Below are 56258 nucleotides of genomic sequence, written 5' to 3' on the forward strand. Positions count from 1 at the left end.
ATGAGCGTGATTGACGAACCGCAGCAAGAACAGACCGCCGCCGTCCCGCAGGGCCATCCGCGCATCCTGGCGCTGGCGAATCAGAAGGGCGGCGTGGGAAAAACAACCACGGCGATCAATCTCGGCACGGCGCTCGCTGCGATCGGCGAGCGCGTCCTGATCGTCGATCTCGATCCGCAGGGCAATGCCTCGACCGGACTCGGCATCGATCGCCGCAACCGCTCCTGCTCGACCTATGACGTTCTGATCGGCGAGGCGAGCCTGCGGGAAGCGGTGGTGTCGACGGCAGTGCCGCGGCTGCATATCGCGCCCTCGACCATGGATCTCTCCGGCCTTGAGCTCGAGCTCGGCACCACGCCGGGTCGTGCGTACAAGCTGCGCGATGCGATCAGCGCGCTCAACAACAACGTCTCGCCCGACGCCGATTACACTTACGTGCTGATCGACTGTCCGCCCTCGCTCAACTTGATCACCGTGAACGCGATGGCGGCTTCCGACGCAATCCTGGTGCCGCTCCAGTGCGAGTTCTTCGCGCTCGAAGGTCTGTCGCAATTGCTGCAGACGGTGGAGCAGGTGCGCTCGACGCTCAATCCGAGCCTGTCGATCCACGGCATCGTGCTGACCATGTTCGACTCGCGCAACAATCTCTCGAACCAGGTCGTTGCCGACGTCCGGCAGTTCATGGGCGAGAAGGTCTACAAGACCATGATCCCGCGCAACGTGCGCATCTCGGAGGCGCCGTCCTACGGCAAGCCGGTGCTCGTCTACGATCTCAAATGCGTCGGCAGCGAAGCTTATCTGCGGCTCGCCACCGAAGTGATCCAGCGCGAGCGCGAGCTGCGGACGACGCATTGAAGCGGCGTTGATGCTACGAGTTACGAGTTTCGACAATTCAGTTCTGGAGTGCAGCGTGAATCCAAGGGAGCTGGCGATGGCCGACGAAGCGCGTTCGCGACTGGGCCGGGGTCTTGCGAGTCTGATCGGTGACGTCGGCGGCGAGGCTCAGCATGTCGATCGGCCGCGCGCGCAACGCAAGGTGCCGATCGAGTTCATCAAGCCCAATCCGCGCAACCCGCGCCGCACCTTTTCGGAGAGCGAGCTCAGGGAGCTCAGCGATTCGATCAGGCAGCATGGCGTGATCCAGCCGATCGTGGTGCGCCCGGTGAAGGGTGCGCAGGACCGCTTCGAGATCATCGCCGGCGAACGGCGCTGGCGCGCCTCGCAAATGGCCGGCCTGCACGAAGTGCCGATCGTCCCCGTCGACATCAGCGACAGCGATGCGCTGGAGTTCGCGATCGTCGAGAACGTGCAACGCGAAGACCTCAACCCGATGGAAGAGGCGCTTGGGTATCACGCGCTCGCCAACGAGTTCAAACGCAGCCAGGACGACATCGCCAAAGTCGTCGGCAAGAGCCGCAGCCACATCGCCAACATGATGCGGCTGACGAAGCTTCCCGCCGAGGTGCAAACCCTGATCACGACCGGCGAGCTGACCGCGGGTCATGCCCGCGCGCTGATCGGCGTGCCTGATCCGCTCGCTGCCGCCAAGCGCATCGTCGAGGAGGGCCTCAACGTCCGCCAGGCCGAGGCGTTGGCGCATGAAGAGGGCGTGCCGGAGCGCAAGCCGCAGAAGGCGCGCACGGGGGCGAAGGAAAAGGACCCTGACACGGTCGACCTCGAAAAGCGCGTCAGCGACGCGCTCGGGCTCAAGGTCACGGTGAGCCACCGCGACCCCGGCGGCTCGGTCCAGATCAACTACCGCAACCTCGATCAGCTCGACGAGGTGATGCGGCGGCTGGCGAAGGGCGCGCTGTAGCCGCTTGGTGTCGTCCTGGCGAAAGCCAGGACCTCATGCCGATCCACACGTCATTGCGAGCGCAGCGAAGCCATCCAGAATCTTTCCGCGGAGAGATTCTGGATTGCTTCGTCGCAAGGGCTCCTCGCAATGACGAGGGGACAGTGCGGGAAGCTCAGCTCCGCCGCTTCGCGTTTGCGGCGATCGCCATCAGCGTGCGCTGGGCGATGGCGGCGGCGAGGGTGGATTGCTTGCGGGTATCGAGCGCGGCGGTCGCGAGCTGCTCGATGATGACGGCGAGCCGCGCCACGCTGAAATTGCGCAATGCGGTTTCGACCGCGGGCTTCCGCGAAAAATGCAGGCGCGGATAGCCGCTGTCGAGCACCGCGGATGCGGGCGTGCCGTCGGCGATTGCGAGCGCCGATTTGTGCAGCCACGCCGCCTGACGCTGCGCCGCGGAGATGATCACGCCGGGGTAGGTGCCGGCGATCATGGCTTTGGCAAACTCGTTCTCGACGATCTCGGGCCGGCCGGCGAAGGCGCCATCGACGATCGGATCGAGTTTCAGTTCCGACGCATCGGCGACGACAGCCATCACGTCATCCAGCGTGATCTCGCCCTTGCCATGGGCATAGAGCGTGAGCTTGCGCAGCTCGTTGCGGGAGGCCTGGCGATCGCCGCCGAGGAACGACATCAGCGCCGCGCGGGCATCTTGCGCGATGCGCAAATTGGCGATGCGGAGCTCGTCTTCCATGAGCTTGGCGAGATCGCGCTCGGTATCGGGATAGCAGGCGATCGCGACGGCCGTCTTGGCGCGTTCGCAGGCCTTGCGCAGTGGCGATTCCGGACGCAGCTCGCCGGCCTCGATCACGATGCGGCAATCCCTGACGCCCATTTCCGCCAGCGTGTCGATAGCACTGGCAAAGCTGCGCGAGCCGGCGCGCACGCGGATGGCGCGGCGGCCGCCGAACAGCGGCACCGTCATGGCCTCGTCGACGAGGCGCGACGGCTCGGCGGAGAGCTCGTCGCCATCGACCTTGACCAGCGAGAAGGGATCATTGGGATCGTCGACGGACGAGGCGATCAGCGCATCCGCGCGTTCGCGGACCAGGCCGGCGTCGGGACCATAGAGCAGGATGATCGGACGGCCCGCATCGGGGCGGGCGAGAAAGGCGTCGATCTCTTTTCCGCGCAGCGCGACCATGTTGCCTGGGACTCGTCATTCCGGGCGAACCGGGGTGACGGGATGAATTAAGTGCCCGCGGTGAAGAACGAGGCGAGTCGAGTCGTGATGTTCTCGGCGATCTCGTTGGCAGCACGATCCTCGGCATCACGTACCGCGCGGTTGCGGCTGAAACGCTGATAGGAGCCGGGCATGTCGTAGGACACGCGGGAGAACGTGGTGCCTGTCATCACCGACTTGCCGCTGACGACCTCGATCAGATTGTACTGGGCGTCGAGGCCGTAGTTTTCGCTGCTGGGCAGGCCGGTGTTGGGATCGACGATCAGCGACGTCTTGCTGCTTGCGAAGCGGATCTCGAGGCGGTGGGTTGGCGGCATGCCAGTGGCGCTGCCATAGAGCTTGAAGGCCAGCGCGTTGCGGACCTCGACGCCGACCCGGGCCTCGCGTGAGGCATTGGCTTTGGCGATCGGGGGTAGATCGACCCCCATCAGCTTCTCGCGCAGACCGGGGGTGCCGTCGGTGTGCTCGGCATACATCGGGTGGAAGCAGCCGGCCGTCATGGCCGCCAGTGCGGCGACCGCCAGCAAGCGGGCTGCGATGCGGATCCTAGCCGACAACATTCACGATCCTCTTGGGGACGATAATCACCTTGCGGACGGGTTTGCCATCCAAGGCCAGTTTTACCGCATCGAGGGCCAAAACGGCAGCCTCGATTTCCGGATTCTCGGCCGCTGTTGCAACTGTGACCTCGCCCCGCTTCTTACCGTTGACCTGGACCACCAGGGTCACACTGTCTTCAACCAGCAAATCGCGTTCGATTTGGGGCCAATTGGCCTCGGAAACCAGCCCGCTATGGCCCAGAACCTGCCAACACTCCTCGGCCAAATGCGGCATCATCGGGGAGAACAGCTGGACCAGGATCTGGCTGGCCTCCCGGATCGCCCAGGCCAAATCTGGAGCCGGCTGGCCGGGACGTTGCAAGATCTCCGCAAACGCATTGGTGAATTCGCGGATATGGGCGAGGCAGACGTTGAAGTGCAGTCGCTCGATTCCGGTGGTGACCTTGTCCAGCGCGCCATGGGCAGCCTTGCGCAAGGCGGTGGCGTCCGGGCCGAAGCTGGCCGGCCGGGCCGTCGGCGCGCCCTTGCCGGGTTCCACAGAATCGTTCACCAGCCGCCACAGCCGCTGCACGAAGCGCGAGGCGCCCTGGACGCGCTCGTCGCTCCAGATCACGTCGCGCTCGGGCGGGGAGTCCGACAGCATGAACCAGCGGGCGACGTCGGCGCCATAGGTCTCGATGATGTCGTCGGGATCGACCGTGTTCTTCTTCGACTTCGACATCTTCTCGATCGGGCCGATCTGGATGTCTTCGCCTGACGTTAGCAGCGTGGCGCGGCGGCCGTTGGCGCCGGTCTCGACCTTCACCTCGACCGGCTGGACGTAGGTGCCGTCGGCCTTCTGGTAGGTCTCGTGCACTACCATGCCCTGCGTGAACATGCCCGCGAACGGCTCGTCCAGGGCGATGTGCCCGGTCGCCTTCATCGCGCGGGTGAAGAAGCGGCTGTAGAGCAGATGCAGGATCGCGTGCTCGACGCCGCCGATATACTGGTCGACCGGCAGCATCCGGTTGGCGACCTCTGGCGTCGTCGGAGCGTTCTCGTTCCAGGGATCGGTGAAACGCGCAAAGTACCAGGACGAATCGACGAAGGTGTCCATGGTGTCAGTTTCGCGGCTAGCCTTGCCGCCGCATTGCGGACAGGTGACGTGCTTCCAGGTCGGATGATGATCGAGCGCGTTGCCCGGCTTGTCGAAGGTCGCATCGTCCGGCAGTTCGACGGGCAGATCGGCATCCGGCACCGGCACGACGTCGCATTTCGGGCAATGGATGACGGGGATCGGGCAGCCCCAATAGCGCTGGCGCGAAATGCCCCAGTCGCGCAGGCGGAAATTGACCTGGCGCTCGCCGACCGGCGCGTTGCCGCGCAGCTCGCTCTCGAGACGCTTCGCCACCTCGTCCTTGGCCTGATCGATGGTCATGCCGTCAAGGAAACGCGAATTGATCATGCGGCCGTCACCGTCATAGGCGGTATCGGTGATGACGAATGATTTCGGATCCTGGCCCTCGGGGCACACCACCGGCGTGTTGCCGAGAGCGTACTTGTTGACGAAGTCGAGGTCGCGCTGGTCGTGTGCGGGACAGCCGAAAATGGCGCCGGTGCCGTATTCCATCAGCACGAAGTTGGCGACATAGACCGGCAGCTTCCAGCTCGGATCGAACGGGTGGACCGCGCGGATGCCGGTATCGAATCCCTGCTTCTCGGCGGTGTCGATGATCTCCTGCGCCGTGCCCATCCGCTTGATCTCGCCGATGAACTCGGCAAGCTTCGGATTCTTAGCCGCGGCTGCCTGCGCCAACGGATGATCGGCCGAGATCGCCATGAACTTCGCGCCGAACAGCGTGTCGGGGCGTGTCGTAAAAATCTTCAGCTCGCTCTCGCCGGCCGGCGTCGTCGTCGCGTCGAGCGCGAAGCGGATCAGCAGGCCCTCGGACCGGCCGATCCAGTTGCGCTGCATCAGCCGCACCTTGTCGGGCCAGCGGTCCAGCGTATCCAGTGCAGACAGCAGCTCCTGCGAGTACTTCGTGATCTTGAAGACCCACTGGTTCATTTCCCGTTGCTCGACAACGGCACCCGAACGCCAGCCCTTCCCGTCGATCACCTGCTCGTTGGCGAGCACGGTCATGTCGACGGGGTCCCAGTTCACCTTGCGCTTCTCGCGCTCGGCGAGGCCTTCGCGCAGGAAGTCCAGAAACATCTTCTGCTGGTGCTTGTAATAGGAGGGATCGCAGGTCGCGATCTCGCGGCTCCAGTCCAGCGACAGTCCGATCGAACGGAGCTGCTTCTTCATCGCGGCGATGTTGGCGTAGGTCCAGGCCTTCGGTGCGACCTTGCGCTCGATCGCGGCGTTCTCGGCCGGCAGGCCGAAAGCGTCCCAGCCCATCGGGTGCAGCACGTTGAAACCCTTGGCTCGCATGAAGCGGGCCAGTACGTCGCCAAGCGTGTAATTGCGGACATGGCCGATATGGATGCGCCCCGACGGGTAGGGGAACATCTCAAGCACATAGTATTTCGGCCGCGGATCGTCGTTTTTGGAGACGAAGATCGCCTGTTGGTCCCAGGCGGCTTGCCAGCGCGGTTCGGCGTCGCGGGCGTTGTAGCGTTCGGAGGTCATGGAATCGTTGGGTTTTCGTGGATCTGGCCGTCTAAAGACGGCGGACTAGGCCATAGAAGTCCTCGGGGGGTCAATGGGTTGCCGCTGGCGGCGCGGCGCCGCAAGGCTGCTCCGCAAAAATACGGAGAGTCCTGTTCGGCTCGCCGGGCCTGGTCACCGAGAGCGAGGTCGATCGCGTCCGGGCTGCGGGTTAGCCCTCAGCCCGCCATCATCATTTCCGCCGCGCCGTTGTCGATCACCGTGATGCCATGCTCGACGACGTTGTTGCGACCGCGGTGCTTGGCGGCGTAGAGCGCGGCGTCGGCGGCTTCGATCAAATCGCCCGGACGCAAGCTCTCGTTGGGCTTGGTCGCGGCAACGCCGATCGAGACGGTGACGATCATGTGGTCGGAGGTGATGTGCGGCAGGCCCAGCTTCAGCACGGCCGCACGCGCCTGTTCGCCAATTTCGACGGCGCGCGCCACGTCGGTGTTCGGCAGCAACAGGCAGAATTCCTCGCCGCCGTAGCGGGCCGCGAAGCCCATCGTGTCGGCGGCGATGCCGGACAGCGATTCGCCGAGCCTGGTCAGGCAAGAATCGCCTTCGAGATGGCCGTAGGTGTCGTTGAACAGCTTGAAATGGTCGACGTCGATCATCAACAGCGCGAGGTCGCTGCCATATTGCTGCGCGCGCATCCATTCGAAATCGAGGCGGCTCTGGAAGCCGCGGCGGTTGGCAAGCCCCGACAACATGTCGATCGAGGCCATCACCGTGAGTCGGTCATTGCTCGCCATCAGCTCGCGTTCGCGCTGGCTGAGCTGTGCGGCCATCGCGTTGAACGCGCGGGCGAGCGGCACGAACTCGGCCGGCAGGCGATTGCGCGCGGCACGCGCCGACAGATCGCCCTCGCCCAGACGCTTGGCCATGTCGGCGAGCATCCTGATCGGCTTGATCACCAGTTTCTCGGCTGCGATCAGCGCGCCGAGCAGCACGAATACGACGACGAAACCGAGCTGGAGATAGGCGGTGCGGATGTCGCGGCTCACGGCCGCGGACACCTTGTCCTCGTCGATGCTGGCGATCAGGCGGGCATTGGTTCCGGCGATGCGGATATAGCTGACCGCGCGGCGGGAGCCGTCGGCAGCGAGGAAAGAGAGTGAACCTTCGTCCTGGTCAGACCTCAGCGCCTTGTCGGCGATCGCGGACATCAGCGGCATGTTGTCGAGCGGACGGCCGATCGCACTATGCTGGTCGGCCGGTGCCGCCAGCACGGTGCCGGTGCTGTCGACCAGCACGGCCGTGATGCCGGCGCGCCCCCCCAGATTGCTCATGACCTTCGACATCCAGTCGAGGTTGACGGTGGCGAGCACGACGGCATCCGCTACGCCGCTGAAGGCGGACACCGGGTAAACCGCCATGACGGTCGGTGTCAGCACCGGGCGCGACAGGATGAAGTCGCTCAGGACGAAGCGGCCGGTTTCCTGCGCCTGCTGGAAATACGGCCGGTCACTGAGGTCCAGGCCGACATACATGTTGTTGGTGGCGCACTGGATGCGCCCGTCCTGGCCGGCGATCAGAAGCGTGCGGATCCAGGGAAGGTTCGACGGCAGGCTCGCGCGCAGCACGTCACAGCTCTTGCTGATGCCGCCGGCGGAGGCGCGGATGAAAGCTTCCGATTTCAGGATGGTCTCGACCGACGAGATCACCTCGCGCTGCGCATCGGCGCTGTGTCTTGCAACGGTGGTGAATTCGGCTGTGGCCTGTGCGATCTGCCGTGTGCGCGTGTCTTCCAGCGATCGGATGCGTTCGAACATCAAAGGCGTCACCAGAATCACCGCGAGCAACGCAAGCCGCGCCCGGATTCCGAGAACCTGCTTGAGTTTCGCTCGTTTGCGCTTGAAACTGACGTTTGACATCTTCGCTGCCCACCCCGCGGCTAAGGTAAAGCGAGGGGTTCAAAAACTCTTTCTTGAACTCGGTAAAATTAGAACTAGCTCCGCAACAACCAGCTCCGATGCGACATCATGACTGAAGCCAACGCCGCGCCGCTAACCGGCCATTCACCAAACGCGCTCGCCGCGGTCGAAGCCGAAATCGCGCGCGCCTGCAAGGATGCGCGGCGCGAGCGTGCCTCCGTGACGCTGATCGCGGTGTCGAAAACTTTCGCCGCGGATGCAATTACCCCGGTCATCGGCGCCGGGCAGCGCGTATTCGGGGAGAATCGCGTGCAGGAGGCCAAAGGCAAGTGGCCCGCGTTAACTTCTGTTTACCCCGATATCGCGCTGCATCTGATCGGCCCGCTGCAATCCAACAAGGCGAAAGAGGCAGTCGCGCTGTTCGATGCCATCCATTCGGTCGATCGCCCGAGCATTTGCCAGGCGTTAGCCAAGGAAATCGAATCCCAGAACAAGCACCCGGAATTGTTCGTGCAGATCAATATCGGTGAGGAGCCGCAGAAGGCGGGCATCGCGCCCGGCGAGGCCGATGCTTTCATCGCGAGCTGCCGCGACACCTACGGGCTGACGATCTCGGGGTTGATGTGCATCCCGCCGGTAGACGAGCCGCCGGCGGCGCATTTCGCGCTGACCGCCAAGGTCGCCGCGCGCAATGGATTGAAGAAGCTCTCGATGGGCATGAGCGCGGATTATGCGACCGCGATCATGCTCGGCGCCACCCATGTGCGCGTGGGCAGTGCGATCTTCGGGCGCCGGTGAGAGCCGTTAGCGACGGCAGAGCGCCATACGAACTCTCGATTTCGTCATTGCGAGCACAGCGAAGCAATCCAGAGTCCCTCCGCGGAAAGATTCTGGATTGCTTCGCTGCGCTCGCAATGACGGTGGTGTATGTGGGGCCTATTCAAACCCCACTGCCACCTTCCCCAGCGCGCCAAAGTCCGCGACAAACCGATCACCCGCCTGGATCGGAAGCGGCGGATGGCACGTGCCCGTGGTCACTACCTCCCCTGCCCGCAAGATGATGCCGAGGCCACGCAGCTCGTTGGCCAGCCAGGCCAGGGCAATGCGGGGATCGCCGAGCACGTTCTTGCCGTGGCCGAGATAGCGCTGGCCGCGTAGCGTGATCTGCGGCCGCTCTTCGACGAGATCCATGGCACGCCAGTTCGCATTCGTCGCTGCGCCCAGCACGAACAGATGCGCACAGGCGTTGTCGGCGATGAGCTGCGCCTCGCCGGCGCTGGCGAAATCGGCAAAGCGCGAATCGGGAATCTCGATCGCGGGATGCAAGCTGTCCACGGCGGCGAGCACCTCGTCGACAGTATATGGCGCCGCGCGCGGCGGCAGATCGCGCCCCATGCCGAAAGCGAACTCCGGTTCGCCGACGCGCATCGCGTTGCCCTTCATCGAGGCGGTGCCGCCATCGGCGATCACGGTGTCGCTCATGATCCGACCGGCCAACGGTCCCGCGACATTGATGTGCTTCTGTCCGGACTCGCTCGTTGCCGCGATCTTCCAGCCGAACAAAGTCCCGCTGAGCGCAGCCTGCACGGCGTAAGCCTCGGTGCGGTTCTGAGGCCGCAACTCTGGCTCCAGCGCGTCAAGCTTGGTGCCGTCGCGCCAATGTTTAACCAGGACCTGCGAAGCGGCGGCGATCTGATCCTTGTCGAGCATGTGTCCTCATCCGATGATGATTTTTGTTTTTGGTCCAAGCCGCCGCAGCAATTGTCGCATCGCCGCTTCGGTCATCGAGACGCAGCCTGCGGTGGGGCCGAAATTGTCGCGGGCCAGATGCAAGAACACCGCGCTGCCCCGGCCGGCGATCCGCGGCCTCGTATTGTGGTCGATTTCGATGATGAAGTCATAGAGATGGTCGGCCCGCTTGAGCCGGTCGCCGCCCTGCCCCTGGCGGAGGCGGATTCCCTGATTGTAATGACGGTCCTTGGGATCCTCGCACCAGGCGTCCTCGCCGGTGATGATCCGGGCCGGCAGGAAGGTCTGCGGGCGGCTGTGCCGGTCGCCCCGCCACCACAATCGCCTCGGACGGAAGCTGCCCCGCGGGGTGCCGCCATCGCCCTCGCGCTTGTTCGCCAGAATGCCGCCGCGTCCGAGCGCCACCGGAATCGTCAGCGCTCCGGCGGTCAGCCAGCCCCGGCGCGGCTTCCCGGCGGCAGGCTTAACGCGGATCACCGAGAGCGGCCCGGCGCTCCGGTTCATGGTGTAACTAGCTGAAGCAGCTTTATTTTTCATGTGAACGTGCGATGTCGAATTCATTACAGGACATTCATCAAAACGGCCTGCTATTCTAGGTTAGAGTGGTTCTGGCTTGTGAATCGGTAACAGCCCACTACTTCAAGACGAACAACAATAATAACGGCGACCCCTAAACTTCCCTCTCGGCTGGGTGCAGCATGGATGCGCGCCGCGCCGGACCCCAAAAGGATGACCCCCTATGGCCAATGCCCGCAAGATCCTGATCGTGGATGACGATACCGATCTGCGCGATACGTTGGTGGAGCAATTGTCGCTGCACGAAGAATTTGAAGCCTCCGCGGTCGATACCGGCGCCAAGGGCGCGAGTGCCGCGAAGGCCAATGCCCCCGATCTCGTCCTGATGGATGTTGGCCTGCCCGACACCGATGGCCGCGAAGTGGTCCGTTCCTTACGCAAGGGCGGGTTCAAGGCTCCGATCATCATGCTCACCGGGCATGACACCGATTCCGACACGATTTTGGGGCTGGAATCCGGCGCCAACGACTATGTCGCAAAACCCTTCCGCTTCGCCGTACTGCTGGCGCGCATCCGCGCCCAGCTCCGGCAGCACGAAGCCAGCGAGGACGCAGTGTTCTCGGTCGGCCCCTACTCTTTCCGGCCCGGCTCCAAGATGCTGACCGCCGCCAATGCGCGCAAGGTCCGGCTGACGGAGAAGGAAACCGCCATCCTCCGCTTCCTCTACCGGGCCGGCCAGATGCCGGTCTCGCGCGAGACCCTGCTCCAGGAGGTCTGGGGCTACAATTCCGGCGTCACCACCCACACGCTGGAAACCCACATTTACCGGCTTCGCCAGAAGATCGAGAAGGACGCCGCGAACCCGGAAATCCTGGTCACGGAAGCCGGTGGCTACAAGCTGGTGCCGTGATACGCTTCAGGGGCGTGCGAATCGTTTTAGATTGCGTGCCCTTGAGCCCCGGACCTGAATGTCAATCGACGATGATGTAGCGCTTCTCGAGCGTGTCCCGACACTGCGCCTGTTGGGAGACGCTTCGTTGCGCATGCTGGCGATCGGCTCCGAGCAGCGTGACTTCGTCCGCGGCGACGTCTTGTTCAATCTCGGCGACGATGCCGATGCCGGCTTCGTGGTCCAGCGCGGCGCCTTCCGGGTCGACGACGGCGCCGGTGCGGAGATGATCGCAAGTCCCGGTGCGTTGATCGGCGAGCTCGCGCTGATCGTGCCGATGAAGCGGCCGTCGAGCGCGATCGCGATCGAGCACGCCTCCGTCATCCGCGTCGCGCGCAGCCTGTTTCAGCGTGTGCTCGAAAGCGACCCCGCCGCCGCCGTCCGCCTGCGCGACGAATTCGCGGTGCGCTCCAGCCAGATCGCCAGCGATATATTGATGGCGGGTGCGAAGCTGACGTCGTGATGTCGTCCTGGCGAAGGCCAGGACCCGTCATCCCAAATGTTTCTGGCTTGGTGCGATTGCCGATGTCCTCGCGCAACAACGAAGATTGGTGTAATGGGCCTGGCTTTCGCCAGAGCGACATTAAACCTCGAGCGTCACCGTCACCGGCACATGATCCGACGGACGCTCCCAGCTCCGCGCATCGCGCAAAATCTTGAAATCACTCACCGCATCTTTCAGCGCGCGCGAGACCCAGATGTGGTCGAGCCTGCGGCCGCGGTCGCCGACAGTCCAATCGGCGGAGCGGTAGCTCCACCACGTGTAGACCTTTTCCGACATCGGAATGCGATCGCGCGCGACATCGACCCATTCGCCGGCGGCGAGCGCGGCTTGCAGCTTCTCGGTTTCGATGGGCGTGTGCGACACCACTTTCAGAAGCTGCTTGTGCGACCAGACGTCATTCTCATGCGGGGCAACGTTGAGATCGCCGACCAGGATGTGGCGATCCTCGCCGCGCGGATGCAACGGCTCGCACGCCTTCATCTCGTCGAGGAAGCGGAGCTTGTGATCGAATTTCTCGTTCAGCGCGGGATCGGGAATGTCGCCGCCGGCGGGCACGTAGAAATTATGCACCACCAGGGGTTTCGCGATCCCGGCCCTCTCACCGAACGACACCGAGATGTGGCGTGAATCCACCTTGTCGCAGAAGGTGCGGATGTCCTTCGACTCGAACGGAATCTTCGAGACGATGGCGACGCCGTGATAACCCTTCTGGCCGTTCAACGCGACATGCTCGTAGCCGAGCCGCTTGAAGCGCTTCAGCGGAAAAGCGTCGTCGATGCACTTGGTCTCCTGGAGACACAGCACGTCCGGCCGCGCGCTCTTGAGAAATTTTGCGACCAGATCGATGCGCAGCCGCACCGAATTGATGTTCCAGGTTGTCAGGGAAAAACGCATGAGATTGATCTAACAAACTCCATCCGTCATGGCCGGGCTTGACCCGGCCATCCACGCCTTTTTGTAGGTCCAGATTGTAGGTCCAGAACGTGGATGCCCGGGACAAGCCCGGGCATGTCGATCATCGCAGCAGCGAGTAAGTCTCAGCCCGGCGACGGGCCGTAATTGGTAAAATCGATCTTGAACATGCCGGGATCGAGCTTCTTGCTCGTATCCAGATTATAGACCGCGATCGTGGTGTCGTAGCCCTGCGGGTCGGTGACGGTCCACTGCTTCAACTGGCCGTCCTTGGCGCCGAACATCAGCAAGAGGCGACTGGTGCCGACCAGCGCCTGCTTCTCCTCGATGGTGACGCTGACGAAGACGTCGTCGGCCGAGACGTTGACGACGTTGGTGTCCTTCATCAGGTCGATGCGGTCGGACAGCAGGAAACGCAGCGGTGTCTGTGACAGCGGATAGACGTCCTGCGTCGCGAGCTTGCGGTCGCGCACCACCAGCGACGATCCGTCGGCGACGATGTCGATCGGGCTCGGCGCGTCATATTCGAAGCGCACCTTGCCCGGCTTCTGGATGTAGAAGTCGCCTTGCGTCTTGCTGCCGTCGGGGCCGACCTGGACGAAATTCCCGACCAGCGTCGACAATGACGACAAATAGGCGCTGACCTTGGCGGCCTGGGCCTTCTGGTTCGCATCGAAGGTCTGGAAGATGCTGCTCGGCACGTTGCGGCGTGGATCCGGAATCACCGGATTGGGCGGCGTCTGGGTCGCGCCGGTGACCGCGGGCCCTCCAACGGCCGGACCGCCGTCGCGGCCCTTCGGTGCAGGCTTCGGCACGGGAACGGTCTGCGCGAACGACGCCGTGATCACCATCGCGGCGGTGACGAGAATTACGCCGGCCATGCGCGCGCTCCGCGCGGCGACAATGGCAGCGAATCGAATGTCCGGATGTCTGATCAACGCGTCGTCCTGTGTGGCTGGGCGCCCTTTTAGCGTGATTTCGGCCAAAAGCAGATAACGTTTTTGCGTGAATGATGGTTTGAGGCGGCTCGCCTCACATATGGCTGTCTTCTTCCTCGACCAGGATCTCGCGCTTGCCGGCGTGGTTGGCGGGTCCGACGATGCCCTCCAGTTCCATGCGCTCCATCAGCGATGCGGCGCGGTTATAGCCGATCTGCAGGCGGCGCTGGATATAGCTGGTAGAGGCCTTACGGTCGCGTTTGACGATCGCAACAGCCTGCGAGAACAAATCGCCGCCGCCATCCGCGCCCATGGCGGACGCGTCGAACACCGCGCCGTCCTCGTCTTCGCTGGGTTCTTCGGCCGTGACGGCTTCGAGATATTCCGGCTGTCCCTGCGTCTTGAGGTGGCGCACCACCTTCTCGACTTCCTCGTCCGACGCGAAAGGTCCGTGCACGCGGCTGATGCGACCGCCCCCGGCCATGTAGAGCATGTCGCCCTGGCCGAGCAGCTGCTCGGCACCCATCTCGCCGAGAATCGTGCGGCTGTCGATCTTGGACGTCACCTGGAAGGCGATGCGGGTTGGGAAGTTCGCCTTGATGGTACCGGTGATGACGTCGACCGATGGACGCTGCGTTGCGAGGATCACGTGCAGGCCGGCGGCGCGCGCCATCTGCGCGAGGCGCTGCACCGCGCCTTCGATGTCCTTGCCGGCAACCATCATCAGGTCGGCCATTTCGTCGACGATGATGACGATGTAGGGCAGCGGGTCGAGCGAGAGCTTCTCTTCCTCGTAGATCGCCTTGCCGGTTTCCTTGTCGAAGCCGGTGTGCACCGTGCGCGTCGGCTCTTCGCCCTTGGCCTTCAATTCGAGCAAGCGCGTGTTGTAACCGTCGATGTTGCGCACACCGAGCTTGGCCATGTTCTTGTAGCGCTCTTCCATCTCGCGCACGGCCCATTTCAGCGCGACCACCGCCTTCTTCGGGTCGGTCACGACGGGCGTGAGCAGATGGGGAATGCCGTCATAGACGGAGAGTTCGAGCATCTTCGGATCGACCATGATCAGGCGGCACTGGTCCGGGCGCAGCCGATAGACCAAGCTGAGGATCATGGTGTTGATGGCGACCGACTTGCCGGAGCCGGTGGTACCGGCGATCAGCATGTGCGGCGTGCGTGCGAGGTCGATGATGACGGGATCACCGCCGATGGTCTTGCCGAGGCAGAGCGGCAGTTTCGCAACCGAATCGACAGTCTCCTTGGCGACCAGCAGCTCGCGCAGATAGACCTTTTCGCGATGCGCGTTCGGCAGCTCGATGCCGATGGCGTTGCGGCCCGGCACGACGGCGACGCGCGCCGAGAGCGCGCTCATCGAACGGGCGATGTCGTCGGAAAGTCCGATCACGCGCGACGATTTGATCCCCGGCGCCGGCTCCAGCTCGTACAGCGTGACCACGGGACCCGGATGGGCCTTCACGATCTCGCCGCGAACGCCGAAATCCTGCAGCACGCCTTCGAGCGCGCGCGAATTGGTTTCCAGCTCGGCCTTGCTGAGCGGCTGGCGATCGCCGGCCTTGGGCGCGGCCAGCACCGACACGGACGGAAGCTCGAACTTGTCGGAAGATTTCTTGGAAGCAGCCTTTGGAGCAGCCTTCTTGCGCGGCGCGCGCGCGGCGGGCTCCTCCTCCTCTTCCTCCTCGTGGTCTTCTTCGTGCTCGTCCTCGTCGTGCTCGTCTTCGGACTGCGGCGAGATCGGCGGCGCGGCGCGGCCGCCACCGAGCTTCGGCTCCTGACGGCTGAAGGCAACGGCCTTGGTCTTCGGTCCGCTCGAGACCAGCGAGCGGTAGGCCGCGCCAAGCAACCAGATCAGTCGTGCCTTCGTGCTCATCAAGGCGTGGAACAGCCAGCCCAGCGATACCGAACCGCGATCGCTCTCCTCGTCCAGGTCGAGCGGCTTGTCATCGTCCTCGATCTCAGCGAGTTCGTCGTCATGCTCGCGTGCGCCGAGGCCGCAGGCGATCAGGAAGGTCGCCGCCATCGCGGCGAACAGGATCGTGCCGAGCACGATGCGATAGATCATGCCCGGCGGTCCGAAGATCACCGCGGGCGCGCGAACCAGGGCATCGCCGACCACGCCGCCGAGGCCTGTCGGCAGCGGCCAGGCGCCGCCATGTGGCCAGCAGCTGACGAAGCCCGCCGCGATCACCGTGCAGAGAATCCAGCAGCCGAGCCGCAGCGCCTCGCGGTCGAACGGGCGATGGGTCAGCATGCGCCAGCCCCAGACCGCGACGGTCAGGACCAGCATGATCGCGCCGAGCCCGAGGATCTGCATCGCAAGGTCGGCGCCGATCGCGCCGGCATAGCCGAGAATATTGCGGATCGGCCGCGACGTTGCGTGGCTGAGGCTGGGATCCTGCACTGACCAGGTCATCAGCGCCGCCGAGGCGGCGCCCGACAATGCGATCAGGCCGAGACCGCTGAGCTCGCGCACGCGCCGCGCCAGCCCCTCGCGGATCGAGGGCGGCAGATGGCTGACCAAGGGAATGACACGTTCGATTGTCGACATGCTCATGGGCCCCGCCTAACCCAGAGTCTCGACCAGGCGGTGCAGCGCCTGCGCCGTGGTCTCGCCATCCTGCACAAGCGCAAGGCGAATGTAGCCTGCGCCGGGATTGAAGCCGTCGGGCTGGAGCCGCGCCAGATAGCTGCCGGGCACCACGCGCACGCCTGCTTCCTTGAAGAGTTTCAGGCACACAGACACATCGTCGCCGATTTCGGACGTGTTGAGCCAGACGCAGAAGCCGGCATCGGGCCGGCGATAGCCGTAACGATTGCCGATGATCTGGTCGGCGAGATCGAACTTGATGCGGTAGAGCCTGCGGTTCTCCTCGACATGCGCCTCGTCGCCGTAAGCAACGGTCGCGACATGCTGCAACGGGACCGGCACCTGCGGCGCCGCGATGTTGCGCAATTCGAGGAACATGCCGATGAGTTTTTTGTCGCCGGCGGCGAAGCCGACGCGCAGGCCCGGCAGGTTCGAGCGCTTGGACAGCGACTGGAACGCGACCACGCGGGTGAAATCAGGGCCAGCGCATTCGAGCGCGCTGCCGGGCGCTTCGCGGGTGTAGATCTCCGAATAGCACTCGTCGCTGAGGATCACGAAGCCGTAGCGGTCGGCGAGCTGCTTCAGGCGAATGAAATAATCGCGCGAGGCCACCGATCCCTGCGGGTTGGCGGGCGAGGCCAGATAGAACGCCACCGTGCGCGCCAGCGTCGCCTCGTCGATGGCGTCGAGATCGGGCAGGAAGCCGTTCTCGGCGGTGGTCGGCAGGTAGACCGGCTCGCAAGCAGCGGCGCGGGCGCCGGCGCCATAGACCGGATAGAACGGGTTCGGCATCAGGATCGCGGGCTTGCCGGGACGCGGGCCGACATAGCGCGCAGCCGCGATGGCGGCGAGGAACAGCCCCTCTCGGCTGCCATTGAGGACGAGAATCTCGCTCTCGGGATTGAGCGGTCGCGGCAGCTTGAAACGCGACGACAGCCAGGCGGCCGCGGCCAAGCGGAACGGGTCGGTGCCCTTGTTCGCGGGGTAACGGCCGAAATCGGCGATGTGCTTGGCCAGTACCGGGCCGACGAAATCAGGCACCGGATGCTGCGGCTCGCCGACGGCAAGCGAAATCAAAGGCTTGCCGGGCTGATGCGGTGCCAGCAGCTCGTTCAGCCGGACGAAGGGAGAGCGTTCGCTATCGGAGCTTCCACTGTCCTGCGGCGCACGGGATGAAGCGGTCATAGCCATTCTGGACGCCAGCACTCTTGGAACAGCCGGTCGCAGCACGGCGCCGACGGGAAGCGGTTCAGTTCACCATAGATAGGGCGAGGTTAAGACGCGATTAACCATCGGTCGCCGCCTCGGTCCAGAGCAGGAATAATGAGGCCACGGGCGGCTCTCGGAGCTGGTCATGCCATTGCGAGGGGGTGGACGTCTTGGCGATGTCATGGCCGGGCCTGTCCCGGCCACCCACGGCCTTTCCGACGGCGTCCAAGAACGTGGATGCCGGGACAAGCCCGGGCATGACGGCTTATGACGGCTTTGGCGGATAGGCGTGCCCCGGCAGCTTCTCGAATGTCGCCATGCCCGCGGGGATCGCGTGGAAGTCCTGCTTGTCGCAGGTGTAGATCGCCATCTGCGGATGGAACTGCGCAGGTTCGTCCAGCGTGCCGACCTTCAGGATCGCCGCCGGCAGGCCGGGAACCTTGGTCACCAGATGGGTCCCGCATTGAGCGCAGAATTCGCGCGTGACGGCGCGTTCGAGGTCCTTGCGCGCGAATTGCTTGGGTTGCCCGGTGATGTAGCTGAAGCCAGCCGCCGGCATCGCGATGAAGGTGTTGGGCGCGCCGCCCGAGATGTACTGGCACTCGCGGCAATGACACTGCGCCTGCATCATCGGGTCGCCCTCGGCGACATAGCGCACTTCGCCGCAATAGCATCCGCCTTCCAAACGCATGACGACCTCCCGATTGTTGTTTCTTGTGGTCGATATTTCTGCGCGGGCGGTGTGGAATGGCAATCTTTTTCTTTCGCCTGGACGGACCAAGACAGACCTCCTGCAGCCGGTTCGTGCATCTATCTCTTGGCAAGTCCGCAGCCGTTGAATCCCCGGCCGCGCCAGCACCCGCTGCTCATGCACTCGGCTTCCAGCCGTGGACAAGCGGTTGAAGCGCAATCCGCGCGGCCACCCATACCGACGCATGCCGTGGCGCACCTGCTTCGCATGAACGAACAGCTCATGCCGCTTCCGGTCTGCCGCGGTTGCCCTGCTCCGGCCTGATCTGGCGGCAGCACGGCCGTCTTGTCCTCGCGCTTGGGCGCCCGCTTCGAATCAGGTTGGCCCGGACTTGCAGCGGGGCTCTGTGTCGTCAGCTTGGAGAGTTCCATCCGACACGGTCGGCTGGTATCGGTGCGGACGCCGGCGCCGGTGGTTCCTTTCAGCTCGAGTGCGAGCTTGTACTGATAGGGCGCGCCGGCTGTGCGGCGCAGCGGATCCTTCTCGCCAATCAGCCCGTTGACGGTGACAGTCGCGCTGCCATCCGCTTCGATCTTCCCGTCATAGATTGTGGCACCGGGCTTGCCCTCTTCCCCGGAGAGAGTGTGCAGCACGCCATCCTTGACGCGCAGGGCATACTGGAAATAGGCCTCGGGAAATGGGGGCTTGTTCTCGCAAGTCTCCTTCGCGATCCAGGTTCCATCGAATGCGGTTACGCGCTTGGCGGTGTCTGATGGTTTCGCCAAGGTCTCGACGCGCGATTTCGCCAGATCTGCGAACGCGCAGGCCGGGAAGCGTGCGAGGTGATCCTTGAATGCCGCGAGCGTTCCCAGCGCTTCCGCGCTACGCCAATGGTCTCCGGCCTCCGCGCAGGGATCGACCTGAGGCGTCGCAGGCGACAACGCCGCCGTCTCGGGCTTGCCGTTCAGGTAGAACTCGCCGAAGAACGACAGCGACAGCTCCGGTACTTGCGAGCCTTTGGAGCGCTGGTAGACGCCGGCGCTGATCGTCTGAAATACCGTGTTGACGTTGCCCTTGTCGCCGATGTGCTCCAGGAACGCGCTGGTGTAGGGGCTGTTGCGGCCGCTGCCGTCGTCGGCGGTCCGGCCGGCCTGTGTCGCGTAGGAAATGATGGTGCCCTCGGGACTTTCCATCTTGGCAAGGCCGCGTGAGACGGTGACGCCACGGCCCTGTCCGACGTTTCGCCGCAACTCGTCGGCAAATGGATTGTCGCGGCAGGCGTCGAGCACGAGGATGCGCAGGTTCTTGGCCTGCTGCAGATCCGCCAGGATCTCGTCGGCGCGCACCAGACGGCGCAGATCGACCTCGTCGCGAACGACGGCATCGACAGGCACCAGATAGTTGACGCCGGCGAACTGGAGCGCGTGCCCACTGTAATAGAACAGGGCGACATCGGCGCCGCGGGCCTCACGCGCGAAGCGAAGAATGGTGTCCTGCATGGCGGACTGGTCGAGGTCGGTCGTGACAACAGGATCGAACCCCGATCGCTTGAGGGCCGCGCCGACATCGGCCGCATCGTTGGTCGGATTGGCGAGCGGGGGAACGTTTCGGTAAGCGCCGTTGCCAATCACCAGCGCGACGCGCTTGTCCGCGCGGGCATCGAGGCTCGACAAAGCGAGCAACAGGAAACACCAGACTAGGCAATAGGGCAGACGCATGAAATCCTGCTCCAAACGGGGAGCATGATATTCAGCAAGCTCGCAGCAATGCAATTTAACTTATGACGGCCCAGCGGCACGGGACCAAAAAGAAAGGGGCTCCAACTTGCGCTGGAGCCCCTCAACGGTCGGGACATTGCCGGGTATGTGCCCCAAACCGTAGTTGTGAGCGCGACCTCCGAGGAGGCCGCGCCCGGGAGGAGACTTACATGTTGTAGGCGCGCTCTGTGTGCTCGGTGATGTCGAGGCCTTCACGCTCGCTCTCGACATTGGCGCGGAGGCCAACGATCACATCGACGACCTTGTAGAGAATCGCCGAACCGATGCCCGACCACACCAGCGTGGTGCCGACGCCCCAGACCTGGGAGATCATCTGCGCCGCGAAGTCGTAATCGGCAACCTTCGGCGGGATCGCGGTGTAGTCGATGATGCCCGCACCACCCAGCGCCGGATTGACGAGGATGCCGGTGCCGAGGGCGCCGATGATGCCGCCGACGCAGTGCACGCCGAACACATCGAGGGAGTCGTCGTAGCCGAGCGCGTTCTTCACGACGGTGCAGAAGAACAGGCAGACCACGCCGACCACGAGGCCGAGGACGATCGCACCCATCACGCCGGAGAAGCCGGCGGCAGGCGTGACGGCCACGAGGCCCGCGACAGCGCCGGAGATGACGCCGAGCACCGACGGGTGACCCTTGATGATCCACTCCGCGAACATCCACGACAGCGCGGCGGCTGCGGTGGCGACGAAGGAGTTGGTCATGGCGAGGGCTGCGCCGCCGTTGGCTTCGAGGTTGGAGCCGGCGTTGAAGCCGAACCAGCCGACCCAGAGCAGCGAGGCGCCGATCATCGACATCGTCAGCGAGTGCGGAGCCATCAGCTCCTTGCCGTAGCCGACGCGCTTGCCGATCAGCAGGGCGCCGACGAGGCCTGCGATGCCGGCGTTGATGTGCACCACGGTGCCGCCCGCAAAGTCGATCGCGCCCTTCTTGAAGATCCAGCCTGCGTCGGCGTTGATCTCATCGAGCTTGGCCTGCGCTGCGGTCTTCGCCGCGCCATCAGCCGCAGCAGCCAGAGCCTTGGCTGCGTCCTGGATCATGTCCGGGCCGGGCCAGTACCAGACCATGTGCGCGATCGGGAAGTAGATCAGCGTGACCCAGAGCGGGACGAAGAGCGCGAGCGCCGCGAACTTCATGCGTTCGGCGAAGGCGCCGACGATGAGGGCGGGCGTGATCGCCGCGAAGGTCATCTGGAAGCACATATAGATGAGCTCCGAGATGTTGGCGTCGACCGAGAAGGTCGCGGCCTTCGAGTCGGTGGTGACGCCCATCATGAAGGCCTTGGAGAAGCCGCCGATGAAGTCGGAACCGCCGGTGAAGGTGAGGCTGTAGCCGTACACGGCCCAGATCACGGTGACGACGCAGACGGTGTAGAACACCTGCATCAGGACGGAGAGCATGTTCTTGGAACGGACGAGGCCGCCGTAGAACAGCGCGAGGCCGGGGATCGTCATCAACAGCACGAGCACTGTCGATGTCAGCATCCAGGCGTTGTCTCCCTTGTTGACCGTTGGCTCGGCGTAGGCTGCGGTCGCAGCGAACAGGCCGACTGCGAGAGCCGCCAATCCCGCGCCATAGGGACGCTTAAACGTCATTTCATTTACTCCTGATTGAATTTTGATTGAGCGCGAAATCAAAGGGCCGCAGCATCGGCCTCGCCGGTGCGGATGCGAACCGCATGGTCGAGATTGATGACGAAGATCTTGCCGTCGCCGATCTGTCCGGTTTTCGCGGCGGTCGTGATGGCGTCGATGGTCTTGTCGACCTGGTCGGAGGCGACAGCGACCTCGATCTTGATCTTGGGCAGGAAGCTCACGGCATATTCGGCGCCGCGATAGATTTCCGTATGGCCCTTCTGGCGGCCATATCCCTTGACTTCCGTCACCGTGAGACCGTGAACGCCGATGGCGGTCAGGGCGTCACGGACTTCTTCCAGCTTGAATGGCTTAATAATCGCCATAACAATTTTCATGGGTCCTATCCCCGCTTGGGCCCGGTCCGGACGTGGCCGGGCGCTTCTCGACTGGTTCGCCACGAGGGAGAAAGTTCACTACGCGGGCACAGCCAGGACCCTTAGAATCAAATGCCGTGCCAGATCGGGCGTGTTGCCTAACGGACTATGAAAACGGGTGTTTTCGCGTTTGACGCGTAGTGCCGTGCAGTGCGCCATTACGCCGCGCTCAATACCTGACCATGCCTGATTAAAATACAGGCACGACAGGCTGTCGACACATTGGTGCTCACACGTAGGGCAGCAGAAAGGTATTTCCGTAAGGCGCGCGCCTATTGCAGGGCTTGTCGTGCCGCGAAATATCGGGCCCGTCGCACTTGTGCTCACGGAATGCGCGCAACCGGCCAACCTGCTTGAGCGGGCGAGGCTTGCCGGACGGGTCCCCGGCAGGGACCGTCAGGCGGCGCTGCGTTCCGCGAAGACCCGGTCGATCAGGCCCCAGTCGACCGCCTGCTGCGCGGTCATGAAATGGTCGCGGTCCAAGGTCCGTTCCACGTCCGGTTCGGGGCGCCCGCAATGCTGGGCATAGAGCCGGATGATGCGCCGCTTGGTTTCCTGCATTTCGGTGGCGTGGATCAGGATGTCGGACGCCTGGCCCTGAAAGCCGCCGAGCGGCTGATGCACGTGAAGGCTCGCATTGGGCAGGGCGGCGCGGTGACCGGGCTCGCCGGCCATCAGCAGAAACGAGCCCATCGAGCGCGCGGTGCCCATGCACAGCGTATGCACCGGCGCCTTGATGAATTGCATGGTGTCGTACATCGCAAGGCCGCTGGTGACCACGCCGCCATAGGAATTGATGTAGAGATTGATCGGCTTGTTCGGATTCTCCGCCTCCAGAAACAGGAGCTGCGCGCAGACCAGTCCGGACATCGCATCATTGACCTCGCCATTGAGGAAGATGATGCGCTCGCGCAACAGGCGCGAATAGATGTCGAAGGATCGCTCGCCGCGGGCGGATTGTTCGACGACCATAGGGACGAGCTGAAGCATGTCGCGCATCGGCGACCTCCATTTTCTGCGGGTGATGAAGTGGTGTTGGTGTCAGGCGGCCGCGCGCATCAGGCAGCCATTGCTGTTGGCCGGCTGCGGCAGCTTCATACGGATCTCGCAGGCTTGCTGGATGATGCGAAAGCGGGTGCCGCCATCCTCGTTCGGCTCGATCCGGAAGATGACATGGCTTTCGCGAAACGGCGGTTCGGAATCGCGCAGCCGGTAGCGCACCTCCTGGCCCGGGATCGCTGATTCCGGCTCGGCGCCCGCAAGATCGCAATCCGGCAACCAGCGCTCGCGCAAAGCCGGAATGGTCACCGCGCGCCAGACCTTGGCCGGCGGCGCATCGAATTCATATTCGAGCACCAGGTCTGTTTTGAGCGCCAAGTCTGCGTCGGAGGGATCAGGCTTCACGGCGTCGCTCATTGATCCATCTCCTTCAAGAGATCGGCGAGGGCATCCATGCGTTTCGGCCAATAGGCGCGGTAGCGCGCAAGCCAGGCCCCGATCGCGGAGATTCCTTCGGGATCGACTTCGTAATTCACAAAGCGGCCCTGCCGCTGTTCGCGCACCAGGCCCGCGCCGCGCAGCACCGCGAGATGCTGCGACATCGCCGGTTGGCTGATCTCCAATCCGTCGCGCAAGGCGCTGGCATTCAGGCTTCCGCCGGCAAGCTTCTCAAAGACCTTGCGGCGGGTCGGGTCGGCCAGCGCTTTGAAGATGTCGGCTTCGATCATGGCGACACATAAGCATACGCTTATGTGTTGCGCAAGCCCAATTACTGCAGCGCCTCGCCGTGCTGCGAAATATCCAGCCCCTCGAGTTCGTGCTCGCGGGAGACCCGCAACGGCACGAACAGACCGACCAGCTTGAGCAGGACGAAGCTCATGCCTGCCGACCAGACGAAGGTGACGGCGACCCCGTAGAGCTGGATAAGAAGCTGCTGCGGATGGCCTTCGAGCAGGCCGGCGGTGCCGCCGATCGCGCTCGTTGCGAACACGCCGGCCAGCAGGGTCCCGGTCATCCCGCCGATGCCGTGGACGCCGAACACGTCGAGCGAATCGTCATAGTCGAAGCGGTGCTTCAGCCAGGTGCAGGCCCAGTAGCAGACGAGGCCTGCGATCACGCCGATGACGATGCCGTGCCAGGGCGCCACGAATCCCGAGGCCGGCGTGATGGTGCCGAGGCCGGCCACCGCGCCGGAGATCATGCCGAGCACGGACGGCTTGCGCCGCGTCGACCATTCGATCGCGCCCCAGGTCAGCGCGCCGGAGCAGGCTGCGAGATGGGTCGCGATGATCGCCATCACCGCGCGAGAATTGGCTGCGCCCGCCGAGCCGCCGTTGAAGCCGAACCAGCCGACCCACAACAGGCCGGTGCCCATCACCGCGAGCGACAGATCGAATGGCGAGAGATTTTCCGTGCCGTAGCCATGACGGCGTCCCATCACCTTCGCCGCGACGAGGCCGGCGGTGCCGGCCGACAGATGCACCACGAGGCCGCCGGCGAAATCCAGCACGCCCATTCCGGCGAGGAAGCCGCCGCCCCACACCCAATGCGCGAGTGGAATGTAGACGAAGATGAACCAGGCCACGGAAAAGAGGAGATAAGCGGAGAACCGCATCCGGTCGGCCACCGCGCCCGCGACCAGCGCCACCGTGATGATCGCAAACGTCATCTGGTACAGCATGAACAGCGCTTCCGGGATCGTCTTCGCCGCCGGGTTGACGCTGTCCATGGTCATACCGGAGAGAAACCAGCGGTCGAGCGTGCCGATCCACGGGCCGTCGCCGACGAAGCACAACGAATAGCCGAACGCGACCCAGAGAATGGAGATGATCGTCACTGCGGCGAGGCTCTGCGCCATGGTGGCGAGGACGTTCTTCTTGCGCACCATGCCGGAATAGAACAGCGCGAGCCCCGGGATCGTCATCATCAGCACCAGCGCGGTGGCGACGATCATCCAGGCGGTGTCGGCAGTGTTGATCTCGGAGCCCGCGGCACGCGCCGGCGAAGCCATGATCGACCCAAGCCCGATCGGCGCGGCGATAGCAGCCGCGCGGCGCAACAATCCCGCCATGTCGTTTCCCCCAGCTATTGATTGTGTCGCACGCCGTGGCGCCGTTGCCCGGTGCGATCGAAGAAGAGCGTTGTCGAGCGAAGCGGTTACCGGTTCGCGAAAAGAAAACGCGTCAAAGCAAAAATCTAGAGCGCGTCGCTGTCGGTCTCGCCGGTGCGAATGCGGGTCGCGTGATCGATCGGCGTGACGAAGATCTTGCCGTCGCCGATCTGGCCGGTGCGCGCGGTCGCGGTGATGACCGCGACGGCCTTCTCGGCGATATCGGAGGCAACCGCGATCTCGATCCGCAGCTTCGGCAGGAAATTCACGACATATTCGGCGCCGCGATAGATCTCGGTGTGGCCCTTTTGGCGGCCATAGCCCTTCACTTCGGTCACGGTCATGCCGTGGACGCCGATCGCCGTCAGGGCCTGACGGACCTCATCGAGCTTGAAGGGTTTGATGATCGCGACGACGAGTTTCATGGTCAGGCCTATTCCCCGGGATGCGCCGCGCCGTATGTCCCCGGCGCAGCGTCAATCTGGCATCTTTCCGGGCAAATGGCATAAAAAACTTGCAGATTGAAGCGGAAAATCGTTGGGCCATGTGAACGGCCGCCTCTGTACAGGGCAGCCGTTCATCCTCCACAATGCGTTTTTGGCATGGATGCGATGAACCCAAGCGTCGCGGCCGGTACAAAACTATGTTCGAGGGGGACGCTTCATGGCGAGTTGGTTCTACGCATCCGAGGGCAAGCAGCAGGGGCCCTATCCGGAAGGGCAATTCCGTGACCTCGTCGCCCAGGGAGTCGTGCGTCCGGATACGCTGGTGTGGTCGGACGGCATGGCCGGCTGGCAGAAGGCGGCCGAAATCCCCGGCCTGATCGGCGGGGGCGGTGCGCCCCCGATGATGCCGGCTGGCGGCCCGCCGATGATGGGCTCCGGGGGCTACGGCGGCGGTGGCGCCGGAGGATCGCTGGCGGTCGATTTCGGCATCCTCGAGTTCACCTGGCGCAGCATCGTGATGCTGATCGGCATGTGCTTCATCATCCCGGTGCCGTGGGTGTTCGTCTGGTACACGAAATGGATCGTGTCCTGCGTGAAGGTCCCCGGGCGGCCCAATCTCAGCTTCACCGGCAATGCGATGGCGCTGGTGCCCTGGTATTTCGGCTTCATCGTTCTGGCGGTCGTGATCGGCTACATCGGCGTTCCCTTGCTGAGCAATTTGCTGTTCATCGCCCAGCTCGTTCTGTACTGGCTCCTGATCAAATGGATGGTCGCGAATCTCGCCTCCAATGGGCAGCCGCTCGGCCTGAGCTTCACCGGCACGGTTTGGGCCTATGTCGGCTGGAGCCTGCTGTTCGCGATTTCCATCATCACCATCATCGGCTGGGCCTGGGTCGCCGCGGCTCAGATGCGCTGGTTCTGCCGCAGCATCGAAGGCACGCGGCGCGAGATCGTGTTCAACGGCAGCGGTCTCGGGATTCTCTGGCGGGGCATCGTGGCCGCATTCCTGTGCGGCTTCATCATCCCGATCCCGTGGGTCTATCGCTGGATCATGAACTGGTTCGCGTCGGAGACGGTTCTGGCTCCGCGGGGATCGCTCCGGGCCTGACCTCGAAAGGCACAAGCGCGATCGATCGTGCTTGTGCCTCTTAGGCTCTCCGTTCGCGCACCGAGCCTTCCTGCGCGACGGAGGCCACCAGCGTGCCGTCAGGCTTGAAGATCGAGCCGCGGGTCAAGCCGCGGCCGCTTCGCGCGCTCGGCGAATCCTGTGCGTAGAGCAGCCATTCGTCGGCGCGGAACGGGCGGTGAAACCACATCGCGTGGTCGAGGCTCGCGGGCATCATGCGCTTGTCGAACAGGGTGCGGCCGTAGCGCGCCATAATCGCATCGAGCAGCGAGAAGTCCGACGCATAGGCCAGCGCGCACATGTGCAGCGCCGGATCGTCCGGCAGCGTTGCCGCGGTCTTGATCCAGACATGGATGCGGCCGTCCTCGATCCTCTCACCGAAATAACGGCCGAGCTCGACCGGGCGCAGCTCGATCGGACGGTCGGATTCATAATAGCGGCGGATGAACTCCGGCATCTCCTTGAACATCGGCTGCTTCGCGACTTCCTCCGCCGTCAGCTTTTCCGGCGGCGGCACGTCGGGCATCTTGTCCTGATGATCGAACGCGCTCTCTTCCTCCGCGTGGAACGACACCATGATCGAGAAGATCGCGTTGCCATGCTGGATCGCGGTGACGCGTCGCGTCGAGTAGCTCTTGCCGTCGCGCAGGCGCTCGACCTGATAGATGATCGGGATCTGCGGATCGCCCGGCAGGATGAAATAGCAATGCAGCGAATGCGGCAGCCTGCCCTCGACGGTGCGGCACGCTGCAACCATCGCCTGTCCGATCACCTGGCCGCCGAACACCCGCTGCCAGCTGGTCTTCGGACTGTTGCCGCGGAACAGATTCACCTCGAGTTGTTCGAGGTCGAGGATCGAGATGAGGTCGATCAGGCTCTTGGACATGGATTTCAGCTTTCGCCTTGCCGCCCCGGGGTTCGCTGCTCCGGATCGACACAATGGGGGCTATCCGCCCTTGTTTCACCGCACTGTTTCGCCCACCTCAAGTCTGCTAGCAAGGCCAGGATTTAGCCGGGAATTGGGTATGTCGGTACAGGGTAGCATTGTCATCGGTGGCGGCGCGTTTGCGGGCCTGGCGCTGGCCCTGGCGCTGCGCCAGGGGCTCGGCCCCGAGATCCCCGTCATCGTCGCCGACCCCGCGCTCTCCACACGTCCGAGCCGGGACCCGCGCGCGACCGCGATCGTGGCCGCCTGCCGCCGCCTGTTCGAGGCGATCGGCGCCTGGGACGACGTCAGGGGCGAGGCGCAGCCGATCCTCGACATGATTGTCACCGATTCCAAGCTGGAAGACGCCACCCGTCCGGCGTTCCTCAACTTTGCCGGCGACGTCGCGCCGGGTGAGCCCTTCGCGCATATGGTCGAGAACCGCCGCCTCATTGATGCGCTGGTGGTGCGCGCCGAGGCCGAGGGCATCGATCTCCGCGCGACCACAGTGTCGTCTTACGACGCGCGGGCCGAAGGTATCGACGTGACGCTCGGTGATGGCAGCGTGATTGCAGCGAGCCTCCTGGTTGCGGCCGACGGTGCGAAGTCGAAACTGCGCGAGCGCGCCGGCATCGCCACCCACGGCTGGGAATATGATCAATCCGGCATCGTCGTCACTGTCGGCCATGAGCGCGATCACGAAGGCCGCGCCGAAGAGCATTTTCTGCCGGCGGGTCCGTTTGCTATCCTGCCGCTTTCGGGCAAGCGCTCCTCGCTGGTATGGACCGAGCGCCGCAGCGAAGCCGCGCGTATCGTTGCGTTGAGCGATGGGGAATTTCACGGCGAGCTCGAGCAGCGCTTCGGCCTGCATCTCGGCGAGGTGAAGGCGCTCGACAAGCCGCGCGCGTTTCCGCTGTCCTATTTCGTCGCACGCTCCTTCATTGCCCAGCGCCTCGCGCTGGTCGGCGATTCCGCCCACGTCATCCACCCAATCGCGGGCCAGGGTCTCAACATGGGGCTGAAGGACGTCGCCGCGCTGGCCGAGGTCGTGGTCGATGCCGCGCGGCTCGGCATGGATATCGGCGGCGTCGACGTGCTCGAACGTTATCAGCGCTGGCGCCGCTTCGACACCATGGCCATGGGCGTTGCCACCAACTCGCTGAACTTCCTGTTCTCCAACCAGTCCACCTTGCTGCGCACCGTCCGCGACATCGGCCTCGGCCTCGTCGATCGCGCCCCGCCGCTGAAGAATCTTTTTATCCGCCAAGCCGCGGGTTTGACCGGTGAGATACCGCGGCTGTTGAAGGGCGAGGCGCTGTAGGATTTTCGGTAGCCCGGATGGAGCGCAGCGTATTCCGGGGCCGCTGCGTCATACGAGGAACCCCGGATTTCGCTGCGCTCCATCCGGGCTACAAGTCTCTCATCGGGCCACAAGTCCCTCAATCGATCTTGCGGGCCTCTTCCGGCAGCATGATCGGGATGCCATCGCGGATCGGATAGGCGAGCTTGGCGCTGCGCGAAATCAGCTCCTGCTTTGCAGCATCGAACTCCAGCGGACCCTTGGTCAGCGGGCAGACCAGAATCTCCAGCAATTTGGGATCGACGCTGGCTTCGGGGCGTTCGGTGGGCGCGTTCATGGGGGTCTCCGACGGTCGGTTGCCTCTAGCATAAAAAATCGTAGCAGCCCATCGCGTCGCCTCAAGCGGCAACCATCCGCAGAATCTCGTCGAGCAGGCCCTCAAGCCGCGCGGCCGGCGCTGGCGGGCCCGACAGGGCGAAGCCGAGAAACGTCCAGTACAGGATTTGCGCGCGGGCTCGCGCTGTCGCCGCCTCGAACCCGCGCTTCCTCAGCAGCTCCTCGATATAGTCGAGCCTGCGCCGGTCGATGGCACGCACCGCCGTTTGTGCCGCCGCATCGAAGGCCGCCCAGTTCCGCACCGCGCGCTCGAGGTCGAGCCGCGCGCCAAAAGTCCTGCGCAGCAGCGCTTTCAGCGGCTCGTCGCTGTCCGCCTCGACATCGGCGATGATCTGCTCGGCCGCGATCTCGCGCCAGCGCTTCAAGAGAGCAGCATGGAATGCGCCGAGATCGGCGAAATGCCAATAGAAGCTGCCGCGCGAGACCCCCATGGCTTTTGCCAGCGGATCGGCCTTCAGCGCGGTGAAGCCGTCTCGCGCGAGCGCCTTCAGTCCCTGTTTGATCCAGTCGTCGGCGGTCAGCTGTTCGGCCATGTCGGGTTCCGGATGCAAACATACACTAGTGTATTGACAGCCGGCAGGCCAGCGCCTATCCCACCATACATAACTGTATGGACCATATTTGCAGGGAGCTTTGACGATGCGTGATCTCTTGCTCCAGTGCGCCGGGGTCTTGACCATTGCCGTGGCCCTCATTCATGGCATTCTCGGCGAGACCAAGGTCTTTGCCCGCGCCCGCATCGAGCCGGAGCGGCTCCGCACCCTGATCCGCCTGGTCTGGCAGGCCTCGACCGTCGCCTGGATCGGCGGCGGTGTGCTCCTGATCGCGGCGCCCTGGATGCAATCGGAGCCAGCGCGTCACTGGATCGTCGTCACCATGGCCGGTGTGTTCGGCTTCTCCGCTCTCGCCAACGCATGGGCCACAAGCGGCCGGCATTTTGGATGGATGGCGCTCACCGCCGTCGTCGTCATGGCGGTTGCTGGCTACTGAGCTTGCGCGTCGGGATCAGCCTGCTGTCAAACCGTGAGACGTAAGGCCGCAGTGTCGTCTCAAATGCGCGCTGCATACGGAGAGCGCTGAACTTTTTCGGATCGTTAGAATAACTCTAAAGCGAACTGGCCGCGAACCGCATTGACTTCATCATGTGCTTTGCTTCCTTCGGTCCCGCTTCGCCTGCCGGCGCAGCGCCCACGACAGAAGAGGAGACGTTCGTGAAGGTTATTCGTGTTGTTGCCGTTGCATTGACGATCGGGATTGGCATGGGATCGGCAGCCTTGGCCGATGGTTTCAAGGACTGCACCAAGCTCGACAAGGCGTCGTGGAAGCCGGCGAGCGACGCCGAAGCCAAGGCCAAGGCGCTCGGCTACGAGGTGCGGCGCTCCAAGATCGAAGGCTCGTGCTACGAGGTCTACGGCGTCAAGGAAGGCAAGCTTTACGAGCTGTTCTACAGCCCAGAAGATCTCAGCCTGAAGCACACGATTGCGAAGTAGACCGCGCGAAGTGTCTGCGCAATGCTACGCCTGAGGGTGGTCCTCGCTTGATCGAAGAAACGGTGCCGCACGCTCGCGGGGGGTCCGACCGGACCCCCGCGGATCGAACCGCCGCGCGGACAGTCGCGGTCTGGGACCTCCCGCTGCGGCTCTGGCACTGGGCGCTCGCGGCTTGCGTTCTGGCCGCGTGGTTCACGCCGACCGTCTATGACCGACTTCACCGCATCGTCGGTTATGCCGTACTCGGCCTTCTTGCGTTCCGTCTGGTCTGGGGTTTTTGGGGAAGCCGCTATTCGCGCTTTCGCATGGTCGGCGTCAGGCTTCGGGCCGCGCCGGGTTATCTCTGGAATCTGCGCCGCGGCATCACCGGCCGCTATATCGGTCTCAATCCAGCCGGCACGTTGATGCTGGTGGCGCTGCTGGTCTCGCTGGCGGTCTCGACGATCACGGGCGCGATGTCGGTGACCGTGACCTTTTTCGGTGTCTGGTGGGTCGAGGACACTCACCATTATTCATCCGACGCGGTCATCGTCCTGATCGTGCTGCACGTCTTGGGCGTGCTGATGATGGGGCGTCTTCAGCGCGAGAATCTGATCAGCGCGATGATCACTGGACGTAAGCGCATCCGTCATCACCTCTAGAGCACTATTGGTTCTGATTGTGTCAGAACCGAAGCTTCGGTTCGGCGCGTCTCCTCCCCCGCCAATCGGTGTCGCCTTCCTCCGCTCCAGGCCTCGCTGCCGGTTCCAGAGTGCTCTCGGTTGGCTCTACGACCGGTGGCGCGCATTGTCCTGCGCGGGCGCCCGCCAGATTTCAAATTGCACTGACCACGTTAAGCAACCAATAAGCATGCAATCAGGCGTTGCACAAAATTAACGCGAAGGCGGATTAGCACGGACACTATCGGCAATATCCACGATGGAGCGGCTGGGATGTTTCGGGTTTTCGCTTGCCTTGCCGTCGAGCACGATTGGCGGCTTGTCCTGCTCGCCGGTCTGGTCTGCTTGCTCGCGAGTAGCGTCGCGGTCAGTATCTTTCATCGTGCGATCGTGGCGCCCGCAAGAACGCGGTTGATCTGGATCGGGATTGCCGGCGCTGCCATCGGATATGGGATCTGGGCAACGCATTTCGTCGCGATGCTCGCCTACGAACCCGGCGTTACGACCGGTTACGGCATCGTACTGACGGCGCTTTCGCTTGCTACGGCAATGCTGTTGACGTCGGGCGGCTTCGGCATTGCGGCCGGCTATTCCGGCCGGTGGCGCGCCGCGGCAGGCGGTGTCGTCATTGGCGGCGGCATCGCCAGCATGCACTATCTCGGAATGTGGGCACTTGAAGTGCCGGGCCGCGTCACCTGGTCGCTGGATCTGGTGTTTGCCTCGGTCATTCTGGGCATGTGCCTCGGCTGTGCCGCCCTCGTTGTTGCAGTCAGGTACAAGAACTCCTGGGGCGCACTGTTGGCGGCAGTCCTGCTGACCCTTGCTATCGTCTCGCATCACTTCACGGCGATGGGTGCCGTGCAGATCGTTCCAGATCCGACGCGTTCAACCGACAGTCTGTCGCTTTCGCCGACTTTCCTCGCTCTTGCCATCGCCGGCGTGGCACTATCTGTACTTGGGATGAGCCTGATCGGCGTACTCGCCGACCGCCGCCTGGCAAGTAGAACCAGCAAATTCGAGGAGATCATCAGCCAGCTTTCGATCGCCCGGCAGCAGCTCGAAGGCTCGCAGAGAGAGTTGCAGGATCAGACGCTCAGGCTGGACACCGCGATCAACCACATGGTTGAGGGCCTTTGCATGTTTGACGCCAAGAAGCGGCTTGTCGTCTGCAACGAGCGCTACGCCCGACTCTATCGGCTGCCGCCGGAACTGCTGCGGACGGGGACGTCGCACACCGACATCATCAGGCATCGCATCGTGAACGGAATCCTCAAGGGCGATCTCAGCGAGGGGGCTGCCGAGCAATTCATCTCGAAGCTGGCCGCGCTGCCGTTCGATGCGGTCTCAAGCAGGATCGACGAGTTTGCCGACGGTCGGTTGATCTGCGTGACGCGGCAGCCAATGGCCGGTGGCGGATGGGTTGCCACACATCTCGATGTGACCGAGCAGCGCCGGTCTGAGGCCAAAATCACTCATATGGCGCAACATGACGCGTTGACCGATCTGCCCAACCGCGTGCTGCTCAGGGAGCGGATGGAGCATGCCATCGCAGTTACTCGCAACGGTGGCGTCGACTTGGCCGTGCTCATGCTCGACCTCGACCGCTTCAAGGAAGTCAACGACACGCTTGGACATCCGGCGGGGGATTCCCTGCTCCGCGCCGTCGCCGCGCGCCTGCGCGAATGCACCACCGAAACCGCGTTGATCGCTCGACTGGGCGGCGACGAGTTCGCAGTGATCGATTACGTCACCAATCCAGCCGTGGAGGCTGCCGGCCTGGCCGAGAGCATCGGAAGGGCGCTTTGCGAGCCCTTCGATCTCGGCGATCACCGGGTCACGGTCGGCACCAGCATCGGAATCGCCATCGCGCCGCGCGATGGCAGCGATTCCGACGTGATCATGAAGAGCGCGGATCTCGCCCTCTACTCCGCCAAAAGTGGCGGACGTGGCGCATACCGCTTCTTCGAGCCGGAACTCGACGAGCTCATGCACGCGCGACGCAACCTGGAGCACGATATGCGGGATGCCCTTGCCGATCGTCAGTTCGAGCTCCACTATCAGCCGTTCGTCAGCGCCGCTACCGGCGAGACCCGCGGCTTCGAGGCCCTGCTCCGCTGGCATCACCCACAGCGAGGACTGGTCACGCCGAGCGAATTCATCCCGCTTGCGGAGGAGACAGGCCTTATCGTGCCGCTGGGAGAATGGGTCTTGCGGACCGCCTGTGCGGAAGCCGCCAATTGGCCTGCGCATGTCAGGATCGCTATCAACCTATCTCCCGCTCAATTCAGGAGCAAGGAACTCGTTGCTGTCATTGTCGGCGCGCTGGCGAGTTCGGGAGTGGCGCCACACAGGCTCGAGCTCGAGGTCACCGAGACGGTGATCATGCACGATAGCGAGGCTGCTTTCGCGGTGCTCGGACAATTGCGCGAGCTTGGCGTGCGAGTTGCCCTGGACGATTTCGGCACCGGCTATTCGTCTCTGAGCTTTCTGCAGAGATTCCCGTTCGACAAAATCAAGATCGACCGCAGTTTCGTCAGCGAACTATCCAGCCCGAGCGCAGAGGCGCACCATCTTGCGCGGGCAGTGGTTCGTTTTGCTGTCAGCCTCGGCAAGATAACGACCGCCGAAGGCGTCGAAACGAAAGAGCAGCTGGACATCCTCCGTGAGGAAGGCTGCGTCGAAACACAAGGCTACTATTTCAGCCGGCCGATGCCTGCATCCAGCATCACCAGCATGCTGCGGCGAGGTGCCGAAGCGGCCTACCACGCTGCATGAGCATTCCTACCCTCACTGCAGCGGCGGATCGCCGCTGGTGCGCTTCTTCGCGAGGTCCATCTCGGTCACCGCGATCAAAATTTCGGCGCGGGTCTTCAGGTCGGGCGCTTCCAGCATCGCCTGCTTCTCGGCCACGCCATAGGGCGACATCATCGCCAGCGCGTTGACGAGTGCTTCGTTGGGAGCGGTCTCGACGCCCTCCCAGTCAACCTTGAGGTTGTTGGCCTTCAGAAAGTCCGCCAGCACCGTCAGCAGTGCTTCGCGATCGACCTCCTCCTCGCCCATGCGCGGCGTGAAGTCGTCGACGAAGGCAAAGAAATCCACCTTGCACTGCCGGTAGGCGGTGAGAACCTCAAGCTCCTCGACGACCTTGAAGCGCGAGACACCGGTGAGCTCGAGGATGTAGCGGCCGTCGCCGGATTCCGCGAGCTGGGTGATGCGGCCGACACAGCCGACACGGAACAGCGCCGGCTTGTCGGAATTCTTGGGCGAATGCGCGATGTCGGGCTGGATCATGCCGATCAAGCGATGGCCGTCGCGAAAGGCATCGTCGATCATCGCGAGGTAGCGCGGCTCGAAGATGTTGAGCGGCATCTGCCCGCGCGGCAGCAGCAGCGCGCCCGGCAGCGGAAACACCGGAAGGATCTCCGGAAGGTCGGCCGGCCCGCGATATTCGATGTTGATCGGCATCTGCCGGGTCCCCTGGCCTTGCCAGCGCGCGTCAGGAAAACAGGATGATCGACAAGCGCTTGCGTCCCTCGACGGTTGCATCGTCCGTGCCGCCCCAGGCCTCGAAGAACTGTACCAGCTGCTTGCGGGCGCCGTCGTCGTTCCATTTGCGGTCGCGCTTGACGATCGCGAGCAGCTGCTCGGTGGCCGCTGCCCGGTTGCCTTGCGCGTTGAGCGCGATCGCGAGGTCGAATCGGGCCTGATGATCGAGCGGGTTTGCGGCGACTTTCTGTTCCAGCTCGGCGACGGGCCCGAGCTGTTCCGCCTGCTCGGCCAGATCGATCGCGGTCTGCACGGCTTTCACAGCCGGGTCGTTGCGCTTGGATTCCGGGACCATGGCGAGCGTCTGCTTGGCCTGCTCCATCGCGCCGGAGACGGCGTAGCATTTCGCGAGCCCGGCGAGGGCCGCAATGTTGGTCGATTCGAGCTGCAACACCTCCGCGTAGATCTGGGCGGCCGCGGCGGCATCGCCCTCTGCGAGCACGGCCTCGGCTTCCTGGAGGATCTCCGCGATATTCGGCTCACCCGGCGCGGTCACGCCCTTGGTCAGCTTCTCGATGAAGGCGTTGAGCTGGCTCTCCGGGACCGCACCCATGAAGCCGTCGGCCGGCTGGCCGTTGACGAAGGCGATCACCGCCGGAATCGACTGGATGCCCATCTGGCCCGGGATCGCCGGGTGCTGGTCGATGTTCATCTTGACCAGCTTGACCTTGCCCTTGGCGGCCTTGACCGCTTTTTCCAGCAAGGGCGTGAGCTGCTTGCAGGGGCCACACCACTCCGCCCAGAAGTCGATCAGCACCGGCTGGCGCTTCGATTCCTCGATGACGTCCTTCACGAAGGTCTGGGTAGTCGTGTCCTTGATCAGATCGGCGGCAGCCGGGCCCGCTGCTCCGTTACCCTGGTCGATGATCGTCACGGGATCCCCTCGTCTGATGTCTGGAATTGGCGGGTCTTTAGCACGTCGCCAATTCATATGCTTCGCTGTTGGCCCTAAATTGGGCCGGGACGGCCGAATTTCAATCCGTGTGGGCCGATTCGCCGGTTCCGGAGCCTTTTTTGGGGCATTTGGCCGCGTTCGGGTCCATATCGGGCCTCCGATTGCGCATCTATGCCGCCGGTAGCTGTTGCATTCCCCTCCCGCTTTTGGCATACGACAGCCGTTGCCGGCGCAGTCATGCGACCGACACAGGATGCGGGTGTAGCTCAGTGGTAGAGCACGACCTTGCCAAGGTCGGGGTCGAGGGTTCGAGCCCCTTCGCCCGCTCCAATTTTCTCCCAAAGCATCCAGTGAGCCGGATGGGCACGTGGTTTTCCACGCCTCTGGCGGCCGTTTGGGTCTCGAATGACAATTCTGGTCACAGGCAGCGCGGGCCATCTCGGCGAGGGTCTTCTCCGCACGCTCCGCGGGCGCGATTCGTCTGTGCGTGGGATCGACCTGAAGCCATCGCCCTTCACCGATGCCGTGGGCTCGATCGTCGATTCCGACTTCGTCCGGGCCCAGATGGACGGCGTCACCGCGGTGATCCACACCGCGACCCTGCACAAGCCGCATGTGGCGACCCACAGCAAGCAAGACTTTGTCGACACCAACGTCACCGGCACGCTCAACCTGCTTGAAGCGGCCGTGGCCGCCGGCGTGCGCAGTTTTGTCTTCACCAGTACCACCAGCGCGTTTGGCTCGCAGCTTCGCCCCGAGGCGGGCCAAGCCGCGGTGTGGGTCACCGAGGACCTGCCGCCGATTCCGAAGAACATCTACGGCACGACCAAGCTGATGGCCGAAAATCTCTGCGAGCTGTTCTGTCGCGAGCGCGGCCTGCCTGTCGTGGTCTTGAGGACCTCGCGCTTCTTCCTGGAAGACGATGACGATCCGGCGATGCGGTCGGCTTACGCGCCGGAGAATGCGCAGGCCAACGAGCTGCTCTATCGCCGGCTGGATATCGCGGACGCGGTGAGCGCCCATCTGCTCGCCGCCGAGCGCGCGCCGGACATCGGGTTTGCCCGCTACATCCTGTCGGCCACGAGCCCGTTCGAGCAGCGCCATCTCGCCGCACTGGCGCGCGACGCGGCCGGTGTGGTGCACGAGCTCTGTCCGGATTGTGCGGAGCTCTATGCGGCGCGAGACTGGCGGCTGTTCCCCGCGATTGACCGCGTCTATGTCAACGAGCGCGCGCGGCACGAACTCGGCTGGCGGCCCGAATTCGACTTTGCGCATGTCCTGAAATGCCTTCGCGATGACCGCGATTTTCGCAGCACGCTGGCGCGCGATGTCGGGTCGAAAGGCTATCATGAGACGATTTTCGACGATGGTCCTTACCCCGTCGCCCCGTAGCCGCCACCTTTGCTAATTCGCTCGATTCGTCAGATGTCTACCCGGAGTCACCGGCAGCAAGATGGCCGGAGCCGTTCTACTTTGCATGGGGTTGTTTTCGCGTTTTTTTGTTCCAGACCTCCTGCTGCCTGCAAATTAGCCGCGCATGATCTCGATTCTGCGCTGCAGCGAGAGCGTTGTCGTCGCGGCATTCGCGATCATTGCCTTTCCGTCTCAATTTTTACTGAGCGCTATCGCAGCGCACGCGGCGCGCTTCTCACCGCTCGCAGATGTGCTAACCTTCTGCGTCTGTCCTCTCGACAGAGTCCGAACTTCGCCTCTCGATAGCAAATTAAAATAAATGTGCAGCCCTGATGGCTGCCTTAGGGGAGTGACGCGATGAAATTCCATCGATCCGTCTTTCAATCCGTCCTGGCGCTTGCAGCGGTTGCCCTTCTCGCGGGGACAAGCGTCGGTCACGCGCAGCAGCAGGACAAGAACAAGCCGCTGAAGAAATACGAATCCGGCACCAAGGAGTTCTGGACCCATCCGCCGGACGACTGGTTTCTCGGCGACGAGACCGAGGCGCAGAAGGGCCTGGCGCCGCCGTCGGGTCCGCCCACCGGCGCGTCCGACGCCGAGCTCGCCAATATCGTCAAGAAGGTCAAGCTGCCGCCGGGCTTCAAGATGGAGGTCTACGCCTCCGGCGTGCTGGCCGCGCGGCAGATGGCCTGGGGTGACAAGGGCACGCTGTTCGTCGGCTCATTCGGCCTCGGCAACGTCTATGCGATTAAGGACAACAACGGAAAGAAAGAGGTCAAGACGATCCTCAAGGGCCTGAACATGCCCACGGGTCTGGCCGTCAAGGACGGTGCCCTCTACGTCATCGCGGTCGACAAGCTGATCCGCTACGACGACATCGAAAACAAGCTCGACAATCCCGGCGAGGGCAAGGTCGTCTATGACGACATGCCGTCCTATGCCGCGCATGGCTGGAAATACATCGCGGTCGACAAGGAAGGCTGGTTCTACATTCCGTTCGGACCGCCCTTCAACATCGGCATTCCCCCGACCAGCGTGTCGCAGATCCGCCGGGTCGATCCCAAGACCGGCAATGCGGAAATCTATGCGCTCGGCGTTCGCAACTCGGTCGGGGGCGACGTCGATCCGCGCACCGGCAAGTTCTGGTTCACCGAGAATGCCCGCGACTGGATCAGCGACGATCTGCCCTCAGACAAGCTGAACATGATCAGCAAGATCGGCGAGCACTTCGGTTATCCCTACTGTCACCAGGGTGATCTGCCGGATACCAAGTTCGCGATGGGCCACAAATGCTCCGAGTTCACGCCGCCCGTGCTGAACCTCGGCGCTCACGTCGCTCCGCTGGGCATGAAGTTCTATACCGGCGACCAATTCCCGGCCGAGTACAAGAACAACATCTTGATCGCCGAGCACGGCTCCTGGAATCGTCACAAGTACCAGGGCGGCCGCATCATGCGCGTGATCGTCGGTCCCGACGGCAAGAACGCCAAGCAGGAGGTGTTCGCCTCCGGCTGGATCGAGGGCGACCAAGGCTATCTCGGCCGTCCCGACGACATCATTCTCGCCAAGGACGGCTCGATCCTGGTCGCCGACGACTGGGCCGGCGCGATCTACCGCATCAGCTACAGCAAGAAGTAGCGTAAGACGACGCGAGGCTGCGGTGCCGAGAGGGCGCCGCAGCCTTTCTCATTTCAATTTCGCACGCTGTCGTTTCCGATCGCGCACCGCTTGCGCGCAAGTCCGGAACCCTTGGCCACGAACGCGGGTTATCGAATTCTCAGATGCGTCATTGCGCATCATAGCTCGCGCTTCTTCGCCCCGGAATGACGCGTTCGATAGATCGGAATTCCAATCATGCGCCGGCAGTTCATCTCGCACGCAATCAGCGCGGTCGCGCTCCTCGCGCTCGGTTCTCTCCCCACGAGCGCCGCCGACAATGCCGCGATCAAGGAGAAGGCCGCCGTCTGCGCCGGCTGTCACGGCGAGAACGGCATCTCGCAGACCGAGAACATTCCTTCGCTCGCGGGCCAGCCCGATCAATTTCTGCAATGGCAGCTCGTGTTTTTCCGCGCCGGCTCGCGCAAGAACGACCAGATGCAACCCATCGCCGAGGAAATCACCAACGAGGACGTCCGCAATCTCGGCGCCTATTTCGCCGCGCTGACGCCGCCCACAGCGGCGGAGGACAAGGATCCGGACCTGTCGAAAAAGGGCGCCCAAGTTGCCGCCGGCCGCCGCTGCGCCTCATGTCATACGGATAGCTTTGCCGGCACCAAGGCCGTCGCGCGGCTGGCGGGCCAGCGCGAGGAATACCTGGTCAAGGCGCTGCACGACTACAAGAGCAGCCAGCGCGTCGGCGGCGGTGGCGCTGCGATGGCCGATGTCGCCTATCACATGAGCGATGAGGAAATCACCGCCGTCTCGCACTATCTCGCGTATTTCAAATAGCGGAAGCTGCGGCTACCCCACCCGCTGCTTCTCATACGCTTTCAAATGCGTGTAGGCGATGCGCAGCTTCGGCACCGGCACCTTGGCGGCATCGGCGCGAGCGATGAGGTCGCCGATGACGTGATCGGCCTCGACCGGCAGGCCCGCCTTGACGTCGCGGAACATCGAGGCCGTCATCGGTGAACCCTCGGTGGTGAGGTTGCCCTTCACGCGCTCGAAGAACGGCCCGCCCGGCGTGTAGCCCGACGCGGTGGCGATCGCGCTGGTCTCGTCCAGCATGCCGAGCAGGAAATCCCTGCCGCCGGGAGCGGCGAGAATATTGCCGACGGAGGTGCGCATCAGGCTGGTGGACGCGGCCAGCGAGGACAGGAACACCCACTTTTCCCACATGTCTTGCATGATGTTCTGGCTGGCGGTGGCCCCAGCGATGCCGCTCTTGAAGGCCTCGTCGATCGCCTTGACGCGATCCGACAGCTCGCCGTCGCGCTCGCCGTAATTGATCGACTGCATCGGCTGGAGCTGCACCACCTCGCGCTTCTCGTTGAGCGTCGCGGCGATGGCGCAGAGGCCCCCGAGCACGCGCTCCTTGCCGAACTTGTCGTCGAGGATATCGAGATGCTTCATGCCGTTGAGCATCGGGATGATCGCCGTATTGGGCCCGACTGCTGCCGCGAACGACTTGATGGCGTCGTCGAGGTCGAAGGCCTTGCAGCTCAGCAGCACGACGTCGAACTTGTCCTTGAGCGCGTCGGCCTGAATGGTCGGCGGATTTTTCAAGGTCACGTCGCCGTTCGGGCTTTTGATGACGAGGCCGGCGCTCGCGAGCTCGCTGGCGCGCCGCGGCCGGACCAGGAAGGTGACGTCGCGGCCGGCCTGCAACAGCCTGCCACCAAAATAGCCGCCGATGGCGCCAGCGCCGACCACGAGGATACGCATGGGATTGTCCTTGTTGTTGGTTCTTTTTCGTCGTCTTGGCGAAAGCCAGGACCCATTACCCCGACTGCCTCTTGTCGGACAAGTCGGAGCCCCCGCCTATCGCCAAACGCGATCCGGTGGTTATGGGTCCTGGCTTTCGCCAAGATGACGTCGAGGACATTGTTCGGTTTCCCTGCTTCGAGAAAATCACTTCCCCGACACCATCTCCTCGACCTCGCGCAACTGCTCCTTGCCGAAGAACATCTCGTTGCCGACGAAGAAGGTCGGCGAGCCGAACGCGCCCCGCGCGACAGCTTCCTCGGTGTTCTTGATCAGTCTGCCCTTCACCTCCGGTTCCCCGGCGCGAGCGAACAGCTTTTGCGCGTCGAGGCCGGAGGACGCCAGCGCCTTCGCGGCGATTTCCGGATCGTCCATCTTCTTCGGCTCGCCCCACATGTGATGGAAGGCGGCTTCGACATATGCTTCGAACACGCCCTCGAGCTGCGCCGCGATCGCTGCGCGCATCAGGTTCAGCGTGTTGACGGGGAAGAACGGATTCATGACATAGGGCTGCACCTGGAAGCGCTTGACGAAGCGCTCGGTCTCGACCGCGTGGAATTCGCGCTTGTTCTTGATGCCGGCAAGCGTCTCGGCGGGGGACTTGTTGTTGGTCGATTTGAAGATGCCGCCGAGCAGGATCGGCACATATTCGAATTTGACGCCGATGCGCTGCTCGATGGCGGGGATCGCGAGATGGCTGAGATAGGCGTTCGGACTGCCGAAATCGAACAGGAATTGCGGGGCTGTGCGGGTCAAAATCATGCTCCCTGACGTCGCTTTTTTCGCATTGTGGCGCAGCGCGCGCCGCGGGTCTACCGTTTAATGACGGTCATAATCTCTTGATGATTTGGTCAGGTCAGGCGCCGGATCGTCCGCTTGCGCCACACCAGAAGGTAATAGCCCATCTGCAAAAGGAACATGGCGCAGAACACGATCGGATAGGCGGCCCACACACCCTGAAGGCCAATCGTGCGGCTCAGGATCACTGCGGATGGCAGCTCGATCGCCATAATGGCGAAGACCGCGAGCAGCATTGGCGTCAGTGCCACGCCGGCAGCGCGCATCGCGCCGGAAAATACCGTCGCCAGGCCGAACGGCACCGAGCTCCACAGTGCGATGTTGAGCAAGCTCTTCGCCAGCTCGAGCACGGTGTCATCAGTGATGAAGATGCCGAGCACGGCGCGCGGCGCGAGATAGATCAGCGCCACCAGTCCGCCCGTCAGGACGATGTTGAACGCAAGTCCGGTGCGCACGATGCCGTCGAGCCCCGCTCTGTCGCCGCGGCCGACCGCTTGGGCGCCGAGGATGGAGACTGCTATCGAAATCGACATCGCCGTGAACTGCGTGTAGCCCATCACCTGGTTGACCGCGCCATAGGCTGCGGTGGCGTTCGAGCCGAAGCCGTTGACGAGGCCGAGCAGCACCAGCTCGGCGATCGCCATCACCACCATGCCGATCGCGCTCGGCAGTCCAATGCCGAGGATCTGTCCCAGCACCACACGATTGAGCCGCAGATGGCGCAGCAGTGCAGCGTCCGGTGCCAAGGCATGTTTTCTCCGCAGCAGATAGGCCGCCAGCGCGACCAGCGTCAGCGCGTTGGCGATCGCTGCCGCCCAGGCCGGGCTGGTGATGCCGGCCGCCGGCAATCCGAACGACCCGCGGATCAGCATCGGCGTCAGGATCAAGCCGATCGCGGTCGACAAGGCCAGCGCCAGCAAAGGCGTCAGCGCGTCACCGACGCCGCGGATCATCGCCGTCATCAGCAGGAAGACGAAGCCGAGCGGCATGGTGAGCAGCATGATGCGGGCATAGGCGCTAGCCTGTCGAGAATGTCTGCGGGCGTTGCGAGCATCATCATCAATTGCCGGCTGAAGATGCCGCCGATCAGTGCAATTGCAATCGAGAGCAGCAGGCCGATTGCGAGCGTCGTGCCGACGATGAGCTTGATCCGGCCCTGCTCGCCCGCACCATAGGCCTGGCCGATCAGCACCGTGGCGCCGGTGCTCAGCCCCATGACGAAGGCGAAAAGGAAGAACATCACCGGAAAGAACACCGAGACCGATGCAAGCGCGTCGATCCCGATCATCTGGCCGAGATAGACGTTGCTGACGGTGCCGAACAGTGATTGCAGCGCGTTGCTCAGCATCAACGGCGCGAGGAAGCGCAGAAAACTTTTCCAGAGCGGCTTGGCTGCGGACATGGATTGGCCTTTCAGGGCCTGCGAAACCGTCGCCACGCGCAATGCGCGTGGCCTGGCCGTCGATGGGGTTGTGAGAAGGCGCGCACCTAAGCGCGGTCGCTGTAGGCGAGCTTGACAATGTGGTCGCGGATGTCGGCGGGCCAATCTGCGATCAGTCCGGTGAAACGCCGCCGATCATCCGCAAACAGCGCGCGCGATGCTTCCTCGAACTGCGGCAGATTGCCGGCCATGGTCGACATGAAGTGATAGGCCGCATCGCGCGCCTGCCGCTCGCGGTCCTTGTCGCCGCTGGCACGCCGCGCCTCTTCGACAAGTTTCCGTAGTGCGACCGAGGCGCCGCCTGCTTGCGCGCTGAGCCACTCCCAGTGCCGCGGCAGCAGCGTCACCTCGCGCGCGACCACGCCGAGCTTCGGCCGGCCGCGACCGCGCGGCTCGCTCGGCGATGCGGTGTCCTCAACCGGGGGCGGCACAAGCTTCGCCAGCCGCGCCAGCACCTCCCGGTCTCCGCCGCGCAGATCGAAGTCGATCGATCTGCCCGTGGCGTCCTCGAAGATGATGATGGGCTCGTCCGGCCGCTCCGTCATCCTCTTGATGACCAGCGCGACCTCTCCTGCTGGCCCGGAGACCAGACGGCGATGCCCTTGGAAAGCGGTGAAAGTCTTCTGCATTGGAATCATTGCCATATTGGTCGCGATGGCAGCTTTAATACCCGGGTAAATTGCTAAGGTCAATATACCCGGGTTAAAATACTCGACCGGATGGCTCGACATTGCGTTCCCGGGCTGGCACGAACGCGCGGCCGATCGAACCATGCCTAGCCCCGGGGACCACGCGATGCTGACCGTTCATCACCTCAACAATTCCCGCTCGCAGCGCGTGCTGTGGCTGCTCGAAGAGTTGGGCGTGCCTTACGAGATCGTGCGCTATCAGCGCCAGCCGGACATGCGCGCGCCGAAGGAGCTCCGCGCCATCCATCCACTCGGCAAGTCGCCCGTTATCACGGACAACGGCAACACCATCGCCGAATCCGGCGCGATCATCGAATATCTCATCGCCACCTATGGCAACGGCCGGCTGGTCCCGCCGCCGAACACGCCGGAGCGGCTGCGCTTCACCTACTGGCTGCACTATGCGGAAGGCTCGGCGATGCAGCCGCTGCTGCTCAAGCTGCTGTTCACGCTGATGCCGAAGCGCGCGCCGGCGTTGCTCCGCCCGCTGGTGCGCAAGGTCTCGAACCAGGCGCTTACTGCGCTGGTCAATCCGCAGCTGAAGCAGCACATGGACTATTGGGAAGGCGAGCTCGGCAAGAGCGAGTGGTTCGCCGGCAACGAGTTCACCGCCGCCGACATTCAGATGAGCTTTCCGCTTGAGGCAGCCCAGGCGCGCGGCGGGCTGGAGCTCGGCCATCCCAACGCGATGGCGTTCCTGGAGCGCATTCATGCACGGCCGGCGTACAGCCGCGCCCTCGAAAAGGGCGGGCCGTATCAGGTCGGTCGATAGTTAGCTTTCATCAGTCCGCGTGCAGCACGCGCCCGCGCGTCTCCGGGAGCGCGAAGGCGGCGATGAAGAACAGCGCGTAAGCCACCACCGCGAAGATGGCGATCGCATTCGCAAGCGACGTCGTCGCCGATAGCGCTCCGACCAGGAACGGAAACAGCGCGCCGATGCCGCGGCCGAAATTGTAGCAAAAGCCCTGGCCCGAGCCGCGCAGTCGCGTTGGATAAAGCTCGGTCAGGAACGCGCCGACGCCGGAGAAATAGCCCGAGGCGAAAAAGCCGAGCGGGAAGCCGAGCACCCACAGGACCTCGTTGGTGAGCGGCAGCTGCGTGTAGAGCAGCACAACCGCTATCGCGCCGATCGAGAAGGTCAGAAAGAGATTGCGCCGTCCGATCCGGTCGGCGAGCCACGCGCCGGTGAGATAGCCGATGAAGGAGCCGATGATCAGCGTCGAGAGATAGCCGGTCGAGCCGACGATCGACAGATGCCGCTCCTTGGTCAAGAACTGCGGCACCCAGAAGGTGACGGCGTAATAACCGCCCTGGCAGCCCGTGGCCATCAGCGACGCCAGGATCGTGGTCTTCAGGATCGGGCCCGAGAAAATCTCCCAGAGCGCCGGGCGATTGCCGCTCGCGGCCTGCTTGGCGCGGGCCTCAGCCGCGATCTCCGGCTCGGTCACCGAGCGGCGGATGTAGAACACCAGCAGCGCGGGCAACGCGCCGATCACGAACATCCAGCGCCACGCTGTCTCCGCCGGCAAAGCCGAGAACAGGATCGCCTGCGACAGCACCGCGAGGCCCCAGCCGACGGCCCAGCCCGACTGCACCGAGCCGACTGCACGCCCGCGATATTGCGGCCGGATCGCTTCACCCATCAGCACGGCGCCCGCCGCCCACTCCCCGCCGAAGCCGAGGCCCAGCACCGCGCGTGCGATCAGGAGCTGTTCGAAATTCTGCACGACCGCGCAGACCAGCGAGAAGAACGAGAACCAGATGATGGTGATCTGGAGCGTTCTGACCCGGCCGATATGGTCGGAGAGATAGCCGCCGAGCCAGCCGCCGATCGCGGAGGCCAGCAGCGTCACGGTGCCGGCGAGCCCGGCCGACCCCGCATCGACCTTCCACAGCGCGATGATGGTGCCGATCACCAGCGGATAGATCATGAAGTCCATGCCGTCGAGCGCCCAGCCTGCGGCGCACGCCCAGAACGTCCGCCGCTCCGGCGCGTTCATGTCGCGATAGAAGGCAAGAAGGCTGGTGTCCTCGATCTCGGCGCGTTCGATGCGCTGGTTCGGATCAACGGTGGTCATGCGCGATTCCCGACAGTGTTTTCTTTGGCAGTTTCTCTGGCCTGGCGGTGGTAGCACGCGCGGGGGCGCGCGCAAGCCGGCCGCCGGCCTTCGCGCCATGCAAGTACAGAGTTACTGCCCCGCTGCTTCCGCGCCCCGGGTGCGTGGATCGGGCGCGCCGAGCGGCCCGTTGGCGGTCACCGCGATCGAATTCGCCGATGTCTGCCCCATCGGCGTGACGATGAGATGATCCATCGCCTTCAGCTCGAGCAGCACATCATCGGGAAAGCCGCTCTCGACCCGGACCTCGTCGGGCAACCATTGGTGATGCAGCCGCGGCGCGGCCACGGCAGCCGCGACGTCCATCTTGTAATCGAGGACGTTGACGATCACCTGGAGCACGGCCGAGATGATGCGGCTGCCGCCCGGCGAGCCCGTCACCAGCACCGGCTTGCCGCCCTTCAGGACGATGGTCGGCGACATCGAGGACAGCGGCCGCTTGCCCGGCCCGGGCAAATTGGCCTCGAAGCCGACGAGGCCGTAGGCATTGGAAGCGCCGACCGCTGCGGTGAAATCGTCGAGCTCGTTGTTGAGCAGCACGCCGGTGCCGTCGGCGACGAGGCCGACGCCGTAGCTGAAGTTCAGCGTATAGGTGTTGCTGACCGCGTTGCCGCTGCCGTCGACGACGGAAAAATGCGTGGTGTTGCTGCCCTCATGCGGTGAGGTCGCAGTGGAAACGAGCTGTTCCGACGGCGTGGCGCGATCCGCGGAGATGGTTGCCCGCAGCTTGGCCGCATAGTCCTTGCCGGTGAGCGTCCCGATCGGCGCGTTGACGAAGGCGGGATCGCCGAGATAGCGCGCCCGGTCCGCATAGGCGCGCTTCATGGCCTCGATCAACAGATGCAGCGAGGCCGGCGATCCCTGCTTCAGATCGGCGAGCTGAAAACCTTCGAGAATATTGAGCGTCTCCACCAGCACCACGCCGCCCGACGACGGCAGCGGCATCGACACGATGTCATAGCCGCGATAGGTGCCGCGCACCGGCGCGCGGATCACCGCTTGATAGGATTTCAAATCCGCTGGCGTCATGATGCCGCCCGCATCAGTCACGGCCTTGGCGAGTTTTTCCGCGACCGGCCCTTCATAAAAACCGCGCGGGCCCTGTACGGCGACAGTCGACAGCGTTTCGGCGAGATCGCTCTGCACCAGCCTGTCGCCTTGGCTGAGCGGCGTGCCATCAGGCCGCGAGAATATCCGGGCCGAGGAGGGCCAGCGCACCAGCCGCTTGTGCCAGCCCGGCAGCGTGTCGGCAATGTCGTCGCCGACGAGGAAGCCGTCGCGGGCGAGCACGATCGCGGGCTCGAGCAGTTGCGCCAGCGTGAACCGGCCCGAGCCACATTTTTCCAGGGCGAGCGCAAGACCCGCGACGGTGCCGGGCACGCCGACGCCGAGCGCAGAATCCCGCGACTTCGCCGCATCGGGCTTGCCGTCGGCGCCGAGGAAAATCTGCGGCGTGGTCGCAGCCGGCGCGGTCTCGCGATAATCGATCGTGATGTCTTCGTTGCGCTCGGTGGAATGAATCACCATGAAGCCGCCGCCGCCGATATTGCCGGCCCGCGGATAGGTCACGGCCATCGCAAAGCCGGTCGCGACCGCGGCATCGACGGCATTGCCGCCGCGCCGCAGGATATCGGCGCCGACCTGCGCGGAGATTTTCTCCTGCGCTACTACCATGCCGTGTTCGGCGGGAACGGCGTGCACGGTGTCGAGCGCGGGCGGCACATAGGCCCGCCGCGCATCCTGCGCGGTCGCGGTCGGAAGTCCGAACGCCAGAGTGGCAAGGAAGGCGAAAAATGTCCGCCGTGTCGAAAAAGACGACATCATCAAACTTCCGCAATGGCCATGGGCAGTTCACATGCAGCGCTGCAATGCTATACGGTTTGCCCCGACAGAGGCAAAACTGTTCGTGATGAGGATTATGGAGTGACGACGATCGCCCGGGATGCGCGGATCGCCGGCGCGCAGCGGACCTATCCGCCGCGCAGCGCCGTCGTCAGCTGGATCTTCTTCGACTGGGCCGCGCAGCCTTATTTTACGCTGATCACGACCTTCGTGTTCGCGCCCTATTTCGCCACCGGCATTGCGCCGAATCCCGCCACCGGGCAATCGTTGTGGGGCTTTGCGATGGCTGCCGCGGGCCTCGCGATTGCCTTGATGTCGCCGGTGCTGGGGGCTATCGCCGATGCGTCGGGCCGCAGGAAGCCGTGGATCGCCGGATTCGGCGCAGTGCTGGTGCTGGCATCCTGCACGCTGTGGATCGGCAAGCCCGGCGATCCCTCGATCATTCCGCCGCTGCTCACCGCGGTCGCGCTCGCCAGCGTTGGCGCGGAATTCGCCACTCTCTTCAACAATGCGATGATGCCGACGCTGGTGCCGCCGGAGCGCATCGGGCGGCTCTCCGGCACCGGCTGGGCGACGGGGTATGTCGGCGGCATCGTCAGCCTGATCATCGTGCTCGGCCTGCTCGCCGCGAACCCCGAGACCGGTCGCACGCTGCTCGGTCTCACGCCTCTGTTCGGGCTCGATCCCGTCAGTCATCAGGGCGACCGCGCCGCCGGACCGTTGACCGGGCTTTGGTTCATCGTTTTCGTGACGCCGATGTTCCTGTTCACACCGGACTATCCGGCGAAGCGTCCGGTGCGCGAGGCGCTGCACGAGGGGCTGTCGGAGCTGAAGCAATCGATCAAGGGGCTGCCGCAGCAGAAATCGCTTGCGGCGTTTCTACTCGCCAACATGATCTACACCGACGGTCTGGTGTCGCTGTTTGCCTTCGGCGGCATCTATGCCGCGGGTACGTTCGGCTGGCACACGATCCAGATCGGCACGTTTGGCATCATGCTCGCGATCGCCGGCGCGTTTGGCGCGTGGTTTGGTGGCAAGCTGGACGATCGCTTCGGGCCGAAGCGCGTGATCGCCGGCAGCATGCTGGTCCTGCTGCTGGCGCTGGCGGCGATCCTGCTGGTCGACAAGGATTCGATCCTCTTCATCAAGGTCGCGCCGCCCGCGCCCGGCGGCGGATTGTTCGCCGCCGCGTCAGAGCGCGCTTATCTGGTGCTGGGCTGCCTGATCGGTGCGGCCGGTGGTCCGCTGCAAGCGGCCTCACGTACGCTTCTGATCCGTCTCGCACCGAAGGACCGCATCGCGCAGTATTTCGGTCTGTTCGCACTGACGGGGAAAGTGACGTCCTTCATCGGCCCGCTGCTGATCGGCGTGATCACCGCGGTGACGGCGAGCCAGAAGGCCGGCATGGCCGTGCTGGTGGTGTTCTTCGTCGCGGGTCTGGCGCTGTTGATGCGGGTGCGGGAAAATTAGCGTCGTCCCGGCCTAGTGCGCAATTGCGCACGGGGACCGGGACCCATACCGCGTGATTGCTCGTTGCCGCGACACGGCCAGTACCGCACACCAAACTACTTCCTGGGCTATGGGTCCCGACCTTCGCCGGGACGACCCGTCGAGAGTTTAGTACACGACAGATCTAGTGCCTGAAGTGCCGCGTGCCGGTGAACACCATGGCGATGCCATGCTCGTCGGCGGCCTTGATCACTTCGTCGTCGCGCATGGAGCCGCCGGGCTGCACCACGGCGGTGGCGCCGGCCTCGATGCAGGCGAGCATGCCGTCGGCGAACGGGAAGAACGCATCCGACGCCACCACCGAGCCCTTGGTGAGCGGTTCGGCGAGCTTCAGCTCGGCGGCCGCATCCTGAGCCTTGCGTGCCGCGATCCGCGCTGAATCGACCCGGCTCATCTGGCCGGCGCCGATGCCGACGGTCGCGAGATCCTTGGCGTAGATGATGGTGTTGGACTTGACGTGTTTTGCGACACGGAAAGCAAACTTCAGGTCGCGCATCTCGGCATCAGTGGGCGCGCGCTTCGTGACAACCTTGAAGGTCATGTCGTCGACGACGGCGTTGTCGCGGCTCTGCACGAGGAGACCGCCCGCCACCGTCTTGGCGGTGAGGCCCGGCGCGCGCGGGTCGGGCAGGCTGCCGGCGAGCAGAAGCCGAAGGTTCTTGCGCGCGCCGATGATGGCGATCGCTTCCTCGCTAGCGTCAGGCGCGATGATCACCTCGGTGAAGATTTTCGTGATCTCGCGCGCGGTGTCAGCATCGAGTGCGCGGTTCATCGCGATGATGCCGCCGAACGCCGAGGTGGAATCGCAGGCCAGCGCCTTGCTGTAGGCGCCGACGAGGTCGGAGCCCTCCGCGACGCCGCAGGGATTGGCATGCTTGACGATGACGCAGGCTGCGGTGCGCTTGGCGTCGAACTCGCCGATGCATTCATAGGCCGCATCCGTGTCGTTGATGTTGTTGTAGGAGAGCTCCTTGCCCTGGAGCTGCCGCGCGGTCGAGACGCCCGGCCGCTTGTCGGGCGTCGCATAGAACGCCGCGGTCTGGTGCGGATTCTCGCCATAGCGCAGTGACTGGATCAGCCGGCCGCCGAAGGCACGGAAATCGGGCGCGTCGATCTCGAGCTGGCGATTGAACCAGTTCGAGATCGCGGCGTCATAGGCGGCAGTGCGCGCGTAAGCCTTGGCGGCAAGGCGCCGGCGCAACTTCAGCGTGGTTGCACCGCTGTTGGCGGCGAGCTCATCGAGCACGGCCTGATAGTCCTGCGCCTCGACCACGACGGCGACGTCGTCATGATTCTTCGCGGCGGCGCGGATCATCGCGGGGCCGCCGATGTCGATGTTCTCGATGCAATCCTCGAAGCCCGCGCCTTTGTCGACGGTCGCCTCGAACGGATAGAGATTGACGACGAGGAGATCGATCGGCGCGATCCCATGCGCCGTCATCGCATCCGCATGGTCCTTGTTGTCGCGGATCGCGAGCAGACCGCCGTGCACCTTCGGATGCAGCGTCTTCACGCGGCCATCCATCATCTCGGGGAAGCCGGTCAGCTCGGACACGTCCTTCACCTCGAGGCCGGCCGCGGCGATCGCCTTCGCGGTGCCGCCGGTCGAGATCAGCTCGACATCGTGCGCGGCAAGCGCCTTTGCGAAGTCGATCAGGCCGGTCTTGTCGGAAACGGAGAGAAGTGCGCGGGTGACGCGGCGGGGATGGTCAGTCATGAGCAAGATCCTCTGTCTGAAGGAGTAATGCCCAGGCGCGCGGCAGCTGTGTCCCGCGCTTCCCGATGGTGCTCCATCCAAGGTCGCCAGTCGCGCGAGCGAGGGCTCGATAGCAGTTTTCGGTCGCTATCACAACGACCAGATGGTGCCGAATCGCATGCGTCTACAGCGGAAGTTCCGGCTCCCGCCGTGCATTTCTGCGGGCATTCGTGACCGCCGGCGAGGCGGTGGAGCGCACAAAACTCCAGCGGATCGAGGGCGCCTGCCGCGCGTCCTGGCGGATCACGATCTGCGCGGTGCGGCGCGGGCCGTCATTGCCGGCCAGGGATACGCTGTCCTCCAGCTCCACCTTGTCGTCGAGCGCCTCGAAGGTCCAGACGTCGCGATTCGGGAGCACCAGCATGACGCCGCGGGCGTCGGACAGCCGGCTCGCCTTCACCGCCGGGTGCAGATGGAATCGCAGCGCGAAATCGGCATCCGGACCCTTGAAGCGCCCGCCTTGCGGCGGCGACAACGTGTCCTCGCCGTCGATGCGCGCGCCGTCATTGGCGATCATCAGTACGCGGCGGTGGATCGCGCCGAATTTTGTCAGGTAACCGTCATGCGACGTCGTGAGCAGGGTGCCGTTCTGCACGATTTCGCGATAGCTCTCAACCTCGACGGGGCCGCTGGTGACCGGAGCGCCGTGCAAGAGCCGCTTCATAGCCGACATCTCCACGAACTGGCATGACGAGGTGTCGTGATAGGTCAGCGTCGAATGCGCCGCCGTGCCGCGTGCGAACGGCCGCCAATTGTCGCGGCCCGTGGCCGGCATGCCGCAATTGGTGACGATGCGGCTGATGCCGGAGGAGAGTTCGAACGACAGGCAGCCGGCATGGGCGTCGTGGCTGACGCTGGCCGCCGGCGGCGGGCCCGTGTCGATGATCAAAGTGGTCTGGCCGGCATCGAGGCGCTGGAAACCGGTATGCGGCATGTTCGACATCGGCGCGCCGTGGGTGTCGTCATAGGCAAGCAGCGTCGCGAGCAGGTCCGACGGGGTCGCGCTCATGCCGTTGAACAGCGCGAAATTGCCGTCGCCGTGGCGGAAGAAGCGCAGCATCGGCATCATGCGGTCGATCGCGTTGAGCAGCGCGGGCGGCGGCGCGATGTTGCGCGCGGCAAAGGTCTGCCGCAGCGGCAACAGGTCGATCAAGAGCTCGATCAGCGCGCCCGGGTTGCGCGAGACATGGCCGCCGTCGGGCAGGATCTGCCGCTGCAATTCATCCGAGAGCTTTTTCGAGGTGCTGCGGATGTGACTTGCCTGGTTGGCAAGGCACAACGCCGCATAGCACAGCGCGATCAGCACCTGGAGCTTCGGCACTCCGTCGGGGATGTTGACCATGGTGTAGCGCAGCAAGCGGATTTCGCGCGCCAGCGCGCGCAGATACCGACGATAGAATTTGTTGTCGGTATCGTTCAGCACCAGCGGCGCCTGCGACAGCAGGGAGATCACGCGGCGGGCCAGCACGTCGGCGCGTCGCGCGACGGGACGGCGCTTGCTGGCGGGGTTGCCGATCCAGTCCTCGATCAGCGAGCGCGCATTTGCGCGCGTCAGCGCGGTGTCGGCGGCGCGCAAATGGCGCAGCCAGCCGAAGCCGAGCAGCGCAACTTCCCAATCTTCCGACGGCGGCTCGAGATCGAAGATCGAGCGGCCGTGGCAATTGACGATCTTGCCGGCGAAGACGAAGCGGCCGGCATAGATCTCGGCGGCGCGGGTCGCATCCGCGGTGCGTAGATCATGCGGCGCGATGATCAGCCGGTCGGCGCGGCCGGGCCAAACCCGCGACAGGGCGACGGAACCGCCGCTCGCGCGCGCGAGCATGTTCCGCGCGAAGCGGTTCATCACCAGCGTCGAGATACGTCTGCGTTGAGCGACCGACACGCCTTGCCTTGATGGGGGAGAGGATTCCGACGAATCCTTATTAATCCCAAAATCGGACGGCCGACACCACCTTGAACGACGCGAATCAGTGCCGTGTTTGCAAAATCCAGTGCAAAATCAGGATTTAACGAGCCGGGCCGCGAAAAATCCGTCGAGCCCGCCGAGCTTGGGATCGGCGTTCGGCAGATGGCTGGGCAGGGTGCGCAGATCGCCCTCGGCGGTAATGATCTCGCTGAGCCCCGACACCTCGGACGCATCGATCGGAACCCGGCGAAGACCGGGCTCCGCGGTCAGCAGCGCGGCGACCGCATGCTCGCCCTCTTCAGGTTCCAGCGAACAGGTGCAATAAACTAGCGTCCCACCGGGCTTGAGTAGCGAGACCGATTTTTGCAGCAGCCGCCGCTGGAGCGCGGTCATTGCGGCGATGTCGGATTCCTGCCGGAGCCAGGATACATCGGGGTGGCGGCGGATCGTCCCGGTCGATGTGCAAGGCGCATCAATGAGGATGCCGTCGAAGCCATCGGCAGGGCCGGCCCATTCCGCGGCGTCGGCGACGACGGTCTCGGCCTGCAGCGACAACCGCGTCAGATTCTCGCGCAGCCGTGCCACCCGGGCAGGCGAGCGGTCGATGGCGGTGACGTGCGCGCCGGCCTGCGCCAGTTGCGCGGTCTTGCCGCCGGGAGCGGCGCAGAGATCGGCGATGGATTTGCCCTTGATGTCGCCGAACAGCCGGGCTGGCAACGCAGCGGCGGCGTCCTGCACCCACCATTGTCCTTCGGCGAAGCCGGGAAGCATGGTCACCGCGCCGTGCAGCACCGTGCGCACCGATCCGGTCGGTAGCACTTCGCCATGGAGCCGGCTCGCCCATTGCGCGGCGTCCGACTTCACGGTCAGATCCAGCGACGGATCATGGCTGAGCGCGAGCGCCATGTCCCTTGCGACCGTCTCGCCATAATGCGCGCTCCAGCGCGCGACTATCCAGGGCGGCAGGTCCAGCGACTGCGCGGCAACCTCGTCCACCAGCGCCTTGCCCTCGCGGGCGCAGCGGCGCAGCACGGCGTTGACGAGGCCGGCATAGCGCGCGGCGCGCCGGTCGGATTGCACGAGGCGAACGGAGAGATCGACGGCCGCGTGATCGGGCACGTCCATCCAGAGGATCTGGGCGGCGCCGATCAACAGCGCGCTCTGCGCGCGCGGCGCGTCGGAGGGAATGCCCTTGTCGAGCAGGCGGGACAGCACATGGCCGAGCGTGCCGAGCCGGCGCAGCACGGTGGCGACCAGGCGGCGCATCAGCGCGCGGTCGCGGTCGGGGAGCGTCTTCAGTCCGGGATGGGCGCCGCTGCCGTCGAGCTGCTCGTCAAGTGTGCGGTGCTTGTGCAGCACGCCGTCGACGATGTCGGCGGCAATCCGCCGCGCCGCGAGACCGGGCACTTCGGATGGAGGAGCGAAACGTTGAGAAGGCATGCGGAAACAAGGTTCTGAGCAGCGGCAGTTCGCCGTAATGGGCGCATGCCTTGAGAAGGCGATCTCTGGCACGCGAATATGCCAAATGTAAGAATCGCTTCCGGGTTTTTCAGCCCTTTCGGAGCAATTTCAGGAATGCGTTATTGGGCGTCGCGCCGCGGGCCGTCCCGCGCTAGAAAGCCGCCTATGAGTGACCAGCCTCCCGTTCCCGACCGCAAGCAGCTTACGCCGGCCGCCCAGCGCGCGCTGGCCGAGGCCGAAGCGCGCCGTCAGGCTGCGGCAGCCCGAGCCAAGAACGACGGCGAGGCGGCGCCAAAGGAGTTGCAGGGCCCAAAAGGACCCGAACCGACCCGCTATGGCGATTGGGAGCGCAAGGGCATCGCTTCCGACTTCTGAAGCTTGTCTTTTGAGGCTCGCTTGCCGGACTGCCCGACTCAGCCCTAGCGTGCGCGGATGTCGCGTTTCGATCCAAGCCATCCATATCGGCCTTCATACAGCGGCTCGCCATTTGGTCGCCGGTTCTCAGGGCTGTTGCCGTGGATGTTCGTGGTTGGAATCGTGGTGGCCGTGGTGTTCACGTCCCGGCATGGGATGAACTGGCAGTTCCCTCACGTGACCGACGGTCAATCACGAGACGCCGAGATTGTGCTCCAGCAAGGCGGCCATCCCGATCGTCGCGAGCCGGTCGATGTCGTTCGCACCATTGACGGCGACACCTTTCTCGCACGCGTTCGTCAGCGCGACGGCCGCGATCTCATCGTGCGCGTTCGCCTGCGCGGCATCGACGCACCCGAGATGAAAGCATCCTGCCAGGAGGAACTGGACAAGGCCGAAGCCGCGGCCCGCGCATTGCGCGATCTGCTCGCACAGGGTGGCGTGACGATCACCAACCTCGGTGCCGACAAATATGGTCGCGTTCTCGCCGACGTCGCGACCAAACGCACGACCAATGTCTCGGCGGCGTTGCTCGCGGGCGGTTACGCGCGGAGCTACAATGGCGGCCATCGCGACGGCTGGTGCGCGCGGAGCTGGCGCTTCTGGTGACAAAAAGCCGCGTCGAACGACGCGGCTATTGCCGTGTCGTCCTGATGCCGGCGATCAGCGCGTCACGACCACCGTCGTGCCGACCGAGACGCGGCTGTAGAGATCGGTGATGTCGTCGTTGAGCATGCGGATGCAGCCATAGGAGACGAAGCCGCCGATCGAGCCCGGCACGTTGGTGCCGTGGATCGCGTATTCACCGCCGGACAGCGTCATCGCCGCGACGCCCATCGGATTGCGGGGCGAGCCGCCCGGGATGACGTCCGGGATGCTGGGCTTGTCGCGCTTCACCTCGGCGGGCGGCGCCCAGGCCGGATTGCGGTACTTGCCGTCGATGCGGGTGGTGCCGGCCCACTGCTTGCCGGACTTGCCGACGCCGACCGGGTAGCGCACGGCGTGGCCGCTATCGAGGACGAGATAGAGCCGACGCTCGTTGGTTTTGACCACGATGGTGCCCGGCGAATAGTCAGCCAGGTTCGTCCCCACCATTTCCGGCCGCGCCTGCGCCGCCGTCAACGTCAAGACCCCAGTCACGACGGTGGCGGCCAGCGCCACAGCAATCCTCATCGACATCGATTTTCCCCTTGCCCCGAACGGACCGTCCAAGATTACGCAAAACCGGCAATCGCCGGCTCGCCAAGTCCTTGTTAGGGGACATTCTTAACCGCGCCTGTTAACCGGATGGTTTCCACGCACGGCCGCCAAGGGCCAGCCAGCAGGGGGAACAAAGGAAATGTTCGAAACAAAGTAAATGACCTGAAAACAACACTTGGCGGGAAAGATGCCCGGGCGCCGGGGCGCGGCCTGACAAGTGCGTGAGGATGTGAACGGCCGTTGTTCGGGGGAGCGCTAACGCGGGGATGCGATCTCGTGTCCCGGACGCGGCGCAGCGCGAAGCGGTGCGACGCAGAGCCGGGATCTAGAAGGCCACAGAGTCTGCCGTTGCATCGGCCCCGACTCTGCAGCGCACCGCGAAGTGCGCGCTACGCTGCGTCCGGGGCACAGGACGATGTGGCTCAGACCGCCTT

General features: G+C 64.2%; 52 protein-coding genes, 1 tRNA gene, 1 pseudogene and 1 riboswitch (1 of these 55 running past the window's edge). Of the genes and pseudogenes, 19 read left to right on the forward strand and 35 right to left on the reverse strand.

The genetic code is table 11. The annotated features are described in order from the left end of the window. Positions 1–855, forward strand: coding sequence for a ParA family protein (locus tag IVB07_RS00005; RefSeq protein WP_018459645.1), 855 nt, complete (start codon positions 1–3; stop codon positions 853–855). 76 nt (positions 856–931) lie between these two features. Further along, positions 932–1816 (forward strand): ParB/RepB/Spo0J family partition protein, encoded by an 885-nt coding sequence (locus IVB07_RS00010; protein WP_018459646.1) that lies wholly within the window; start codon positions 932–934, stop codon positions 1814–1816. A 154-nt stretch (positions 1817–1970) separates the two neighbouring features. On the opposite strand, the gene holA is transcribed toward IVB07_RS00010, so the two are convergent. The 4 genes from holA to IVB07_RS00030 form a co-directional block, all read right to left on the reverse strand. Next, a complete protein-coding gene (gene holA, locus IVB07_RS00015) occupies positions 1971–2999 on the reverse strand; it encodes a DNA polymerase III subunit delta (protein ID WP_018459647.1) in 1029 nt (342 codons plus the stop codon). 47 nt (positions 3000–3046) lie between these two features. Then, positions 3047–3598: an LPS assembly lipoprotein LptE gene (gene lptE, locus IVB07_RS00020; protein ID WP_018459648.1), complete on the reverse strand. Its 552-nt coding sequence runs from the start codon at positions 3596–3598 to the stop codon at positions 3047–3049. Further along, positions 3585–6209 (reverse strand): leucine--tRNA ligase, encoded by a 2625-nt coding sequence (gene leuS / locus IVB07_RS00025; RefSeq protein WP_018459649.1) that lies wholly within the window; start codon positions 6207–6209, stop codon positions 3585–3587. Before leuS ends, lptE begins: the two co-directional genes overlap by 14 nt. A 197-nt stretch (positions 6210–6406) precedes the next feature. Continuing rightward, the gene (locus IVB07_RS00030) at positions 6407–8104 is read right to left on the reverse strand and encodes a diguanylate cyclase (RefSeq protein ID WP_247767432.1); all 1698 of its coding nucleotides are present in this window, start codon (positions 8102–8104) and stop codon (positions 6407–6409) included. A 108-nt stretch (positions 8105–8212) separates the two neighbouring features. On the opposite strand from IVB07_RS00030, the gene IVB07_RS00035 reads away from it, so the two are divergent. Further along, the gene (locus IVB07_RS00035) at positions 8213–8902 is read left to right on the forward strand and encodes a YggS family pyridoxal phosphate-dependent enzyme (protein ID WP_018459651.1); all 690 of its coding nucleotides are present in this window, start codon (positions 8213–8215) and stop codon (positions 8900–8902) included. 138 nt (positions 8903–9040) lie between these two features. On the opposite strand, the gene IVB07_RS00040 is transcribed toward IVB07_RS00035, so the two are convergent. Next, complete coding sequence (locus IVB07_RS00040) at positions 9041–9814, reverse strand: fumarylacetoacetate hydrolase family protein (protein WP_018459652.1); 774 nt, start codon at positions 9812–9814, stop codon at positions 9041–9043. 6 nt (positions 9815–9820) lie between these two features. Beyond that, entirely contained in the window at positions 9821–10390 is a 570-nt protein-coding gene (locus IVB07_RS00045; RefSeq protein ID WP_026233855.1) for a L,D-transpeptidase family protein, read from the reverse strand. 202 nt (positions 10391–10592) lie between these two features. On the opposite strand from IVB07_RS00045, the gene IVB07_RS00050 reads away from it, so the two are divergent. Further along, positions 10593–11279 (forward strand): response regulator transcription factor, encoded by a 687-nt coding sequence (locus IVB07_RS00050; RefSeq protein WP_007598630.1) that lies wholly within the window; start codon positions 10593–10595, stop codon positions 11277–11279. 58 nt (positions 11280–11337) lie between these two features. Continuing rightward, entirely contained in the window at positions 11338–11781 is a 444-nt protein-coding gene (locus IVB07_RS00055; RefSeq protein WP_007598631.1) for a cyclic nucleotide-binding domain-containing protein, read from the forward strand. A gap of 120 nt (positions 11782–11901) precedes the next feature. Here the strand turns inward: IVB07_RS00055 and xth are convergent, their stop codons facing one another. The 13 genes from xth to IVB07_RS00120 all read right to left on the reverse strand — a co-directional run bounded on the left by xth (position 11902) and on the right by IVB07_RS00120 (position 25497). Beyond that, positions 11902–12717 (reverse strand): exodeoxyribonuclease III, encoded by an 816-nt coding sequence (xth, locus tag IVB07_RS00060; protein WP_018459654.1) that lies wholly within the window; start codon positions 12715–12717, stop codon positions 11902–11904. A 143-nt stretch (positions 12718–12860) separates the two neighbouring features. Beyond that, positions 12861–13616, reverse strand: a complete 756-nt coding sequence (locus IVB07_RS00065; RefSeq protein WP_018459655.1) for an outer membrane lipoprotein carrier protein LolA — start codon at positions 13614–13616, stop codon at positions 12861–12863. A gap of 151 nt (positions 13617–13767) precedes the next feature. After that, positions 13768–16242, reverse strand: coding sequence for a DNA translocase FtsK (locus IVB07_RS00070; RefSeq protein WP_026233856.1), 2475 nt, complete (start codon positions 16240–16242; stop codon positions 13768–13770). Positions 16243–16251: 9 nt separating this feature from the next. Then, entirely contained in the window at positions 16252–17466 is a 1215-nt protein-coding gene (locus IVB07_RS00075; RefSeq protein ID WP_247360592.1) for an aminotransferase class I/II-fold pyridoxal phosphate-dependent enzyme, read from the reverse strand. A gap of 283 nt (positions 17467–17749) precedes the next feature. Beyond that, positions 17750–18175 carry a GFA family protein gene (locus IVB07_RS00080; RefSeq protein ID WP_247767433.1) on the reverse strand — a complete coding sequence of 142 codons (426 nt, stop codon included), beginning with the start codon at positions 18173–18175 and terminating at the stop codon, positions 17750–17752. A gap of 119 nt (positions 18176–18294) precedes the next feature. Then, positions 18295–19893 carry a caspase family protein gene (locus tag IVB07_RS00085; RefSeq protein WP_039801002.1) on the reverse strand — a complete coding sequence of 533 codons (1599 nt, stop codon included), beginning with the start codon at positions 19891–19893 and terminating at the stop codon, positions 18295–18297. A 205-nt stretch (positions 19894–20098) separates the two neighbouring features. Beyond that, a complete protein-coding gene (locus IVB07_RS00090) occupies positions 20099–21547 on the reverse strand; it encodes an ammonium transporter (protein WP_018459661.1) in 1449 nt (482 codons plus the stop codon). Positions 21548–21585: 38 nt separating this feature from the next. Next, positions 21586–21924 carry a P-II family nitrogen regulator gene (locus IVB07_RS00095; protein WP_007598642.1) on the reverse strand — a complete coding sequence of 113 codons (339 nt, stop codon included), beginning with the start codon at positions 21922–21924 and terminating at the stop codon, positions 21586–21588. A gap of 435 nt (positions 21925–22359) precedes the next feature. Next, on the reverse strand, positions 22360–22962 hold the full coding sequence (locus IVB07_RS00100) for an ATP-dependent Clp protease proteolytic subunit (protein WP_018459663.1): 603 nt from the start codon (positions 22960–22962) through the stop codon (positions 22360–22362). 42 nt (positions 22963–23004) lie between these two features. Then, positions 23005–23379, reverse strand: a complete 375-nt coding sequence (locus IVB07_RS00105) for an SRPBCC domain-containing protein (protein ID WP_018459664.1) — start codon at positions 23377–23379, stop codon at positions 23005–23007. Next, positions 23376–23690 (reverse strand): metalloregulator ArsR/SmtB family transcription factor, encoded by a 315-nt coding sequence (locus IVB07_RS00110; RefSeq protein WP_018459665.1) that lies wholly within the window; start codon positions 23688–23690, stop codon positions 23376–23378. Before IVB07_RS00110 ends, IVB07_RS00105 begins: the two co-directional genes overlap by 4 nt. Before the next feature lie 41 nt (positions 23691–23731). Next, the gene (locus IVB07_RS00115; protein ID WP_018459666.1) at positions 23732–25033 is read right to left on the reverse strand and encodes an ammonium transporter; all 1302 of its coding nucleotides are present in this window, start codon (positions 25031–25033) and stop codon (positions 23732–23734) included. A gap of 125 nt (positions 25034–25158) precedes the next feature. Next, a complete protein-coding gene (locus IVB07_RS00120) occupies positions 25159–25497 on the reverse strand; it encodes a P-II family nitrogen regulator (RefSeq protein ID WP_007598647.1) in 339 nt (112 codons plus the stop codon). A gap of 238 nt (positions 25498–25735) precedes the next feature. Between IVB07_RS00120 and IVB07_RS00125 the strand changes: the two genes are divergently transcribed. Next, positions 25736–26626 (forward strand): DUF4339 domain-containing protein, encoded by an 891-nt coding sequence (locus IVB07_RS00125; protein ID WP_018459667.1) that lies wholly within the window; start codon positions 25736–25738, stop codon positions 26624–26626. A gap of 40 nt (positions 26627–26666) precedes the next feature. Here IVB07_RS00125 and tesB read toward each other — a convergent pair whose 3' ends face one another. Beyond that, the gene (gene tesB / locus IVB07_RS00130; RefSeq protein WP_018459668.1) at positions 26667–27530 is read right to left on the reverse strand and encodes an acyl-CoA thioesterase II; all 864 of its coding nucleotides are present in this window, start codon (positions 27528–27530) and stop codon (positions 26667–26669) included. A 139-nt stretch (positions 27531–27669) separates the two neighbouring features. Here tesB and IVB07_RS00135 point away from each other — a divergent pair, with 139 nt between their 5' ends. Continuing rightward, entirely contained in the window at positions 27670–28890 is a 1221-nt protein-coding gene (locus IVB07_RS00135) for a ubiquinone biosynthesis hydroxylase (protein WP_018459669.1), read from the forward strand. Positions 28891–29008: 118 nt separating this feature from the next. Here IVB07_RS00135 and IVB07_RS00140 read toward each other — a convergent pair whose 3' ends face one another. Together IVB07_RS00140 and IVB07_RS00145 are read right to left on the reverse strand one after the other, a co-directional pair. Beyond that, complete coding sequence (locus IVB07_RS00140) at positions 29009–29206, reverse strand: Trm112 family protein (RefSeq protein ID WP_018459670.1); 198 nt, start codon at positions 29204–29206, stop codon at positions 29009–29011. A gap of 61 nt (positions 29207–29267) precedes the next feature. Continuing rightward, positions 29268–29798, reverse strand: a complete 531-nt coding sequence (locus IVB07_RS00145; protein WP_018459671.1) for a TetR/AcrR family transcriptional regulator — start codon at positions 29796–29798, stop codon at positions 29268–29270. 106 nt (positions 29799–29904) lie between these two features. Between IVB07_RS00145 and IVB07_RS00150 the strand changes: the two genes are divergently transcribed. From IVB07_RS00150 to IVB07_RS00165, 4 genes are all read left to right on the forward strand, one after another. Next, positions 29905–30255 carry a hypothetical protein gene (locus IVB07_RS00150; RefSeq protein ID WP_018459672.1) on the forward strand — a complete coding sequence of 117 codons (351 nt, stop codon included), beginning with the start codon at positions 29905–29907 and terminating at the stop codon, positions 30253–30255. 221 nt (positions 30256–30476) lie between these two features. Next, on the forward strand, positions 30477–30755 hold the full coding sequence (locus IVB07_RS00155) for a PepSY domain-containing protein (protein WP_007598654.1): 279 nt from the start codon (positions 30477–30479) through the stop codon (positions 30753–30755). Positions 30756–30802: 47 nt separating this feature from the next. Then, on the forward strand, positions 30803–31396 hold the full coding sequence (locus IVB07_RS00160; protein WP_018459674.1) for a cytochrome b/b6 domain-containing protein: 594 nt from the start codon (positions 30803–30805) through the stop codon (positions 31394–31396). Between the two features lie 291 nt (positions 31397–31687). Then, positions 31688–34189 carry an EAL domain-containing protein gene (locus IVB07_RS00165; RefSeq protein WP_018459675.1) on the forward strand — a complete coding sequence of 834 codons (2502 nt, stop codon included), beginning with the start codon at positions 31688–31690 and terminating at the stop codon, positions 34187–34189. Between the two features lie 12 nt (positions 34190–34201). Here IVB07_RS00165 and IVB07_RS00170 read toward each other — a convergent pair whose 3' ends face one another. Next, positions 34202–34879 (reverse strand): LON peptidase substrate-binding domain-containing protein, encoded by a 678-nt coding sequence (locus IVB07_RS00170; protein ID WP_018459676.1) that lies wholly within the window; start codon positions 34877–34879, stop codon positions 34202–34204. Positions 34880–34910: 31 nt separating this feature from the next. Continuing rightward, complete coding sequence (gene trxA / locus IVB07_RS00175) at positions 34911–35834, reverse strand: thioredoxin (RefSeq protein WP_007598659.1); 924 nt, start codon at positions 35832–35834, stop codon at positions 34911–34913. A gap of 276 nt (positions 35835–36110) precedes the next feature. Here trxA and IVB07_RS00180 point away from each other — a divergent pair. From IVB07_RS00180 to IVB07_RS00195, 4 genes are all read left to right on the forward strand, one after another. After that, positions 36111–36185 (forward strand) — tRNA-Gly (locus tag IVB07_RS00180). A 75-nt stretch (positions 36186–36260) separates the two neighbouring features. After that, complete coding sequence (locus IVB07_RS00185) at positions 36261–37247, forward strand: NAD(P)-dependent oxidoreductase (protein WP_018459677.1); 987 nt, start codon at positions 36261–36263, stop codon at positions 37245–37247. A gap of 378 nt (positions 37248–37625) precedes the next feature. Further along, on the forward strand, positions 37626–38906 hold the full coding sequence (locus tag IVB07_RS00190; RefSeq protein WP_085349220.1) for a PQQ-dependent sugar dehydrogenase: 1281 nt from the start codon (positions 37626–37628) through the stop codon (positions 38904–38906). A gap of 216 nt (positions 38907–39122) precedes the next feature. Then, positions 39123–39716 (forward strand): c-type cytochrome, encoded by a 594-nt coding sequence (locus IVB07_RS00195; protein WP_018459679.1) that lies wholly within the window; start codon positions 39123–39125, stop codon positions 39714–39716. Between the two features lie 12 nt (positions 39717–39728). Here IVB07_RS00195 and panE read toward each other — a convergent pair whose 3' ends face one another. The 4 genes and pseudogenes from panE to IVB07_RS00215 form a co-directional block, all read right to left on the reverse strand. Then, entirely contained in the window at positions 39729–40652 is a 924-nt protein-coding gene (gene panE, locus IVB07_RS00200) for a 2-dehydropantoate 2-reductase (RefSeq protein ID WP_018459680.1), read from the reverse strand. Between the two features lie 186 nt (positions 40653–40838). Further along, entirely contained in the window at positions 40839–41453 is a 615-nt protein-coding gene (locus tag IVB07_RS00205) for a 2-hydroxychromene-2-carboxylate isomerase (protein WP_018459681.1), read from the reverse strand. 89 nt (positions 41454–41542) lie between these two features. After that, a pseudogene (locus IVB07_RS00210) lies at positions 41543–42891 on the reverse strand (MATE family efflux transporter). 86 nt (positions 42892–42977) lie between these two features. Further along, the gene (locus IVB07_RS00215; RefSeq protein WP_018459683.1) at positions 42978–43574 is read right to left on the reverse strand and encodes a DUF2239 family protein; all 597 of its coding nucleotides are present in this window, start codon (positions 43572–43574) and stop codon (positions 42978–42980) included. Positions 43575–43725: 151 nt separating this feature from the next. On the opposite strand from IVB07_RS00215, the gene IVB07_RS00220 reads away from it, so the two are divergent. Beyond that, complete coding sequence (locus IVB07_RS00220; RefSeq protein WP_018459684.1) at positions 43726–44391, forward strand: glutathione S-transferase; 666 nt, start codon at positions 43726–43728, stop codon at positions 44389–44391. Positions 44392–44401: 10 nt separating this feature from the next. Here the strand turns inward: IVB07_RS00220 and IVB07_RS00225 are convergent, their stop codons facing one another. Together IVB07_RS00225 and ggt are read right to left on the reverse strand one after the other, a co-directional pair. Next, entirely contained in the window at positions 44402–45697 is a 1296-nt protein-coding gene (locus IVB07_RS00225; protein ID WP_018459685.1) for an MFS transporter, read from the reverse strand. Positions 45698–45808: 111 nt separating this feature from the next. Then, a complete protein-coding gene (gene ggt, locus IVB07_RS00230; protein WP_018459686.1) occupies positions 45809–47560 on the reverse strand; it encodes a gamma-glutamyltransferase in 1752 nt (583 codons plus the stop codon). A 99-nt stretch (positions 47561–47659) separates the two neighbouring features. On the opposite strand from ggt, the gene IVB07_RS00235 reads away from it, so the two are divergent. Next, complete coding sequence (locus IVB07_RS00235; RefSeq protein WP_018459687.1) at positions 47660–49048, forward strand: MFS transporter; 1389 nt, start codon at positions 47660–47662, stop codon at positions 49046–49048. Positions 49049–49211: 163 nt separating this feature from the next. On the opposite strand, the gene purH is transcribed toward IVB07_RS00235, so the two are convergent. The 3 genes from purH to IVB07_RS00250 form a co-directional block, all read right to left on the reverse strand. Further along, on the reverse strand, positions 49212–50804 hold the full coding sequence (gene purH / locus IVB07_RS00240; protein ID WP_018459688.1) for a bifunctional phosphoribosylaminoimidazolecarboxamide formyltransferase/IMP cyclohydrolase: 1593 nt from the start codon (positions 50802–50804) through the stop codon (positions 49212–49214). Between the two features lie 22 nt (positions 50805–50826). Then, positions 50827–50908, reverse strand: a riboswitch (ZMP/ZTP riboswitch). Positions 50909–50967: 59 nt separating this feature from the next. Further along, complete coding sequence (locus IVB07_RS00245) at positions 50968–52686, reverse strand: heparinase II/III family protein (protein ID WP_026233860.1); 1719 nt, start codon at positions 52684–52686, stop codon at positions 50968–50970. Between the two features lie 156 nt (positions 52687–52842). Beyond that, positions 52843–54189, reverse strand: coding sequence for an RsmB/NOP family class I SAM-dependent RNA methyltransferase (locus IVB07_RS00250; protein ID WP_247767434.1), 1347 nt, complete (start codon positions 54187–54189; stop codon positions 52843–52845). Between the two features lie 186 nt (positions 54190–54375). On the opposite strand from IVB07_RS00250, the gene IVB07_RS00255 reads away from it, so the two are divergent. Both IVB07_RS00255 and IVB07_RS00260 read left to right on the forward strand, forming a co-directional pair. Continuing rightward, positions 54376–54585, forward strand: a complete 210-nt coding sequence (locus IVB07_RS00255) for a DUF1674 domain-containing protein (protein ID WP_018459691.1) — start codon at positions 54376–54378, stop codon at positions 54583–54585. 57 nt (positions 54586–54642) lie between these two features. Further along, positions 54643–55233 (forward strand): thermonuclease family protein, encoded by a 591-nt coding sequence (locus IVB07_RS00260; RefSeq protein ID WP_026233862.1) that lies wholly within the window; start codon positions 54643–54645, stop codon positions 55231–55233. Positions 55234–55287: 54 nt separating this feature from the next. Here IVB07_RS00260 and IVB07_RS00265 read toward each other — a convergent pair whose 3' ends face one another. Beyond that, positions 55288–55803, reverse strand: a complete 516-nt coding sequence (locus IVB07_RS00265) for a L,D-transpeptidase (RefSeq protein ID WP_018459693.1) — start codon at positions 55801–55803, stop codon at positions 55288–55290. Between the two features lie 443 nt (positions 55804–56246). Further along, positions 56247–56258 carry the end of an acetate--CoA ligase gene (acs, locus tag IVB07_RS00270; RefSeq protein ID WP_247295805.1) on the reverse strand. It continues 1935 nt past the right edge of the window, so the window shows 12 of its 1947 coding nt (coding positions 1936–1947); its start codon lies beyond the right edge, outside the window; its stop codon occupies positions 56247–56249.

This window comes from Bradyrhizobium sp. 172, from assembly GCF_023101065.1.
Taxonomy (GTDB): Bacteria; Pseudomonadota; Alphaproteobacteria; order Rhizobiales; family Xanthobacteraceae; genus Bradyrhizobium; species Bradyrhizobium canariense_D.

Coding starts and splice junctions, on each gene's coding strand:
- IVB07_RS00005 (WP_018459645.1), top strand. CDS start 1: ATGAGCGTGATTGACGAACCGCAGCAAGAACAGACCGCCGCCGTCCCG.
- IVB07_RS00010 (WP_018459646.1), top strand. CDS start 932: ATGGCCGACGAAGCGCGTTCGCGACTGGGCCGGGGTCTTGCGAGTCTG.
- holA (WP_018459647.1), bottom strand. CDS start 2,999: ATGGTCGCGCTGCGCGGAAAAGAGATCGACGCCTTTCTCGCCCGCCCC.
- lptE (WP_018459648.1), bottom strand. CDS start 3,598: ATGTTGTCGGCTAGGATCCGCATCGCAGCCCGCTTGCTGGCGGTCGCC.
- leuS (WP_018459649.1), bottom strand. CDS start 6,209: ATGACCTCCGAACGCTACAACGCCCGCGACGCCGAACCGCGCTGGCAA.
- IVB07_RS00030 (WP_247767432.1), bottom strand. CDS start 8,104: ATGTCAAACGTCAGTTTCAAGCGCAAACGAGCGAAACTCAAGCAGGTT.
- IVB07_RS00035 (WP_018459651.1), top strand. CDS start 8,213: ATGACTGAAGCCAACGCCGCGCCGCTAACCGGCCATTCACCAAACGCG.
- IVB07_RS00040 (WP_018459652.1), bottom strand. CDS start 9,814: ATGCTCGACAAGGATCAGATCGCCGCCGCTTCGCAGGTCCTGGTTAAA.
- IVB07_RS00045 (WP_026233855.1), bottom strand. CDS start 10,390: ATGAAAAATAAAGCTGCTTCAGCTAGTTACACCATGAACCGGAGCGCC.
- IVB07_RS00050 (WP_007598630.1), top strand. CDS start 10,593: ATGGCCAATGCCCGCAAGATCCTGATCGTGGATGACGATACCGATCTG.
- IVB07_RS00055 (WP_007598631.1), top strand. CDS start 11,338: ATGTCAATCGACGATGATGTAGCGCTTCTCGAGCGTGTCCCGACACTG.
- xth (WP_018459654.1), bottom strand. CDS start 12,717: ATGCGTTTTTCCCTGACAACCTGGAACATCAATTCGGTGCGGCTGCGC.
- IVB07_RS00065 (WP_018459655.1), bottom strand. CDS start 13,616: ATGGCCGGCGTAATTCTCGTCACCGCCGCGATGGTGATCACGGCGTCG.
- IVB07_RS00070 (WP_026233856.1), bottom strand. CDS start 16,242: ATGAGCATGTCGACAATCGAACGTGTCATTCCCTTGGTCAGCCATCTG.
- IVB07_RS00075 (WP_247360592.1), bottom strand. CDS start 17,466: ATGGCTATGACCGCTTCATCCCGTGCGCCGCAGGACAGTGGAAGCTCC.
- IVB07_RS00080 (WP_247767433.1), bottom strand. CDS start 18,175: ATGCGTTTGGAAGGCGGATGCTATTGCGGCGAAGTGCGCTATGTCGCC.
- IVB07_RS00085 (WP_039801002.1), bottom strand. CDS start 19,893: ATGCGTCTGCCCTATTGCCTAGTCTGGTGTTTCCTGTTGCTCGCTTTG.
- IVB07_RS00090 (WP_018459661.1), bottom strand. CDS start 21,547: ATGACGTTTAAGCGTCCCTATGGCGCGGGATTGGCGGCTCTCGCAGTC.
- IVB07_RS00095 (WP_007598642.1), bottom strand. CDS start 21,924: ATGAAAATTGTTATGGCGATTATTAAGCCATTCAAGCTGGAAGAAGTC.
- IVB07_RS00100 (WP_018459663.1), bottom strand. CDS start 22,962: ATGCGCGACATGCTTCAGCTCGTCCCTATGGTCGTCGAACAATCCGCC.
- IVB07_RS00105 (WP_018459664.1), bottom strand. CDS start 23,379: ATGAGCGACGCCGTGAAGCCTGATCCCTCCGACGCAGACTTGGCGCTC.
- IVB07_RS00110 (WP_018459665.1), bottom strand. CDS start 23,690: ATGATCGAAGCCGACATCTTCAAAGCGCTGGCCGACCCGACCCGCCGC.
- IVB07_RS00115 (WP_018459666.1), bottom strand. CDS start 25,033: ATGGCGGGATTGTTGCGCCGCGCGGCTGCTATCGCCGCGCCGATCGGG.
- IVB07_RS00120 (WP_007598647.1), bottom strand. CDS start 25,497: ATGAAACTCGTCGTCGCGATCATCAAACCCTTCAAGCTCGATGAGGTC.
- IVB07_RS00125 (WP_018459667.1), top strand. CDS start 25,736: ATGGCGAGTTGGTTCTACGCATCCGAGGGCAAGCAGCAGGGGCCCTAT.
- tesB (WP_018459668.1), bottom strand. CDS start 27,530: ATGTCCAAGAGCCTGATCGACCTCATCTCGATCCTCGACCTCGAACAA.
- IVB07_RS00135 (WP_018459669.1), top strand. CDS start 27,670: ATGTCGGTACAGGGTAGCATTGTCATCGGTGGCGGCGCGTTTGCGGGC.
- IVB07_RS00140 (WP_018459670.1), bottom strand. CDS start 29,206: ATGAACGCGCCCACCGAACGCCCCGAAGCCAGCGTCGATCCCAAATTG.
- IVB07_RS00145 (WP_018459671.1), bottom strand. CDS start 29,798: ATGGCCGAACAGCTGACCGCCGACGACTGGATCAAACAGGGACTGAAG.
- IVB07_RS00150 (WP_018459672.1), top strand. CDS start 29,905: ATGCGTGATCTCTTGCTCCAGTGCGCCGGGGTCTTGACCATTGCCGTG.
- IVB07_RS00165 (WP_018459675.1), top strand. CDS start 31,688: ATGTTTCGGGTTTTCGCTTGCCTTGCCGTCGAGCACGATTGGCGGCTT.
- IVB07_RS00170 (WP_018459676.1), bottom strand. CDS start 34,879: ATGCCGATCAACATCGAATATCGCGGGCCGGCCGACCTTCCGGAGATC.
- IVB07_RS00185 (WP_018459677.1), top strand. CDS start 36,261: ATGACAATTCTGGTCACAGGCAGCGCGGGCCATCTCGGCGAGGGTCTT.
- IVB07_RS00190 (WP_085349220.1), top strand. CDS start 37,626: ATGAAATTCCATCGATCCGTCTTTCAATCCGTCCTGGCGCTTGCAGCG.
- IVB07_RS00195 (WP_018459679.1), top strand. CDS start 39,123: ATGCGCCGGCAGTTCATCTCGCACGCAATCAGCGCGGTCGCGCTCCTC.
- panE (WP_018459680.1), bottom strand. CDS start 40,652: ATGCGTATCCTCGTGGTCGGCGCTGGCGCCATCGGCGGCTATTTTGGT.
- IVB07_RS00205 (WP_018459681.1), bottom strand. CDS start 41,453: ATGATTTTGACCCGCACAGCCCCGCAATTCCTGTTCGATTTCGGCAGT.
- IVB07_RS00215 (WP_018459683.1), bottom strand. CDS start 43,574: ATGGCAATGATTCCAATGCAGAAGACTTTCACCGCTTTCCAAGGGCAT.
- IVB07_RS00220 (WP_018459684.1), top strand. CDS start 43,726: ATGCTGACCGTTCATCACCTCAACAATTCCCGCTCGCAGCGCGTGCTG.
- IVB07_RS00225 (WP_018459685.1), bottom strand. CDS start 45,697: ATGACCACCGTTGATCCGAACCAGCGCATCGAACGCGCCGAGATCGAG.
- ggt (WP_018459686.1), bottom strand. CDS start 47,560: ATGATGTCGTCTTTTTCGACACGGCGGACATTTTTCGCCTTCCTTGCC.
- purH (WP_018459688.1), bottom strand. CDS start 50,804: ATGACTGACCATCCCCGCCGCGTCACCCGCGCACTTCTCTCCGTTTCC.
- IVB07_RS00245 (WP_026233860.1), bottom strand. CDS start 52,686: ATGAACCGCTTCGCGCGGAACATGCTCGCGCGCGCGAGCGGCGGTTCC.
- IVB07_RS00250 (WP_247767434.1), bottom strand. CDS start 54,189: ATGCCTTCTCAACGTTTCGCTCCTCCATCCGAAGTGCCCGGTCTCGCG.
- IVB07_RS00255 (WP_018459691.1), top strand. CDS start 54,376: ATGAGTGACCAGCCTCCCGTTCCCGACCGCAAGCAGCTTACGCCGGCC.
- IVB07_RS00260 (WP_026233862.1), top strand. CDS start 54,643: ATGTCGCGTTTCGATCCAAGCCATCCATATCGGCCTTCATACAGCGGC.
- IVB07_RS00265 (WP_018459693.1), bottom strand. CDS start 55,803: ATGTCGATGAGGATTGCTGTGGCGCTGGCCGCCACCGTCGTGACTGGG.